Below are 57,671 nucleotides of genomic sequence, written 5' to 3' on the forward strand. Positions count from 1 at the left end.
CCCGCACAGGGCGGGTTTGTTTTTCAGGCAGCTTGCAGTTGGCGATCCATCGCGTCGATGCATTCGCGCATCTGCTCGCGGCACTGCTCGATGAGCATGGGCATGTCGTCCATGGTCAGCCCGGCAGTAGGAATTGCCGGCAGCGAGCGTATGAGAATTTTCCCGCTGCGCCAGCGGTTCAGACGCATGTGCTTGACGTAGCTGCTGACACACACCGGAACGATCGGCACACCGGCAGCAATCGCCATCTGGAACGCGCCTTTCTTGAACGGCAGCAGCTCTTCGCCGAGGTTGCGCGTGCCTTCGGGGAACACCCAGATCGAGGTCTTTTCGTTCTGCAACGTATTCGTGGTAGTCACCATCGACTGGCGAGCTTTTTGCGCATTGCCTCGGTCGATCAACACGTTACCGGCCAGCCAGAACAACTGCCCGAACAACGGCACCCATTTCAGGCTCTTCTTGCCGATGCACACGGTACGGCGCGGCACGACATTGCCGAACACGAACAGATCATAGTTGGACTGGTGGTTCGCAATGATCACGCAACTGTCGGGCTTGTTCATCAACCCGCTGACGTCGGTCTTCACTCGCAGACGCAAAATGCACATCGCCGGCAGAGCGTAGAGGCGGGCGCACAGACGGCTGTTGTCCGGATTGAATGGACGGCACAGGCCGAGGATAACCCCAAGCACACCCGCGAGAATAAAGTGCAGGCCCATCAATAACATACGAAACACGAACAGCATTTTCAGGCCCCACCGGCGCAAAAGGTGGCGCAGTGTACGGATGTGCACTGTTTTCGGCAATTGCCACTATAGAGTCCGGAGATAGCCGATGTTTAAGCGCATGTTTCCAAGCCGGTTGTCAGATGCGTCCTAGAGCAGCCACGGCATGTTCAACCCAGCGTGTAAGAAAAAGCCCGACACGACGGTCGGGCTTTTCTTCATCGCGTGAGCCGGGTTTAACCCAGATGCTCCTGATCCTGGATGATCGCGTTATCCAGGGTTTCCAGCAGCGCCTTACGCACCTTCAGTTTGGTGTTCTTGTGCGCGGTCATGTTGATCTTCTTCAATTGACGTGCGGCGGCGAGGGCGGCGCCTTGCAGTTCTTCGGCGGCAACCACCTTGTCGAGGAAACCGGCATCCACAGCACTTTGCGGATCGAACATCTCACCGTTGATCACCGAGCGGTGGAACGCCGAGCGACGCAGGCGATCACGGGCCAGTTCGATACCGGCGTGGTGCATGGTCATGCCGATCTGAACTTCGTTCAGGCCAATGCTGAACGGGCCATCGACACCGATGCGGTAATCGGCAGACAACAGAATAAACGCGCCTTTGGCCACGGCATGACCCGGGCAAGCAACGATCACCGGGAACGGGTGAGAAAGCAGACGACGGGCCAAAGTCGATCCCGCAGTGACCAGCGCCACGGCTTCTTTCGGGCCGGCAGTCATCACTTTCAGATCATAGCCGCCGGACAAAATGCCTGGCTGACCGGTGATGATCACGATGGCACGATCAGTCACTGCCTGATCCAGCGCCGCGTTGAACGCCGCAATCACGTCCGGGGAAATGGCATTGACCTTGCCATTGCTCAAGGTCAGGGTCGCGATACCGTCTTCGAGGTGGTAGGAAATCAACTCACTCATGACGCTATTCCTTGTAAGAAAGATGGGCAGACGTTACCCACCACCGCAGGCTAGGTAAAGCGCCGTGACTGACCCGCTGGTCACCGTTTCCCGGTGCAGCCAGCGTGGTGAGCCATTCTGCTTCTATATAGAAGGCGCGCACTCACCGGAGATTGGCCGCTTTGCCATGGTCCGCCGACGGGAAAAACCACTTTTTCTCTTAACCGCATGAAAATTCTGAAAAAAAGTTTGCCATCAGAAAAGCTTTCGACTACATTAGCGCGCCTCGACAGACAGAACATGTTTGAAGAGATACGGTGAAGTGTCCGAGTGGCTTAAGGAGCACGCCTGGAAAGTGTGTATACAGGAAACTGTATCGAGAGTTCGAATCTCTCCTTCACCGCCACATTCAGTAAACACAAACCCCTGATTTTCCTAGAGAAAGTCGGGGGTTTGTGGTTTTTGGCGTCTCGAAAATGGCGACACGGGATCCGACGGTAATTTTCACTATTTGCAACGGGAGACGGGGCTTGCATCTCCGGGTTCTTTAATAGAGTTTTAGTGCTTGGCGGTGAGAAATCGCAAACAAAAAAACCGCCTGGGGAAGGCGGTTTTTTTGTACCTCCGGTGGAGGCCGGGCCGGCTCGCTCATAGAGATCTATTCGATTACATCATTCCCGTACGTCGGCCCGGCGCCATGGCTGATAATGATTAGGACAAATCCTATGTGATGGGCATGCCTCGATAAATAATATTGTGTTCCAGCTCTTTAGCTTCTCTTTCTGGTACACATCGTGGCAAAGCTTACATTAACCCTGTTAATCACTTATTTATTCTCCGACTATTTGTTTGCGTCAACGAAGCAGATGGAAAGGATAAATACTTCATACATGGCTCATGCTTCAAGTTTAGGTCTGGATAACGCCAGGCGAGTTGATAATGTTATCGGTCGCGCTCATGAGCTTATTGGAACACCCTACCGTTGGGGTGGTGCTTCTGTCAGCAAAGGTTTTGATTGTAGTGGGTTGCTGGTTTATCTCTTTCGCAGTGAAGCGGGGATTGATATTCCGCGGACTACAACCTCGATGTTGAAGTCCAAGGCCAAAACGGTTCTTCGACACAATCTGAAAAACGGCGACGCGGTGTTTTTCAAACACAATGGTCGCAGCCGCTTAAACCATGTTGGTATCTATATTGGTAATGACCAGTTTATTCACTCTCCCCGGACAGGGAAAAGCATTCGTATCGATTCGCTGTCGAATAATTATTGGAATAAAAGTTACCATACCGCTAAACGGTTTCATTAGTTACCGTTCTCTGTGTGCCCCCTGTGACGGGACGTCATCTTTCGCGTGCACTGGTTAAGTTTGTTCTGGCTCAAGCTCGAGGTTAAGCCCTCTTGCCTGAACCAGGCTAACAGGAGCGAGATTTCACTGAACGGCGAATGTTTGTTTGTCAAATACGCGTGCTGCTAGTGCCCCAAGTACACCGCCCGCTATCGGCGCGAACCAGAATAGCCAGAGTTGTTCCAGATAGACCATGCCCGCAAACAGAGCAGGCCCAGTGCTTCGAGCAGGATTGACCGAGGTGTTGGTCACGGGTATCGATATCAAGTGAATAAGTGTCAAGGCAAGTCCGATAGAAATAGGCGCGAATCCTGCCAAGGCTCCTGGGGCGGTGACTCTCATGATAATAAACACAAAGAAAAACGTTGCGATAAGTTCGGTTATAAGTGCCGCGAACAGGCTATAACCACCAGGGCTCAGCGAGGCATACCCATTAGCTGCAAACCCACCGGCGGTGAACTCGGGTTTACCACTGGCAATGAGGTAAAGCGCTGCCGCCGCGGCAATGGCACCGACGACTTGGGCGCCAATGTAGGGAAGGATATCGTGTGCGGGAAATCGACGACCTACCCACAGGCCGATGGTGACAGCAGGATTAAAATGCCCGCCGGATATGGAACCTACTGCGTAGGCCATGGTTAGCACGGTCAGTCCAAAAGCCAGTGCCACCCCTGCAAACCCAATCCCCAGCATTGGAAATCCGGCGGCAAACAACGCGCTGCCGCAGCCCCCGAACGTCAGCCAAAAAGTTCCTAAAAACTCAGCGATGATTTTTTTTTGCATCGTTGTTTCCTCTGGTTGAATCAGTGCAACTTAGTGTGTGGTTTATAACCCGACCGGCCATTGCTTCCGCGGTGATTTCTGAGGGCTTCTCTACGGTTTAAAATGACGCTTTAACTGTTGGCGGGTGATTGGTTATTGATCGCGTATGTATTCTTAAGCCAAGTCACTTCTTTCAGGCATTCCCATGGCGATGGTGGGTCAATGAGGGTCATGAAGCCTGCGACGAGATTGTCTCCGGGTACGGTGCAATTCCAAATAAGTTGCACGTTTGTCGAATGCGATGAGGTCATTGTCAGAGTCGCTTGCTGGTTGCTATAGAACAGTGCGTGGTGGAAGTTTTGGGGGGCTGATAATTAGCAGTCAAGTTTTTATCAGCCTCCCGTACCCAATCCCTGTTTACGATCAGCACATCAAACGTGATTTTGAAAGCTTCACTCAATCTCTCTAGTTCCTTGCAGCACCCAACAGGCAGTATTCTGTAGTAACCAAGCCTGTTGAGGGACTTTTCAATCTGGATTCGCTTGGACAGATGGGCGTCTGCAATGATGATTCGCAGTTCTTTATTAGGCATGATTACTTATCCGTGAAGAAGCGGCTGTTCAACCTTGAATGACGGTTACAACGCGTTGTGGAAAAGGAATACCGATACCTTGCTGGCCAAGCGCATCGCGCGCTTTCTCGTTGAACAGAAACAGTAGATCCCAATAGTCGGCATTGTCCGCCCAGACTCGCAGCGACAACGTCACAGCGCTGTCGCCCAGGGTCGTTACTACCACCAGAGGGGCGGGGTCTGAATGAATTCTTGCGTCCTGACACAAACCCAATAGAACGTGCCGTGCGGTATCCAGGTTGGCGTTGTAGTCCACCCCCACGTCGAACACGACTTTACGCCGTGGTTCGCTGGAAAAATTGACAATAACCCCATTGGACAAACTCCCGTTGGGGACTACAACGCGTTTGTTATCCGGGGTAAGAATGACCGTGTGAAAAATCAGGATGGCGTCTACGGTGCCATAGACTTCCTGGACTTCAATCGTGTCGCCTGCCTTGAATGGGCGAAACAGCAGGATCAGGACGCCGCCGGCAAAATTCGAAAGGCTGCCTTGTAGCGCGAGACCAATCGCCAAACCGGCAGCCCCTAGAGCAGCGACAAAACTGGTGGTTTGCACGCCGATCATCGACGCGACGCTGATGATCAGCATGATCTTGAGTGCAATATTGACCAGGCTACCAACAAAACCCTGCAAGGTTTTATCGACGCTGCGCTTGCCCAGTACGGTCCCGATCCTCCGGGTCACCGTGCTGATTAACCACCAGCCCAGCGCCAATGTCGTGATGGCTAATGCCACATTGGCGCCGTACTCCAGGACAACCGGCAACCACGTTTCGGTATGGGCAATCAGTTGATTAATATCCAGATCCATTTATCACCTCGTTCTACAACCTTCTCGCTGCACCCCAGGGATGCAGCGAGAAGGTTATTCAATCGTCCAGATGGGCGGCCAGCGCTTGCACGCGGAGCAGGTCGCCTTTGGCGGCATTCGTGACGCCGGTACCGTATTCCGGGTCGGCCTTGTAGAGAAATGACAGGATGCGGTGTTTACTCACATCGTCAGCACTGGCAAGCGAACCGCCGAAGCTGCTGATCAGGTCCTTGCGCTCTTTGCTGCTGAACGAGCGATACAGTTCTCCCGCTTGCTTGAAGTTCTGCTCTCGCTGGATTTTTACCTGTTGAGTGCTGCCCGACAGGCTGTGTGAGCTGTAGCGAGCGGCGGGGGATTCTTTACGCGGCAGCAATCGGCTGGGTTGGTAGTTGACGCCGGCCGTGGTGCTGGCCGAATTCATTGCGCCATCCTGATTGCCGTTGCTGACCGCGTTTTTCGAGGCGTTGATCGGCAATTGCAGGGCATTGCTGCCCAGGCGATACATCTGCGTATCGGCATAGGAAAACAGCCGTCCTTGCAACAACCGGTCCTCCGACGGCTCGATGCCGGGAATCAGATTGGAAGGGGCCATGGCCACCTGCTCGGTTTCCAGAAAAACGTTGGCCGGGTTGCGGTTGAGCACCATTTGTCCAACTTTGCGCATGGCCACGTCAGACCATACCTTCGTGGCATCCAGCGGGTCGAAGTCATAATTGTCCAGCGCGTCAGGCTTGAGCACCTGCACGTACAGGTCCCACTTCGGGAAATTGCCCTTGCTGATATTGGCGACCAGATCCTGAGTCATGTGGCTGTAGTCGGCGCCTTGCACGCTGGCCACATCCTTGGGCGACAGGTTGCGAGTGCCTTGCAGGCTCCTCCAGTGAAACTTGACGTAATGCACATCGTTCTCGGCGTTGACGAACTTGTAGGCATGTACGCCATTGCCATCCATTTCCCGGTAGCTGGCGGGAATGCCTGCGTTGGAATACAGCTCGGTCAAGGTACGCGTGGCTTCAGGGACATGGGAAAAGAAATCAAAGCGGCGGGAATCGTCGTCAAGGTTGGTGCGTGGATCCGGTTTGAACGCGTGGACCATGTCCGGGAATTTGATCGCATCGCGGATAAAAAAGGTCGGGAAGTTATTGCCCACCAGGTCCCAGTTGCCGTCAGCGGTGTAGAACTTGGTGGCGAAGCCGCGAGGGTCGCGCAGGGTTTCCGGCGAGTGATTGCCGTGGACCACCGATGAGAAACGCACGAACACCGGGGTGACTGTGCCGGAGGTGAAAAGCCCTGCCTTGGTCAACTCGCTCAGGGTGTCAGTGGCGGTGAACACGCCGTGGGCACCTGTGCCGCGCGCGTGCACTACGCGCTCCGGGATGCGTTCGCGGTCGAAGCGTTGGAGTTTCTGGATCAACTGCACATCTTGTAGTAACACCGGGCCGTTGGGGCCGGCAGTTTGAGAATTCTGATTGTCACCGACGGCCGCGCCGTTGTCTCGCGTCAGGTCGGCCGCCTGGATGGAAAAGGGCAGGGCGCTGGTGGTTACCAGGCACAGTAATCGCAATGGGCACAATAAATTCAGACGAGAGTTGGCCGACATATAAGGCTCCAAAAGTGTTTATAGAAGAAACAGTCGTGAACCCGAGAAAGTTTTGTCGGGAGCATTGGCAGCAGTTTTTCTGCCAAATAATGACTGTTCTTTCAGCATCTATCAGAACGGGTCGTGGTTAATGTAAGAATGGTCTCAAAATAAGTCAGCTAATATTTGTTGTTTTTTAGGCGTGTATGAGACGGTTCCTAAAGCGTAACGATGTTTGCATGATTACTCTCGGCTGCTCTCAACGGGCACTGATTTAAACCCAGGCGCTACAAAGTTCGGTTTATTGCAGCGAGCAAGGGTTTGAGAATTGTCTTAAAAATTAATCGGTCGTTTCTCTCGTGAGTCTAAGCGGCCTATGCTTACCCGATTAGAATGCGGTTAATTCCACGGGATAACGAGGTGTTGAATGTCGAGCTTGATCAGAGTCGGTGTGCTCAATGAGCAGGAAGTGGTGCGTTATGGTCTGCACTGGCACTTGGCGGATCAGCCGGGTATTTCGGTGGCGGGGACTTACAGTCGGGCCAGCGATGCGTTGTCTGCCGCCAAACATGGAAGTATCGATCTTTTATTGATGGATTATGTGCTTCAAGGCAGTAATGGCCAGCACCTGATCAAAACGATGGTGGCCCGCCATCCAAAAATCCGCATACTCGTCTTCCTGGCCGAGCCATGTGTGGCGACGGCAGCGTTGCTGCTCTCTATAGGGGGGCACGGTATCGTCTGTAAGCGTGAACCGCTCGAGGTGTGTGTTTATGCCATTCGTTTGTTAGCGACTGGCCAGCTTTATCAGTGTCCCAGTATTGCGATGGCTGAAGATTCGGTCGTGCCAGATGCACCCATTGACATAGGCGGCGCCGAAGCTGCGTTGCTCTCCCATCCTGCGTTGTCTCGGCGGGAAAGGGAGGTGCTTGGCCTGTGCATCAGTGGTCTGACTGTGACGCGGATTGCCGAACTGTCAGAGCGAAGCTTGAAAACGGTGAGTACTCAGAAACTGGCGGCTTATCGAAAGCTTGGATTAAAAAACGATATGGATCTGTTTAGAAGACTGTCGGGGTTCGGGGATTGATGGGCGTTTTTACGCCTTGGTGCTCAAGATTCCTATGGCACCTTCGGCGCTTTCTTTTATCCGCCGCCAATCCATTGCCGGGAGCAAATTAGTTCCCGGCAATGGTTCAAGTTGAACCAAGTGTGAATATCGAACCTTCACTTCGGCACATAAAAAATATGCTGGCCAATCGTGGCGGTCTTCTTCAATGAATGACGCCAGCCAGGTTGTACCTCGCGGGCATGGAAGTGCGTTGCACCATTGGTCATGTCCTCGTGATGGCCGGCGATGACCCGGCTCGCGACCCGCTTGGCTCTCGTCCAGGCCGCAGGTTCCTGGGGAGTGTGGTCGTTTTCGCGATGGGTCCAGGAAAATTGCTTCCTTTCATACACCACCTGGCAGATGTTGGCGCTCTGCCAGGTGGCGCGGTTCATCGTCACCATGGCGACAGCGATTTGCCCGTCCAGCGGTTCGCCGCGGGCCTCGTGGTAAATGTTGAGTGCCAGGCACATCAATGCTTTTTGCAGTGGCATAAGAACTCTCTGATCGTGATGGGGAATCCACTCGGACTCAGGGCGCGCAGGATTTACAGGCAATGGCTGGCGCGCGCGTCGCGATAGAGTGTGTGGACAAAGCCATGCTGTGCCCATGGGACATGTCTCAAATACGCGGCGAGGTTTTAACTCATGTAATAAATACAACGTACCTACAGTTTTGGGACAAGTCTCAAAGACGCCGCGGGTTTTGTTGTCCATGATCGAGTTGTCCTAGGGAGGGGACGCCTACTGTGCGTTTCACGTGTGAATAGTCTTTCTTTACCTACCAGGGGTAAAGATGACTTTAAGTTGCTGATTTTTTAAGCCCGCCATGTGCGGGCTTTTTTTTACGAGTTGAAGCATCTTCGTGGGTAAAACGCGCGCCACGGTACAGTTCCGGGTTTTGAGACAGTTCTTATATTGCCCGAGAGCCAATTTAAGGAGAATTCCTACATCCCAAGAATTCCTTGAACAGGAGTGGCTTGGTTGATTAACCAGCGAGCCGGATAAACCGGTGTAACGACCAACCTGACTAATTAAAGGCAGACCACGTGAACGCTAACACAGTCAATGTTGCCGTAGTAGACGGCAAAACGATTACCCAAACGGTGGAACTTTCTACCGTAAAAAATGGCCAGCCAATCCGTATCAAAGCGGTACAAGGCGGCCAATACATTCTGGGTGAAGGTGAAAAAGGCATTGCGCCGGAAAACATCACCATTAAGCGGGTGGGCAAAGACCTGCACGTCGCCCTGGAAGGCAGCGATCCGGATCAACCACAGCTGATCATCGAAGACTTCGAAGGCAGTGGCGGCCAGTTGGTAGGTATTGCTGAAGACGGCTCTTACTACCCTTACATCTCCTCCGACGCCGAACAGGATCGCTCTGCTGCCTTCCTGATCGAAGGCGTTGACGCACCGCAAGTACTGGGCTCCCAGGAACTGGCCGGTTTTGGCAATGGCCTGGTGGCCGGCAGTGGCATCGGTTGGTTCTGGCCGGCGCTGCTGGGTCTGGGTGCGCTGGGTTTGCTGGGCGGTATCTACGCCGCTACCCGTGACGATGACAAAGACAACAATCCTAGCGTGATTGCGCCCGTTCTCAACACGCCTGTCGTGGACGGTGCAACCGATAATGTCGGTGCTGACCAAGGTCCGATCACCAAGGGTGGTTCTACCGATGACACCACCCCGACCTTCAGCGGTACGGGTACCCCCGGCAACATCATCATTATCAAAGACAATGACAAGCCGATTGGCGAAGTCACCATCGGTGACGATGGCAAGTGGACCTTCACCCCGACCACGCCGCTGCCTGAAGGCGAGCATTCGATTATCGTGATCGAGAAGAACAAGGAAGGCAACGTCAGCAAGCCGTCCGACGAGTTCGATTTCATCGTCGACATCACCGCACCGGGCAAGTCCTCGATCGACGGGATCACCGACGACTTCGGTCCTCAGCACGGTGAGATTGCGCAAAACGGCCTGACCGATGACAACACCCCGACCCTCAGGGGTAAGGCTGAGCCCGATTCCACACTCGAAATCTACGCCAACGGCGTAAAAATCGGCGAAACCACCGTCAACCCTGATGGCAGCTGGTCGTACACCCCATCGCCAGCCTTAGCCGATGGCACTTACGAGTTCACCACTGTCGCCAAGGATGCAGCCGGGAATGTCGGCCTGCCTTCGGACCCGTACGTGATCATCGTTGATACCAACGGTCCGGGCAAACCCGGTATCGGCACCGGTGGCATTGAAGAAGCCATCGACAACGTTGGCACCATCATTGGCGACATCGGCAATGGCGGCGTGACCGACGACGACACCCCGACCTTCAGTGGCGGCGGTCTGAACCCGGGCGACAGGGTCACCATCATTGACGGTGGTGTTGTCATCGGCGAAGCCATCGTGGGCGACGACGGTCGTTGGGAGTTCACTCCGGATCCGGCGCTGTCTGAAGGTCCGCACCCGATCACCGTTATCGTCACCGACTCATTGGATCGCGTCAGCGAGCCTTCCGATCCGTACATCGTGATCGTTGACACTACAGCGCCAGTCAAACCTGGCATCGGCACCGGTGGTATCGAAGAAGCCATCGATAACGTTGGCACCATCATTGGCGACATCGGCAATGGCGGCGTGACCGACGACGACACCCCGACCTTCAGTGGTGGCGGTCTGCAACCGGGTGACAAGGTCACCATCATTGACGGTGGCGTCGAAATTGGCGAAGCCATTGTGGGCGACGACGGCCGTTGGGAGTTCACTCCGGACCCGGCGCTGACTGAAGGTCCGCACCCGATCACCGTGATCGTCACCGACCCGGCGGGCAATGCCAGCGAACCGTCCGATCCGTATATCGTGATCGTTGACACTACAGCGCCAGTCAAACCTGGCATCGGCACCGGTGGCATTGAAGAAGCCATCGACAACGTTGGCACCATCATTGGCGACATCGGCAATGGCGGCGTGACCGACGATGACACCCCGACCTTCAGTGGTGGCGGTCTGCAACCGGGTGACAAGGTCACCATCATTGACGGTGGCGTCGAAATTGGCGAAGCCATTGTGGGCGACGACGGCCGTTGGGAGTTCACTCCGGACCCGGCGCTGACTGAAGGTCCGCACCCGATCACCGTGATCGTCACCGACCCGGCGGGCAATGCCAGCGAACCGTCCGATCCGTATATCGTGATCGTTGACACTACAGCGCCAGTCAAGCCTGGCATCGGCACCGGTGGTATCGAAGAAGCCATCGATAACGTGGGCCCGATCACTGGCGACATCGGCAATGGCGGTCGGACTGACGACGGCACGCCTACTTTTGGCGGTGGCGGTCTGCAACCGGGTGACAAGGTCACCATCATTGACGGTGGCGTCGAAATTGGCGAAGCCATTGTGGGCGACGACGGTCGTTGGGAGTTCACTCCGGACCCGGCGCTGACTGAAGGTCCGCACCCGATCACCGTGATCGTCACCGACCCGGCGGGTAATGCCAGCGAGCCGTCCGACCCATACATTGTCATCGTTGATACGCTTGCGCCAGCAGCGCCGACCATCGACAGCGTGTTCGACGACCAAGGCACCACTACTGGCCCAATCAACTCTGGCGACACTACCGACGATGCCCAGCCGCTCATCAGCGGTACCGCCGAGGCCGGCAGCACTGTCATCATCTACGACAATGGCAACGAAATCGGCCGCACGATCGCTAATCCGGATGGCAGCTGGAACTACACGCCTATCCCGCCACTGCTCAATGGCCCGCACGATTTGACCGCCCAGGCTCAGGATTCTGTTGGCAATATCAGTGACTCGTCCAACAATGTTGATTTCGACCTTGTTGCCGGTGGCACGCCGCCCGCGCCGGCCATCAACCAAGTGTTTGATGATATCGCCGATGGTGTCGGCAACATCATGCCTGGTGGCAGCACCAACGATACCGAGCCTGATGTGTCCGGTACGGGTGAAGCGTTGTCTACCATCAACCTCTTCGCAAACGGTGTACTGGTTGGCACCACAACGGCGGACGACCAGGGCCGCTGGAGTATTACTCCGAACCCACCGCTCACCGAAGGCCTGAACAACCTGACGGCCACCGCCACCAACGCGGCCGGCAACGAAAGTGCCCCGACCGGCGAATATCCGATCAATGTCGACATCACCCCGCCAGCGGCGGCCGATGCCAGCGAACTTGAAGACAACGTCGGGGCGATCACCGGTCCGATTACCAGCGGTGACACCACCGATGACAACACCCCGACCTTCAGCGGTACGGCTGAGCCCAACACCACGCTGATCATTTATGACAACGGTGTCGAGATCGATCGTGTGCCGGTGGATGGCAATGGTGACTGGAGCTTCACACCGGCACCGCCGTTGGCCGATGGTGCCCACAGCTTCAGCACCGAAGTGGTCGACGCAGCGGGTAACCGCAGCCCGCAAAGCACACCGATCGATTTCACCGTCGATACCAGTGCCGTGGCTATCAGCATCGAGCAAGCTCTGGACAACGTAGGGCCGAACCAGGCTCCGCTGGCCAGCGGGGGTGTTACCGATGACTCCACGCCGACCCTGACCGGCCAGGCGACTCCAGGCTCTATGGTCAACATTTACCTCAATGGCGTATTGCACCAAGCCAACGTGCCAGTCAATGCCGCAGGGCAGTGGGAGTACACCTTTGCCCCGGCGTTGGCCGAAGGCAACCATGTCTTCAACGCCAGCGTCGTGACGCCGGCCGGTGGTGAAAGCCCGCTGACGGGCGACTTCAATCTGGAAGTCGATCTGACGGCGTCGGCTGCACCGACCATTGATGAGATCCGCGACGATGTGGGTGCTATTCAGGATCCACTGGTTGACGGTGCGACCACCGACGATACAACGCCGACCCTGGTCGGGAGTGGAGTGGCGGGCGACACCATCATCATCCGCAACAATGGCGTTGAAATCGGTCGCGAAACCGTTCAACCGGACGGTAGCTGGAGCTTCACACCGAACCCGCCGCTGAACAATGGTACAACCAACGAGTTCGATGTCATTGCTCAAGACCCGGCGGGCAACCAGAGTGCGCCGTCGGATCCGTGGACCATTATCATCGACACCGATGCCCCGACCGCCTCGGCGGTTATTGAGAGCATGGGCAAGGACAGCGGCGCCGATAGCGGTGACTTTGTCACCAATGACGGCAGCGCCGGGCGTTTGATTCAGGGTTCGTTGACGGCAGCGTTGGTAGCTGGCGAGAAAGTGCAGGTGTCCACCGACGGTGGCGCTACTTGGCTCGACGTGCTGATGAATGCTGACGACACTTGGAATTTCCTTGATAAGAACAGTCACACCGGTGACTGGACAATTCAGGCTCGAGTCGTGGATGCAGCCGGCAATGCCAACACGGTCAGTCAGGCGGTGACGCTTGATTCAACAGGGCCTGATGCACCGGATACGTTCTCGTTCAACGGGGCAACAGTCACTGTCAACTTCGACGGGACTAGCTTGAGCGAAGGAGACACCCTTCAAGTTGTGGTGGGGGATCAACGCTTTGAAGTGCAACTGACTCAGGCACAAATTGATGCGGGTGCGGTTGATGTTGTGACAGCCCCAAATGCCGCAATGACGAATACCTCCGCAGCTTTTATCGATTCTGCTGGGAATATCTCTCAATATCTGGTTGCCAATCTGGCTACGACTAATTTTGAAGGCCTACCACCAAGTGGAGTCCCTGCTTCCGGACAACAGGACTTTGGTTCTTTCGTGTTTCATTGGTCTCGCACGGGTTCTACAGCACTAGACGGAATTCTTGCAGAGGGAACGTCAATCGAGCAGGCTAGTGGCGGTACTTTCCTTACGCCGTCGACAGGAATTGGCGTTTTCGCAAGAAGAGAGCTAGGTGATGAAACTCGAGTTGTTCTCGCTGCCGGCACCAGCGCAAGTGCGGTCTCGTTTGACGTCGGAGGGTTGACCTCTCCTATAACCTTGATTTTCCGGGACGCTGGTGGTTTGGAAGTTCACCGAGTCAATTTGCCGGTAAACCCTACCGGTATTGAGCAAGTGAATTTTCAGTTGCCGGGAGCTTTGGCCTTCACGTCTATTGATTTCATACCTGATCAGTTCGCTGATAGGATCTGGTTAGACAATTTTGAGTTTTCAACGGGTGGTTTCAATCATATAGATCCCCCAGTAGTACAGGACATCGATGGCGCCGGCAGCTATTACGGAGACGAAGTCGACAATACCTTCCTCCTGGCTGACGTAGCGAACCTCGATAATGCCAGCAGTTCTATCAAAGGCGGCGGCGGTATCGACACGCTGCAATTGACCGGTGACGGTCAGACTCTCGATCTGGGAGCCATTGCTGGGAGCCTAGAGTCTATTGAAATCATCGACATCACCGGCACTGGCAACAACACCTTGAACCTGTCCTTGGGCGACGTGTTGGAGTTGGGTGAAGGCTCGCTGTTCACCGAAGACGAAACCGTACAGTTGGTCGTCAAAGGCAACGCCGGCGACGTGGTCAACCTGGACGACTTGCTGGCCGACGGCACCGATCCGGGTGACTGGGCAGGCCAGGGTCAGGTCACGGTCGAGGGTGTGACGTACAACGTGTTCCAACACTCGTCCCTCGATGCTCAGTTGCTGGTTCAGGACGGGGTCACCACCAACCTGGTGTAAACGCGAATGCCGTGCGCAGGTTTTGCCTGTGCACGGCTCGCGCTGCCAATCGGTTGGTTCGTGCCAGCCTCAATCCAATTGAATAACTGCGGGCACCTGAAGGTGTTCGCGGTGGAGTTTTGATCATGTTCAAGCGTAACAACACACTCTGTGCCGCGGTGTTTGCCGCAGCCCTTTGCGCCGCGCCTTTCGCCGCGGCAGACACCATGGCCGGCACTGTCGCCGGTCAGGTATTCGGCAACACCTACAGCGCCGTTGCCCCGGTCTCCGATGGCCAGGCTCAAGTGGTTTACTACCGCACCAGCGGCGTTGGTCAATCCAAGGGTGCCGCCCACGTCTACGTCGACAGCGAGTTCCACACCGGCCTGTTGCCGGGCGGTTACAGCACATTCTGCATCGTACCTGGCAGCCGCACCCTGGGTGCCTACCTTGGTGACGCACCGCGTTACAAAGGCAAAAACGTTGACCTGTACTCGGCCAATCTGGAAGGCGGTAAAACCTACTTCCTGAAGGTTCGTGAAAACGGCAGCGGCGCGCCGCAAGCCGTGACCCGCGAAGAAGCCGAGCGCGAGCTGGTCGGCAGCCGCGCCCAGGTTCAGGCGCTGTCTCGCGCGTCCAAGGTGCAGATGTGCAACAACCTGCCGATGGCGCCGGTGCAAGCTGTGCAGTTCAAGGACTATGCACTGTCTGGCGACGTGCTGTTCGCCTTCGGCAAGTCGGGTTATCAGGACATCAGCCACAAGGGCCGCGCCGCGATCAGCGAGCTAATCGCTCAGTTGCACCGCGAACACGCCAAGCTTGAGCGCATCGAAGTGGTGGGTCATACCGACGCTATCGGTTCCTATGCGTCTAACCAGGCTTTGGGCCTGAAGCGTGCACAAACGGTGCGTCGTCTATTGGTTGATGGTGGCTTGCCATCGAGTTCGATCACCACCCGTAGTGCCGGTAGCAGCGAGCCGGTCACCGAAGAGTGCTACGGCGGCAAGGCCGAGCGAGTGGCGTGCAACGCGCCAAACCGCCGGGTTGTTGTGCGTGTGGATGTAAGCGGTCAGTAACGCTCTTCAATCCAATGCTCCGGGGAAGCTTTCGGGCTTCCCTTCCTTTGCCGCAGCTGCCGCGCAGTTGCGGTTTTTTTTGCCAATAAAATGATCAGCGCCGGTTTCTCGGTGCTCACGGCGGAGTCACGCCCATGTCTTTACCAAGCAGGAAACAAACCGCTGCGCTGTTAAGCGTGGCATTGCTCGCCAGCCCTGTACTGGCGGCACCGGCCGGCACCGTGCCGGGCAAGGTTTTTGATGCCGCTTACGTCTCTGTCCCGCCGATCGGCGACGATCAGGCGCAAGTGGTGTATTACCGCCTTCAGGCTGGGGTTCAGCGCCAAGGCTCAGCTCACGTTTACGTCGATCGTGAGTTTCACACCGGCCTGTTGCCAGGTGGTTATTCCACCTTTTGTCTGGCCCCGGGTTCCCACACGTTGGGTGCGTATCTGGACGACACGCCAGATTACAAAGGCAAGCGCAGCGACCTGTATCAGGCGTCGTTACAGGGTGGCAAAACCTATTACCTGCGAGTGCGTGAGGATGGCAACACCTTCCCGCAACCGGTCAAGCGTGAAGAGGCCGAGCGTGAATTGGTGACTTCGCGGATGCAGGCGCACACGTTGTCCCGGGCCGCGTCCATCGAGGCCTGCCGGCATTACGATTATCTGGTGGATGAGTCGCGCTTCAAGCATTACGAGTTGTCCAGCGATGTGTTGTTTGCCTTTGGCAAATCCGCCAGCGACGACATCTCGGCGCAGGGGCGCAAGGCTGTTCGCGAGTTGATCGATGAGCTGCAACGCGACGATGCGCAGATCCGCCATGTGCAAGTGGTGGGGCATACCGACCCGATTGGTGACGAGGCGAAGAACCAGCACCTGGGGCAACTGCGGGCCAATACCTTGCGTGAGCTTTTGATTGCCGGCGGGATTCCCGATTCGGTCATCAGCGCCGCCAGTGCGGGGAATCGCGAGCCGGTGGTGTTTAGCTGTTATGGCAACCGAGTGCAGCAGATTGCCTGTTATGCGCCGAACCGACGGGTAGTGGTGAAGGTTGAGCTAGGACGGCCAGTGGAGAAGTAATCGCGTCACGCGTATCGGTCGTTTGAGCCCCCGCTCAATACCCGGCCCCGCGCGCTTTTGGGACATATCTCATTCAGACTAAATCAGCAATTAGTCAGAATTGTCCTACTGACTTCTCGGCCCACACCGCGTTCAACGCAGCAGGCCTTGAACTATCCATTCCATCGACGCCGCCGCTTGGCGGTCCGAATTCAGGACTCTTGTGATGACCACTGACGCGCCTGTTGGCCCAAGCGTTGCGGCCCCGGCTTTGCCCGCGCCGCAAACGACAATCCAGGACACTCTGCTGCAAAGTGTGTCCTGGATGTGTGACCACTACGGTGTCGGGAAAAGCCCCGAGGCCTTGACCGCCGGCTTACCCAAAGGTGGCTTGCTTGCGCCTTCGCTGGCGTTGGCGGCGTTGTCGGCGGCCGGGCTGTCGGCGGGGCTGGTGGAGCGTCGCGTGCAAGCGCTGCCCAAGCAATTGGTGCCGATGGTGCTGCTGCGCAAGGAGCAGGGCGGTTGCATTTTGCTCGGGCGTTCTATTGGCACCAATGAAGAAGGCAAGAAAGCTTGGCGTTATCAGGTGATCCTGCCGGAAATCGGCGCCGAGCCGGTGGAGTTGGACCAGGCCACCATGGACGAGATGTACGCCGGCCACGCCATTCTGGTCAAGCCGCGCGCCAAGGTCGACACCCGCGCCGGTGACGAAACACCGCAACCGGCCGGGCATTGGTTACTCAGTACCCTGTGGCGTTATCGCAGCTACTACCGCAGCGCGGCCATTGCCGCGGTGTTGATCAACGTATTGGGCCTGGCGAGTATTTTCTTCACCATGAACGTGTACGACCGCGTGGTGCCGAACCAGGCATTTGTGACCTTGTGGTCGCTGGGCATCGGCGTGGCAATTGCCATGATCTTCGAAGCGGTGTCGCGTTATGTCCGGGCGCACTTGCTGGATCTTGCCGGCAAGAAGGCCGATCTGGTGCTGGGGACAATGCTGTTTCGCCAGGCGCTTTCGATTCAGATGGAACACAAACCGGCCTCTTCCGGCTCGTTCGCTAACCAGTTGCGCGAGTTCGAATCGGTGCGTGACTTCGCCACCTCGGCCACTTTGGCGACGATTTCCGATTTGCCGTTCGTGCTGATGTTTGTCGGGGTGATCTTCGTGATCGGCGGCCCGCTGGGCTGGGTGCCTTTGTTGCTGATCCCGCTGATTTTGATCATCAGCATCATTATTCAGTGGCCGCTGGCACGCACCATGAAAGAAAACATGCGCGAAGCGTCACTTAAACAAGGCGTGCTGGTGGAATCAGTAGAAGGCCTGGAAACCCTCAAGGCGGTCGGTGGTGAGCCCTACATGCAGCGCCGTTGGGAAACCTTCAGTGCGCTGTCGGCCGCCACTTCAATGAAGTCGCGTTCGCTGTCCAGCGTGGCGACCGGTGTGGTGGCGTTTTTGCAGCAACTGCAAACGGTGGTGCTGATCATCATCGGCGTGTACCTGATTGACGCCGGTGACCTGACCATGGGGGCGTTGATCGCCACCGTGATGCTGGCCGGTCGTGCCACTGCGCCGTTGGGCCAGGTGATCGGCCTGGCGGTGCGCTTCCAGCAGGCCAAGGCCGCCCTGGGTTCGCTGAACGGTTTGATGGCGATGCCGGTGGATCGGGATTCGACCCGCGAGTACCTGCCCAAACCGTCGTTGTCGGGACAGATCACCGTCAAAAATGTCGGTTTTTCCTACCCCGCACCGCCAATGCAACCCAACCCGGTCGTCCTGCAAGGGGTCAATCTGACCGTGGCCGCTGGCGAACGTGTGGCGATTCTGGGGCGTATCGGCAGCGGTAAATCCACACTGCTGCGGGTCATGGCGCGGCTGTATTCGCCCACCGAAGGGCAGATGTTCACCGATGGTCTGGATGTGAACCAGATCGACCCGGCGGACTGGCGCAAAGCGGTGGGTTATGTGGGCCAGGACGCCCGTCTGTTTTATGGCTCGCTGCGCGAGAACGTGATGATCGGCCGCCCCGAATCCACCGCCGAAGAGTTTCTGCGGGTATTGCGCCTGACCGGTCTGGACCATATCGCGGCCAAGCATCCCAAGGGCATCAACTTGCCGATCGGTGAGTCCGGCGAGGGCTTGTCGGGCGGACAGCGGCAATTGGTGTCCCTGGCTCGCAGCCTGTTGGCGCGGCCTAAATTGCTGCTGCTGGATGAACCCACCAGTGCCATGGACACGCAAACCGAAACGCAGTTTCTCGAGCACCTCAAGCGCGCCACCGAAGGCCAGGCCCTGGTGGTGGTGACTCATCGGCCGTCGCTGTTGGCGCTGGTGGATCGCATCGTGGTGGTGGATGACGGCAAGGTTGTGGCCGATGGGCCCAAGGATGAAATCCTTGCGAAGTTAGCCGGCAAACCCGCTGCGGCGCAGGCCCCACAACCAACCCGTCGGCAGAGACAACCCGTCGTTGCCAATACTCAGGCCCCCACGGCGCCGCCTGCAACCGAAGCAAAACCCCAGCCGGCTTTCACGGTGGGTAAAAAAGTCAACGTCTCCAACCAGCAACCCGTGACGCCTGCCACAGCAGCCGCGCAGGCAGAGGTAGCATCGTGATTGGTAAATTTTGGGGCCGTAACGCCCAGTCTGCTATGGAACCCGGCGATGCCGCGTTCATGAACGACGTGCAGGAGTCCTTGCTGTCGCAATCCACGCCGGGCTCTAAATTGGTGATTTACCTCATCGCGGCGGTGTTGATCATCGGTGTGGTGTGGGCCAATTACGCCCGGGTCGAAGAAATCACCCTGGGCGAAGCCAAGATCATTTCCTTGAGCCGTGAGCAAGTGATCCAGAGCCTGGAAGGCGGGATTCTCTCGGAAATGAACGTGCGCGAAGGCGCAATAGTGGAGAAGGGCGAGGTGCTATTGAAAATCGACGCCACGCGCGCCGAGTCCAGCTATCGCGAAGCGTTGTCGAAGGTGATCGGCTTGAAAGCGGCCATTACCCGACTGCGCTCCGAGGCTTACCAGCAACCGCTGGAATTCGATGACATGGTCAAGCAGGACCCGGTCGTCGTGGCCCAGGAAATCCGGGCGTATGAGTCACGCAAGCGCGCACTCAATGACAGCGTCAGTGCCCTGGAGCGTAGTTACGCGCTGTCTTCCCGGGAGATTCGCCTGGCCGAACCCCTGGCGGCGAAGGGCTTAATGTCGGAAGTCGAAATACTGCGTATCAAGCGTTCGGCCAACGACATCAAGTCGCAGATCGTCGAGCGCATCAACAAGTTTCAGGCTGACGCCAGTTCTGAATTGGCCAAGTTTGAACTGGAGCTGTCGCAGATCAGCGAAAACCTGATCGGCCGCGCCGACATCCGTGACCGCACCACCATCACTGCCCCGGTACGCGGCACCGTGAAGAACGTACGGGTCAGCACCATCGGCGGGGTGATTCAGCCGGGCGAGCACATCCTCGAGATCGTGCCGCTGGAAGAACAACTGCTGGTGGAGGGCAAGATTCGTCCCTCCGACGTGGCTTTTTTGCGCCCTGGTCTGCCGGCTACCGTGAAGATCACCGCCTATGACTACGCCATTTATGGCGGCTTGAAAGGCAAGGTCGAGCACATCAGCCCGGACACCTTGAAAGATGATCAGAAAGCCGCGGCCGGACGCCCCGACGACACCTATTACCGCGTGCTGGTGCTCACCGACAGCAGTGAGCTGACGGCGGGCGGCAAGTCGTTACCGATCATTCCGGGGATGGTGGCTTCGGTTGAGATCCGCACCGGCGAAAAAACCATTCTTCATTACTTGCTTAAGCCCGTGCTCAAGGCGCGCGAAGCCTTCCGGGAGCGATAATCATGACGACCAAAAATCTCCCGCAGTATGAATTGCGGGCTCAGGACCTGTTTGCGCCGCGTAACCGCTTTTACCTGTTGCGCTCGTTGTTTTTGTGTCTGTCGGCATGCGCCTCGTCAAGTGTCGTGGGCGATGAATTGCTGACGTTCAATGCCGCTCCCGTGTCGGCGCCGGCCAAGCCCGCCGCGCCGGTGGAGTTCAAAGCGGTGGGAACGGCCAAGCCCGCCGCGCCGGTGGAGTTCAAAGCGGTGGGAACGGCCAAGCCTGTCGCGCCAGTGGAGTTCAAACCGAGGGCAACAGCCAAGCCTGCCGCGCCGGTGGAGTTCAAAGCGGTGGGAACGGCCAAGCCTGTCGCGCCAGTGGAGTTCAAGCCGAGTGCAACAGCCAAGCCTGCCACGCCGGTAGAGTTCAGATCGGTGACGGCGTCCCAGCCTGTTGCGCCTGCAGCATCCAAACCGTCGACACCGGCTACGAGCTATTCACGACCGGTGAACACCGTCGCCAGGGCTCCACGGTCGAATGACGGCGGGCTGCAGTTTTCCAAGGTAACGGACCCGGCCACGGTGACTTTTGCGCCGGCGCGCCCGAGCGAAAGGTCAGCAAACACGGCGGCAGCGCCAAGAGACACGGTGTCGACATTCAAGCCAGTCACGACATCTGCCTCGGCGATTCGCCCGAGCACGGTGCCTGGCGTCTCTGCGCTGGGCACGAGCGGTTTGCCAGTTCAATTGGCCAGCCGTCAGGGCGCCGCGGCGGGCCCTTCGGAACAGGAGCTCAAAGGGATTTTCCACCGCGCCGTGCAGGCCGCCGCCGAGCGCAGCCCCACGGTGCAACGGGCCCACGCAGAACTCGCGGCTGCCGATGCCGACATCGATGAAGCCAAGGGTCAGCGCTATCCCCAGGTGGACTTGGGCACGACGGCTGGTTCGAAAAAATTCGGTTCGGGGTCAGAGAACAGTGACGGCAGCAGTACCGGTATCAACCTCAACGTTGTTACGCCGGTGTATGACTGGGGCCGGATTCGCAACACCATCGACAGCCGTCGTCATTTGTCCACGGCGGCCACGGCGGCGATTGACGCAGAACTGGAGAACTCGGCGTTCGAGGTGACCACCACGCTGGTGGAGTTAGGTAAACAGCGCATCATTGTTGATCTCAGCCAGCAGTACGTGGACCGGATGAACGAACTGGTGAAAATGCTCGCCGGCATTGTCGCCGTGGACAAGGGTCGTTCCAGCGAACTGACCCAGGCCAAGGCACGCCAGTTGCAAGCTCAGGCTGCACGAGATTCGGCGGACACTCGCGCCAGGGACGCCGAAATCACTTTGCGTAAATTGGTCGGTGATCGGCCGATCATGATCCCGCGTACCAAGGAGTGGAACATCCGCCTGGCCAACCTCGATCACCTGTTGTCCAAGACCGAAGATCACCCGGTGATCAATCAAGCCAAGGCCCAGACCGAATCCGCCGAATTGCAGGCCAAGGTCGTGCGATCCGGGTCGTTGCCACAGTTGAACTGGGTGGTCAGCAAATCCACCGCTGAAGATTCCCAGGGCCGTGAACAACCCTGGGAAACCCACCTTGCGGTGACCTGGGGCGCCTTTCGCGGCGGCTCGGTACGGGCGTCGGAACGTGCTGCGTTGCAGCGCGCCGAGGCCAGTCGACAAGAAGTGGAGCAACAGCGGCTGGACCTGGAATACCGAATCCGTACCGCCAACCACGAAGCCCGGACCTTTCTGGAGCGGGCCGAGTTGTACCGCGACCTGACGGTGGAAACCGATGGTATTCGTGTGGCGTTTTATGAGCAGTGGTATCACTTGGGCAAGCGTACGTTGCTGGATGTGCTGTCGGCTGAAAGCGACCACTACGGCAATCGGGTGAGTGAAATCACCAACCGCTTTGACGGTTACCAGGCGATCCTGCGCCAATACGCCGGGGCAGGCACCTTGTCGGCGTGGTTGGGGGGGGCAGAGCGCTGAGGGCAATTGGCATGTTCGGCCCACTCTTACGCAGTAGGTGGGCCGGCGTCGTTCAAGATGGGCTAGAGGTCGTCCAACAATGACCGCTCCAGTGAGTGCATGGCGCTCAATAGCACTTTGACCTGCTGTTCACAGGAGGCGATATCGCCTTGAAGTGCCACTGACTCTAACTGCACACAAGCGTCAATCAACACCCGGGCATCAGTCATTTGCGCTCCACCTTTGATTTTGTGCGCCAACGCTGCCATTTTTTCGAAGTCGTGATCACGCAGCAGTTTTTCAAGCTTTGCGCTGTCTTCCTGGTTGGTGCGCACCAGTTCGTCAACCAGCGGCGCATACATGTCCGGACACAGCACGCGCAACTTCTGTAGCTCACCGCCGACGGTTTGATTGGCGTGGACCCGGCGCGCGACCTGGCTCGAAACCGCGTTGATTTGCTCGGTCAAAGCCTCGATACCAATGGGTTTGAACAAGCACTGGCTCATGCCGGCATCCAGGCAATCCTGGATGATCCGCGACTGGGCATTGGCGGTGAGGCCAAAAATGGGGTGGGCGGCTACTGCACGACTCTGTTCGATGGCGCGCATTTGCCGGGTCAGTTCATAGCCGTCCATGCGCGGCATATTGCAGTCGGTAATGGTCAGGTCAAACGGTGGATCGGCGTGCATCCACTGTGCCAGCGCGGTTTCACCGTCATCGCAGGGCACTGCGCGGTGGCCAAGGTATTCGAGTTGCTGACACAACAGCAGACGGTTGGGCGCGTGGTCTTCAACCACCAGAATGTTCAGGCGATGGTTGGTTCGAATGACGGGTTGAGGTGAGGCTTGGCGGGCATCTTCCTGCGTGCGTTCGGCTTTGAATTGCAGCTTGAAGCAAGAGCCTTTGCCCGGTTGGCTATGGACGCTCAACCGAGCGTTGAGCAGCGTCGCCAAACGTGTGCAAATGCTTAGCCCCAGTCCGGTACTTCGTTGGCCACTGACGTTGGGTGAAACTTGAACGAAGGGCTCGAAAATGGCTTTTTGCTGCGATTCATTTAGCCCGATGCCCGAGTCGCGAACTTCGATCGCATAGCACCCAAAACCCGTTTCCGGATCATCAGGCAGTTGTATCAAGGACAGCTCGACAAAACCTTCCTGGGTGAACTTGATGGCATTGCTGGTCAGGTTGGCAACGATCTGGTTCAGCATCAATGGATCGATGATCACCTGTTGGTCGCTGGCCTCAATCATCAGGTCGAACGTCAGGTTTTTGGTTTTTGCATTGACCTCGAACAGTTTGTGAATGGAGTGAAGGGCTTCGCCGAGATGGGCAGGCCGCGGCGATGGAACCATGGCGCCTGCTTCTATTTTCGACAGGTCAAGGATGTCGCCGATCAAGGACAGCAATGATTGTGCTGACTGATGTGCCACCGCCAGATTCTGTTCGATTTCCTGAGCGCTGCCGCCGCGCAGCCGGAGCATTTCGATCAGCCCGATCAGGGCGCTGATGGGCGTGCGGATTTCATGGCTCATGCTGGCCAGAAAAATCGATTTGGATTCGTTGGCGTCATCAGCGACCGCTTTGGCCAGGCGCAGTTGTTCTACCAATTGTTCGCGTTCACTGATATCCAGCCAGCCCCCGATAACCCCGGCAAACGCTCCGGCACTGCTCTGGAAAGGCAGGGTCCAGTGATAGATGCGGCGTGGAAGGCCTTTCACGTCTATTTCCAGGTCGGCGAAGGTCGGCTCGCCATGTTGCTCGGTGTCCCGATAAATCTGGTGATACTGACGGCTCAGCGCCGAAGAAATAATGCCGGCCTCGAGCAGGGTCTTACCGATGACTTCTTCCTGAGTGGTTTGCAGGAATTCGAGGTAGGCGCGATTGCAGTGCACCAGTTTTCCGCCCTTATCGCGCACATAGAGTGCAATGGGCGAACCGTCGATGAGCGTTTTACTGAAAGCCAATTGATCGCCCAAGGCCTGCTCGGCTTTGCGACGCTTCTTGATTTGGACTTGCAAGTAATAGTTCCAGATCAGGAACGCCAGAACGAAGGCGACGGCGACGCCAATGATTTGATAAACACTGTCCTTATAGGTACTCCAGGAGCTGGCAACGGCGGGCGCTGCGTGGTTGCGCCAACGGTCACTCAAGGTCTTGAGCTCCTCGGGAGGAATGCCCAGCAGTACCTTGTTGATGATGCTTTTGAGGATCATGTTATCCGTGCCGACGACCATGGCGACCCGACCAGGGGTGGGGCCGATGACGGCGGCAATTCTCAGGTCCTGCAGGAAATGATGCTTGATGAAATAGTCGGCACCGAACTGGGTGTGCACACTGGCACCCACATCCCCCTCGGAAAGCAGTTCAATGCCTCGCGCCGCCGTGGCGACCGGAACCTGAACAATCTCGGGATGCTGCTGTAGAAGCCAGTTTGAAAGTGGATTACCGGTGGGGATGGCCAGGCGCTCGCCCTTGAGCTCTTCAAGGCTATTGATGGGGGTACCTGAGCGTCGGGTGATCACGACAAACGGGCTGATGAGATAAGGTCGGGTGTACTGTCTGGCATTGAGACGCAAGTCGCCGATGGTCAGCGCGGCAATCAGATCGACCTGGTTGCTCTGAAGCATTTTGAGCATGTCTGGAACGCTGCCGCTGCGGACAAATTCAAGTTGCAGGCCAGTGCGTTGCTGGACGATTTTCAACAAGTCCGCGCTCAGCCCTTGCAGTTGGTCACGGTCATCAAAAAAAGTCAGCGGCGCGTAGGACCCGGCCACCAGGACCTTGATTTTGGGATGCGCTGCCAGCCAGGCAGTTTCGGTGGGGTCGAGATTTAACGGTGGTTCATCGACCACGAAATCATTACTCAGCCCCCAGCGCATGGTGATCCGCATCATGTCGGCGGGCGGAATCGCGTCCAGCGTGCTGTTGATTGCTGCCAGCAACTGGGGTTTGCGATCACTGACCGCAAAGTTGATGTCCGCAGAGGTGGAGAGGGCCGCACCTGAAATATAGACGTCGTTGCTATACAGCAGGCGGATCAGAAATTCGGCGGTGATGGCGTCAGTCCAGAAGGCATCAGCCTGGTCGTACATCAGGGAGGCCAAGCCAATCAAATGGTTGGAGTGCTGGATCAATGTCGCGTCCGGGTACTGCTTGTGCAGTTGGGCACCGACCGCATCGTCACCGACATAGGCTAATCGCTGACCTTTCAGATCCTCCAGGGGGGGCAGGGTTTCCCCAATGCGCCGCACAATGACCTTGTGATTGAGCAGGTAGGGTCGGGACTGGGTGATCGCGCCATCCTGGCCTTCGCTGACATCATGCACTGCCAGCATGTCGACCTGGCCTTGCTCGAGTGCTTCGCGGGCTTTGGCACGGGTCGGGTAACGCAAAATCCTGAGCTGTAACCCGGTCGTTTCGCGCAGAGCCCCCAAGTAGTCGGCGGCAACACCTTCGAACTTGCTTTGCTCGAACCCCATGTGCAGCGGCGGAAGGGCACCGCTCCAGATGGCCACGGTGACTTCGGGACGCTTACTGAGCCAAGCGAGGGTTTGCGCATCGAAGTTGACGTGTGGTGGCGTGATCGGGGCATTGACCAACAGTTCAGTCGGTTTCGGCGGTTGAGCCTGCACATTCGTTGTCAATAAGCCTGCCAGCAGCACAGCCACTGGCCAGGCGAATAAAAAAAAAGAAATATTCAAGGCCGTTCAGTTCCGTTGAGAGCGCTGGTCATCAGGAGGGATTCCAAGTGAATCCGTGGGGCTCATAGTATGAATCTAGCAAGCCTGCGCGGCCTTGTCCCGCGTTGCTCGACGCGGATAACGCTGGTCGCGGTGTATCGGGAGGAAACCAGATTGTCCCAAAGGTGAGGTAGCGAATAGCAGCGTCGATTACACCCTTTGCCGTTGCGTATACCCGGTCCGCTGATGTCTGCCTCTTTTCTCCGGCAATTGTGCGCAAATGGGAAATATTTCGTCGTAATCGGCGCTATAGGCAGAACTGCCGACGATTTATTTCATCTCGGTCTTAGGATATGGTGCTCCGAGTCTCGCAGAGTTGTAGGAATTGTCTGATGGCTTTTGCCGGTGTTTTGGAGTCCTGAATGAAGTGGTCGGTCGTTTCACCCTTGCGAATAGTGCTGCTTGACGATCACACGTTGATCCGTGAAGCCTTGGAAATACGATTATCCATGGAGTCGGATTTCAAGGTGACAGGGATCTATTCAGGAAGTCCTGAGCTACTTGATGCACTGCGCACTCAGCAGGTGGATGTGCTGGTTCTTGATTATCAACTGAGCGATGGGGAACTGGATGGTTTGCGATTGATCCAGTTGCTGCGCAATCACTATCCAGAGATGCGAATTCTGATTTTCTCCTCCATTGAGCGACTGGCGACCGTCAATATGGCCATTCGCGCGGGGGCTAATGGTTTTTTCGGCAAGTCTCAGCCGACTGAAGAGTTGGTACGGGCGATTCGGGTAGTGGCCTTGGACCGCTTGTACCTTTCGCCGGCCATGTCTGCTGAAATGGATTCGACACCTCAAACAGCTCTGGCGACAACAGGTCAGGACAGTCCCGTCGAGGGTGCCGATACGCTCGTTGACTACCCAGCCTTGTCGCCGAAAGAACGTGAAGTGCTACGCTGCTGCCTGGAGGGAATGTCTGTTTCTCAAATTGCCGATAAATTCTTGCGCAGTCGCAAAACCATCAGTGGGCAGAAACAGGCCGCGATGCGTAAGTTGAATGTGCGCACCGACACCGAGCTGTTCAAGCTGCACCTGGATCTTAAGAATATCTGAGCCGGGTGCCTGGACAGCCTCGCAATACCCGGCGCTTTCTACAGACGAGATGTTCCCCAAATACGCCAAACCCCTGATTTGAAATAAGTCGGGGGTTTTTGGTTCTGGGATTTTCCCGGAGCGTGTGAAGTGATCGGCTGATTCTGGTTTGAGCATTACAATCGCGGTTTTATTGCCAGTAAAAGGACGACGTTCATGATCATCTCCACCACTCACGCCATCGAAGGCCGGCAGATCACCGCGTATCTGGACATCGTCAGTGCCGAGTCGGTGCAAGGCGTCAATGTGATCCGTGACATGTTCGCCGGTATGCGCGACTTTTTTGGGGGGCGGTCGCAAACGCTGGAGAGAGCATTGAAAGAAGCTCGCATTCAGGCCACGGACGAGATCAAGGAACGAGCGCGTGCCTTGCAGGCAGATGCGGTGGTCGGACTGGATTTCCAGATCAGCATGCCGGCGGGCAAGGGCGGCATGGTTGTGGTGTTCGTGACGGGTACAGCGGTGAAGTTGCGCTGAGCGAACCGCCGCGGCGTTGAATGTTTGTAGGCCATTCGTCGGGCGTCGGCCGATCTGAATAACAAGTCCAGTAATGACCGGCTAGTCTCAAAATTCTGAGGGGCCGATACTTTTCAGGCGAGATGGTTTTGCCGGTGTCGACCTGTTATGAAGGGGAGATGGCATGACTCAACCGTATATCGAAGACGATGGCGCTGAATTTTCCTTCAACAACTGCGTACGCTGCGGACAGAGCGAGTACCAGTCGGGCTTTGGCGAAGACACGATTCAGAACGCCAAGATCAAATCCGCAGCGCCGAAAGGGCCGAAGGCGAAATTTCTTCCCAAGGTGATGGCCCGGGCCAGAAAATAAGCTTTCTCGACATGACCCCGTCATTGAACGGGGTTTTTTTACGTCTGATCGCTGACCGCCGATACATTCTCAAGATGGTCTAAAGAAGTGCTTTTTTTTCACAAACTTTTCACGTAGTCCGGATTAAGGTGAAGCCATCCGTTAGAAAGCAACTCTCCAGCCCGTCTCCCCAGCGGGCTTTTTTTTGCCTGCCGTAAAACCTTTTCCAGAATCGCGGTCAAATCGGCGCCAAGTGCTCGCTGTGCTTTGGTTCCGTCTGGACGTTTGCCCTTTGGCGACATCCAATCCCGGCCCTTTTTGTCTTCTCTGTTTTTGAGGTTTCGTCATGCGTTTAACTCTCCCTGCTTTGGTTCTTGGCCTCTTCTTTGTTCAAGGAGCAATGGCTGCCGGCGATGGCACTGCGGCATTGGGCGGTGGACTGGGCGGCGCGCTGGGGAATGTAGTCGGTCAGAAAATGGGCGGCAGCACCGGTGCCGCGATCGGCGCGGGCGTAGCAGGCGCAGCGGGCAGTGCGGTGGCGGCACGCAAGGGCAGTCGGACCAAAGCGGCCATTGGCGGCGGTGTCGGCGCGGCCGGCGGTTCGGTGATCGGCAACAGCCTCGGTGGCCGAAATGGTGCGACTATCGGTGCGGGCTTGGGCGGTGCAGCTGGCGGTGCGGTGGGCAGCAACCTGTCCAAAGGCCACAAGCGTCACTGAGATTGATTGCCTGTCAGAAAAAGCCTGACTTGATGTCGGGCTTTTCCGTTGCTGAACGTTTCTCCCGCTAACGCCTCCAATAGCTTATAAGCCCTTGTACGGGCGGACTGTCCCGCTTCGGGAACTGTGAGGTTCAAATGCGATTGTCATTATCTGCACTGTTTTTCGGATTGCTGGTTGCTCAAGGCGCGATGGCTGCTGGCGACGGCACTGCCGCCGTCGGTGGTGGCTTGGGTGGTGCGTTGGGCAACGTGGTTGGCGGACAACTTGGTGGTAGCACTGGCGCTGCGGTGGGTGCAGGTTTGGGCGGCGCGGCGGGCAGTGCGGTTGGGGCGGATAAACGCAGTCGCACGGAAGCCGCTATTGGCGGCGGCCTCGGCGCCGCCGGCGGATCAGTGGTCGGCAATAGCCTGGGCGGCTCAACCGGTTCGGCCATCGGTGCAGGCTTGGGTGGCGCGGCAGGTGGTGCTGTCGGCAACAACCTGGGTGACGATGGCGGTAAGTCTCATTCCGGTGGTGGTCATAAACACAAGAACAAGCATAAGAACAAACATCGTTGATTGATGTTTAAACAGAAACCCGGCCTTGCGCCGGGTTTTTCGTTTCTGCTCATCGGACTCGGGAACGATTGGCGGCAGGTTGTCTCGAACGTCATACACTCCCCCGAAATCCCGAGGTATGCCATGACTCCCGAAACTGAAGGCAAGGAAGAAAAAGGTTCAAGCGGGCTGCCGTTCATCAACGATCCGGGGAATGAAGATCCGGGGTCGGTTATGGACGATGCGACGGTGCCGTTGAATGATTCGGATGATGCACTGGATGGTGAGTATGACGAGGAGGAGGATGAGCAGTGACCGAATGTTCGTTGGATGAACGTGTTGGCAGCGTGAAATCCGAATCTTCAGGGCCTGTGTTTTTCAGGCCCTTTGAGAGGTGTGAGATGAGTGGTGAGTTGAAGAGCGATGAGGTCGATGACACGCCTGAATATCCGTTGCCTTCGCCTACGGATCCGTTGGGGCGAGATGATTTGCCGCTGGAGGATGAGGGGGCCGATGAATCAGGTGAAGACCGCACTAAAGATGATTGAATCTTTTTTCATCAGAACGACACGTCAATTCTTTCCGCTGTTATTTTCACGAACTGTTCGTTGAGGTGTGGGTAATCGTAGTGAAGCCCCTGATCCGAAAACTCAACAAATGATTTGAAGATATCTCCTTCTAATCGGCCATGAATTTCACACGAAAAACCATTGCCGAGCATCTCGATGCGTTCTTCTTCATTCTCTAGCTTCGAGATGGCTAACTCTTCGGGTAAAACCATTTCCAACTCGACTTCATAAGTTTTTCCTACGTCAAAGACAAAAGGGCAGTAGCTTGCAAAGCCTCTGAATGTCACACCGTTCACGCGAAGTACGATCAGGTCTTCGACGTACGGGTCGATTTCAATAACATGCGCAAGGTATTTTTTAGTCATCCGCGGGACTCACTGTTTTGTCTTTTCCGTCGCCATTTATCGTTCGCCAGAACTCTTTTCCACTTTTTGCATGAAACGTTGTAATTTCATTGTTTTGGTTTGTACCCACAAAAGCGAATTTTGCCTCTCCCTTCCGATTGTTTCCCATAAGTTGTAGATAGCCAGACCGGGTTTCCCCCTTGTATTCATATTCGATACGTGTGCCCTGACTCACTACCTCTCTGGCGATATTTAGATATTGTTCTTTGCTCACGGCCTTGAACTCTGCACCATGCTTTTCATAATGACCAACAAGTTTTTCTTCACTTCCGAAATCTTGAGGGCGAGATTTCGGCTTTGGGAGCTCTGGGTTAGCTTCCTCCACAACCGAATCACTTGTCGCACCCGGCACCTTACAACCCGGCTTACCCGGCGGAGGACAGTTAGAACTCAACCCCAACGGATCCACCCACCCCGTCGGATTCGGCACGTACTGGTACTGATTCAACCCACCCGCCAACTTGATCGGGTCCGGCGTCAGATACCGCCCAAGCCTTGGGTCGTAGTACCGATGCCGGTTGTAGTGCAGCCCGCTTTCCGCGTCGAAGTACTGCCCCTGAAACCGCAGCGGTTGATCCAGGTATTCCTTGCCGGCCAGGGTGATTGCGGCGACTTTGCCGTAGGCGTCGTATTGCGCCGACCAGACGATTTCACCGCTGTAGTCGGTGAGTTCTTGGGGGGTGCCGAGGTGGTCGAGTTGGTAGTAGAACGGGCAGGCCTTTCTTGGGCCTTTGCCGTCGAGCAGTGCCAGCGGGCGGAAGGTGCCGGGTTCGTAGACATAGCTGCGGTGCTGGGTTTTGCTGCTTTCGGCGACGAGCTGGTCGCCTTGCCAGAAGAACTCGGTTTTTTCGCCGTCGACGGTTTTGCTGATCCGCCGGCCGAAGGCGTCGTACTGGTAGGTCGCGGTTTTGCCGTCGGGGCGGGTCAGGCCGATGAGGCGATGCTGGCAGTCGTAGCGGTATTCGGTGACCAGTTTCTGCGCGGTGCCGCGGCGTTCACGGATCAGGTTGCCGAAGGCGTCGTAGTCGTAGTGGCGATCGCCCTGCATCAGCAGGCGGTTGCCCTTGATGTGTGTCGGGCCGGGGCGCTCCTGCATGAGCAGGTTGCCGGCCGGGTCATGGGCGAAGGATTCCGGCAGTTCGTCGCGTGAGTGGCGCACCCGGATCAGGCGGTCGAGAGCGTCGTAGCCGTAGGTGCGTTGGCCGTGACGGGTGTCGGCGATGTGCTCCAGATTGCCGTTGGCGCTGTAGGCATAATCGCGGCGGTACAGCGAATCGTGCTGATGGCCTACGGCGTGGGCGAGCAGTCGGCCCTGATCGTCGTAGGCATATTCGCTGAGCAGCAGGCCTTGCTGACGTTGTTGTTCGCGGCCCGACTGATAGACGTGTTGCGTCAGCGGCGCGCCATTGAGGTGGATGGCGGTCAGTGCGCCGCCCTTGGCGTACTGATAATCGAGCTTGCTGTTGTCCGGCAGGCGCATGCGTTTGAGCTGGCCGCAGGCGTCGTAGGCATAACGCAGCGTGCCCCAGCCCTGATGCTCGGTGATCAGCCGGTCCTGCAGGTCGTATTCGAAGGCCAACGGATGTTTCTGGCCGTCGTCGACGCCAGTCAGCCGACCGAGGCGGTCGTACTGATAGATAACCTTGCCCCCGTCAGGCAAGGTCTTGATCAGCAAGCGCCCGGCCGCATCGCGCTCGTAGCCCGTGACCAACACCGAGCCGTCATCGCCGAATTCGGTCTTTTCCAGCAGATGACCCTTGAGGTCGTAGGCGTAGGCCGTACGCCGCCCGTCGAAGCCGGTTTCCTGTCGGATCAGTCCGGTCGGCGTGTAGTCCAGTCGGTACTTTTCGCCGGACTCGTTCTCGATTTCGGTGAGCAGCAGTTGCGCATGGTCGTAGCGGTACTGCACCCGCGTGCCGTCGGGGTTGATCCGACGCGAGACCAGGTGCAGGTCGTCGTCATACTCGAAACGGGTGATGCGCCCGAGCTCGTCGCGTTCGGCGGTGACCTGGTTGTAGGCGCCATAACTGTAGGCGCGAGTGGCCCCCGTAGGAGAAGTCGTCTGGACCAGTCGGCCAACAGCGTCCCAATGCTGACGCGTGACCGCACCGTGTTCATCAGCAGTGGTAGTCCTGCGCCCCAGTGCATCGTAGGAAAAGCGCCGCACACCGCCATCGGGCAGGGTTTCTTCAACTAGCTGACCAAGGGTGTTCCAGACAAACACGTGCCGACTGGTGTCCGGGTAACGGATCGACAGCAGCTGCCCGCGAGCGTCGTAGTGGTAATGCGTGACCTGACCATCAGGATCGACCGCCTCAGTGACATCGCCCTGAGCATTGCGTCGGTAGGTCCATACCGCGTCGCCACGGGAACGGCTGTGCAGGAAACCGTTGCGGTACTCGTAGGACGTTGGCACATCGTCCGGCGGAAGCAGCGCGATCAGCCGTCCGGCATCGTCGTAGCGGTATTCGGTGACGGCGCCTAAGGGATCCTGCTCGGCGACCAAGCGGCCCGAACCGTCGTAGGCCTTGAGGTGTTCGCCGCCATCGGCCTCGACCTTGCGCACCAGTCGTGCGCGGTCATCGTGGACGTAGGTTTCTTCGGTGCCATCGACGTAATGCACGACGACACTGCCGTCGTCATGCCAGACGTAGCGCGTGTCCATCTGCGAGAACGACGCCCAGTGCCTGACGCAACGCGCCGATTTCCCTGACCGCTCCCACTCCCAGAAGAAACTCGCGCCGCCCGTGAGTTGGCGCTGGAGGATGACGTGCTGATCGTCGTAGTCGTAACACTCGCTGTCGCCAACTGCATTGGTCGCCTCGACCAGACGCTGATAGGCGTCGTAGCGGTAGCTGACGAGGATTTGCTCAGTCGTCCATTCATCCTGCTGAAACGACTGATAGTCGACGGCCACCAAATGCTGGCGGTCATAACGCAACAACAACGCCCGACCCGCACCATTGTCCAGACGCTGAACCCGATCCTGCCGATCCCGAACAATGCGCAGACGATTGCCATACGCATCGCTGATTGCTGTCAGCCGCCCGGCCCGAAAGTGATAAAACCGTGCCGCTTCCCCCGCCAGCGCGAGGATCAGTTCTTCCGGTTCATCCCCGAGAAAAATCGCCGCCCGCGACAGACTGTTATGAATCGCCGGGCGCTCAACACTCGGCAACGGGAACCGCGTACGCCGGTTTTCATGATCAACCCAAACAACACAGTCGCCATCGAACTCCAGCCGATGCGCCAGCGAATGACTCCAGCCAAACCCCAGCCCGACATCGATCTCGGCGGCACTGGTGCGATACAGCCTTGTGAACTCAAAAGGCAGCAGCCCATCGAGCACGCCATCGCTCAGGGTCAGTAGTTCTTCGCCGGTAACCATCGACACCGGGCAGCCGTTGGTACAGGTCTGCGGCACGCAATCGGCGCTGTTGCCGTTGGGGTTTTTTGCCTGGTCCGGCGCGTCATCGTGAGGCTCATGACGCTCCATCCGGCTCATGCCATGCGACTTGTCCCGTGCGAGTGGGGCCGGATTCGCCACCGTCAAAATCACGGAATCGGCCTGCCGAATGTTCAGCGGAATCGACGGCGTCGGTTTCAGCTCAACGTCACGCACATTGAGCACCAGCGGTTTCAAAACGCCGGCATGGCGAGTCAAATCAGGCGAGGAATTCAGTTCAGCCAGGCGCAAAGCAGAAGCTGCCAGCCATTCCCGCGCGCGCGGCGATTTGATTTTCGCCAGCACTTTGCTGCTCAACCGCAGCTGCAAGCCAATGCCGCCAGAAACGCGCATCAACAGGAAACTGATCAACAACTCGACACGGACTTCTGCGACCACTTCCGCCAGGTATTGCGGCGGCAGCATCTTCAGCCAACCGGTGAACGCCGCCAGATGAATGAACAAAAGCGGCTCGTCGCTGAGCATCAACAGGCCGTTGGCAATCGCTTCGTGGGAAGCCTGCAGCAAAGCGTCCAGCTCAATGTCGCTCAGGTAATCCAGAAGCTTTTCGCTGTTGGCCTGCAAGTCGGCGAGCAGGGCGAATAGTTGTTTGATGTCATCCCAGACGCCTTGCAAGGCCTTTTCGAAGCCGCGCCAATCGGCCTGTTGCAGTTGACCGAAGCGCTCGAGAAATCCGGCGCTGGAAAACTCCGTCCAAAGCGGCTGAAACCCTGCCCATTCACCGCGTAACCAGTCTTCCAGGCCACTGATGACACTTTCATAAGAGGCATACAGCGCCCGGACATGCCGGGTGGAAACATCAGGAAAGAAGGTGATGCGATAACGCTGGCCCCGGTCGCAATCACTCAACTCCAGAATGCCGCTCGGGCCGATTTCATAATGTTGCGGTTCGCCGAAGGTCAAAACGCCGCCGACGTCGGCAATCACCGGCTCGAGTGTCAGCGGGGTGTTGCCGATCGGTACAAAGCGAGCGGCTTCGAACATGTGCACCAAGGTCAAGGGGCCGCTGGCCGGACACATCAACACTGAAGAACTGATGGGTTTACGGCTGTTGACGGGCGCGCTGAGGTTGACGTCGTTGCCGACTTTGAACACCTGCTCGATATCCAGCGCCGAGCCCATCCAGAACTGTTCGGCCCAGGCTTCGTAATTGTTCAGGCACAGGCGAAACTCCCGGATCAGGGTTTCGAAGTCCGGGTGCTCGGGATTAAGGGCGGCAACCACCAGCAGGCCGATGCTGTTGTTCAGGGGCAGAAGCCGATCGGGTGGAAGCATTCGCAGTCACTCGCGCATGTGAAAAAGGTGCGCGGACTTTGCGGGGGATCAAAAAGGAAAGAAGTCGGGAAGGTAGGCAATATCTGTAGGGAGTTTCGTTATTTACCTGCGAGTAGTTCATCGCCTCAACAAACATTGCCCGTTGCTCAATGTCGGCTGTGCTCGTTATGCTGCTGAACCCATTAATCAGATCCGAGCAGCGGCGCTACCCGCCGCCTGGGCTGTCTTTGATAACGGATCCGATGATGAATGCACCGCTGAAGGCGTTCGGCCCGATCAAGGCCGTGATTTTCGATATGGACGGTTTGCTGCTGGACACCGAAGGCATTTACACCGAGGTCACCTCGATGATTGCCGAGCGTTACGGGCGCACCTTCGACTGGAGCGTCAAGCAAAACATCATTGGCCGCGGTGCCAACGATCTGGCGAACTATGTGGTGCAAGCGCTGGATCTGCCGATCACTGCCGAAGAGTTTCTGGTCATTCGCGAACCGTTGATGCGCGAGCGTTTCCCCACCGCGCAGGCGATGCCGGGCGCCGAAGAGCTGATTCGTCACCTCAAGGCCCACAATATTCCAATCGCCGTGGGCACCAGTTCGTCACGACAGTCGTTCGGTCAGAAAACCACGTTGCACCGCGAGTGGTTTGCGCTGTTCGATTTCATTGTCACGGCGGACGATCCTGAAGTCGGCGCAGCCAAGCCCGCGCCGGATATATTCCTCACCGCGGCGCGGCGTCTGGGTGTCGCGCCTGAAGATTGTCTGGTGTTCGAGGATTCCCCATTTGGGGTGACCGCGGCGAAAGCGGCGGGCATGACGGCCATCGCCATTCCCGACGCGGCCATGGCCGATGAAAAATACGCACACGCCGACGGGATTCTCCGGTCGTTGAAAGGGTTTATCCCGAGCGCCTGTGGTCTGCCGGCACTGGAATGGACCTGATCGAGCGATAACCCGATCAACCAAAAAACGCCGCCCCTCTGTTAAAGAAGGGGCGGCGTTTTTCGTACAGTCGACTGAGAAATATCAGGCGCCGAAACCACCGTCGATGGTCAGGCTGGCACCGGTGATGTAGCCGGCTTCCGGTCCCGCCAGGTAGGCGACGAAGCTGGCGATTTCTTCGGCTTTACCGTAGCGACCCACTGCCATCAGGGGGATCAGGCTATCAGCGAAGTCACCGTGCGCCGGGTTCATGTCGGTGTCGACCGGGCCGGGCTGCACGTTGTTGATGGTGATGCCACGCGGGCCCAGGTCGCGTGCCAGGCCTTTGGTCAGACCGACCAGTGCCGATTTGCTCATCGCATACACACCGCCACCGGCGAAGGGCATGCGATCGGCGTTGGTGCTGCCGATGTTGATGATGCGTGCGCCTTCGCCCATGTGCTTGGCCGCTTCCTGCGAGGCGATGAATACGCTGCGCACGTTGATGGCCAGGGTCTGGTCGAAATCTTCCAGGGTGAAGTCTTCCAGCGGCGCGACGGCCAGTACGCCAGCGTTGTTGACCAGAATGTCCAGACGTCCAAAGGCTTCGACCGTGGCGCTGACGGCATGGCGGATGGCAGTTGCGTCAGCGCTGTCGGCTTTGATCGCCAGGGCTTTGCCACCGTTGGCGGTGATGCTGTTCTGCAACTCTTCAGCCTTGGCGGTGGAGCTGACGTAAGTGAAGGCTACTGCAGCGCCTTCAGCGGCCAGGCGTTTGACGATGGCGGCGCCGATACCGCGGGAACCGCCTTGAATCAGAGCGACTTTGCCGCCGAGGTGTTGAGTGGTCATGTTCGATCTCCAGACTATTCAAGGCGGGACTGCCTTGTTGTTGGAGCCGAGTATCGACCTCTGATCCACAACCGTGTAGCCCATGATTGCTATAGTCTGTGTAAACCATAAGTTTATAGTGGCGATCATGGAAACGTTCAGCAGTATTGAATGCTTTGTGCGCAGCGCTGAAGTCGGCAGCTTCGCCGAAGCGGCAAGGCGCTTGAGCCTGACCCCGGCGGCGGTCGGTAAAAGTGTCGCGAAACTTGAGACGAGGCTGGGCGTGCGGTTGTTCCAGCGCAGCACCCGCAGCTTGGCCCTGACCGAGGCGGGCCAGCTGTTTTTGAGTCAGGTCAGTGCCAGTCTGACCACGATCCAGAACGCGGTGGCTAATCTGGCCAGTGTCGAAGGTCTGCCAGCGGGAACGTTGAAAGTCAGTATGGGCACCGTGTTCGGGCGTTTGTACGTCGTGCCGTTGCTGGAAGCGTTTTTACGTCGGTTTCCGGCGATCAACCCTGACTGGCATTTTGATAACCGTCAGGTCGATCTAATCGGGCAGGGGTTCGATGCAGCGATTGGCGGAGGATTTGAATTGCCCCAAGGCGTCGTCGCACGCAAATTGGCACCCGCGCATCGAGTGTTGGTGGCGTCTGCTGACTATCTGCAAAAGCACGAAGCGATCGTCGAGCCGGACGACCTGCAATATCACGATGGCATTCTGATTCGGTCGCCACAAACCGGTCGAGTGCGCTCTTGGCAATTGATCAGTAGTGGCAGTCAGCTCTGTCGAGCCTTGACCCTCAAGACGCGAATGACCATGAGCGATTCGGAGGCTGCCTGCGCCACGGCTGCGCAAGGCCTGGGGATTGCACTGGTGAGCATGCCGTTCGCGGTGGGGTATCTGGAGGCAGGCACGTTGCAGCGGGTGTTGCCGGAGTGGTTCGTCGATGACGGCAACATTTCCATCTACTACGCCGAGCATAAATTGTTGCCGGGCAAGACTCGGGCGTTTGTCGATTTTGTGATTGAGCAGTTTGTAGAGCAGGGCTTGGCTCGGCGGTTCAGTGCTTTTTGAGCAAGGCCTGGGGCCGGGTTGCCCCCTTCGCGAGCAGGCTCGCTCCCACAGATTTTGCATCGGACCACATATTTGTAACCAACACTGATCCTGTGGGAGCGAGCCTGCTCGCGAATAAGTCGACTCGGTTCTCAGCGTGCAAACCGCCCCGGCCAGCCAATAATCGTTTTCGGCCGCGGCGTTGCATACGTCCGCACCTTGGACGTCGACAACCGCAACCGCACCAGCGATTCCGCAATCGTCACCGCCGCCGTGACCCCATCCACCACCGGCACGCCCGTGCGCCGGCGAATCTGCTCATCAAGCCCGGCCATACCACCGCAACCCAGGCAGATTACCTCGGCCTTGTCCTGCGTCACCGCCAGTTCAGCCTGATGGACGATGGCTTCCAGCGCCCGTTGCGGTTCGTGTTCCAGCTCCAGAACGGCCAGGCCACTGGCCCGCACCGATGCGCAGCGATCCCACAGCCCGGACAGTTTCAGTCGATCCTCGATCAACGGCACGGTGCGATCCAGCGTGGTCACCACCGAATAGGCATGGCCGAGAAACATCGCGGTGCTGGCCGCCGCATCGGTGATGTCCACCACCGGCACGTTGAGCAATTCCTGCAAACCTTCGCGACCGTGTTCGCCGTAACCGGCCTGAATCACCGCGTCGAACGGTTGGTCGTAGGCCATCACCCGGTCCATCACGGCGATGGCCGCCAGATAGCTTTCGAAGTTGCCTTCAATCGAGTCGGCGCCGAAGTAGGGTGTCAGGCCGACGATTTCCGTACCGGGTGACGCGACAGCCTGCGCCGAGCGGGCGATGGCATCGGTGATGGATTCGGTGGTGTTGACGTTGACCACGAGAATGCGCATGGGGAGTCCTTATAGCGGGCAGTTTGCGGCCCGAAGTCCGGGCCGCGAGGGAGTTAATGGCAGACGTTGTCGACAGCGATGCATTCGCCGCTGACGTCGGCGTAGTCCGGCTGGCGTTTGGCGATGATCAGATAGAGCATCCCGGCGATCCCGGCACCAATCAGCCAGGAGAACGGCGAAACACTGTGGAAACCCGGTACCAGCGCCAGGACGATGGCAATCAGCGCGGCGGGAATAAACGCCGCCACTGCACGGAAATTGACGCCGTGGCTGTAGTAATAAGCGCCGTTGGGATCCTCGCTGTAGAGCTGCGGGACATTGATCCGGCCTTTGCGGATCAGCCAGTAGTCGACCATGATCACGCCGTACAACGGCCCGAGCAGGGCGCCGAGACCGGAGAGGAAATACACGATCACCAACGGACTGTTGTAGAGATTCCACGGCAGGATCAACACGGCGATGGCCGCGCTGATCAGCCCGGCGCGGCGGAAGGTCAAGTACTTCGGCGCCAGGTTACTGAGCACGAACGCCGGGGCGACGAAGTTGGCCATGATGTTCACCGCCACCGTGACGATCAGGAAGGCCAGGCAACCGAGAACCAGAAAGAAGGTATTGGGAATCGAGGCGATGATTTCTGTCGGGCTTTCTATGATCCGGCCGTTGATCTGAAACTGCGCGCCACACAGCAGGACGGTAATCGCGGCGAATACCAGAATGTTTACCGGCAAACCCCAGAAATTTCCTACCTTGATGGTCTTCCGGCACGGCGAGGAGCGGGCGAAGTCGCAGAAATTGAGGATCAGCGTGCCGTAGATCGCCAGCCACAACGCGCCCCCGGCAAAGATGTTGCGCCACATCTCGCCTCCGGTGAGCGGGTCGCGAGTCGACCAGGCAATGGTCGCGTTGGCCTGCGTGTACATCCAGGCGGCGAGGGCCGCGACGGTCACCAGAATCACCGGTCCGGCAAACGCTTCATAGCGGCGCACCATTTCCATGCCGTAGGCGAGAATCGCCAGTTGCACGAGCCAGATCACCACGAAACACACCCAACCCAACGTCGACAGTCCGAGGATCGAATTGTGGTCGTACTCGGCGAATCCGGGATGAACCGCCGTGAGCAAAACGCGAAACACCACTGACGCCAGATAGGTCTGAATACCGAACCAGGCGATGGCGATAACAGCCCGGATCAACGCAGGAATTTGCGCCCCGTGGATACCGAAACTGATCCGGCTGATGACCGGAAACGGCACACCGGTTTTCTGCCCCATGTAACCGGACAGGTTCATGAAGAAATACACCAGCGCTGCGCCGATCCCCAGCGACAACAGAATCTGCCAGCCTCCCAGGCCCAAGGCATACAGGCCAATGGCGAACGAGTAGTTGGCGATGTTGTGCACGTCGTTGGTCCAGAGGGCGAAGATGCTGTACTTGCCCCAGCGTCGACCCTCGGCCTTGGTCGGTGCCAGGTCGCTGTTGTGCAAGCGGGGGCTCAGTTGCAGCGATTCGACCAGTCCGTCGTGGGGGGAGGGGTGATCGAGTGCAGAGGCGGGCAGATTCAGCGCGATGTTATTCGAGAGACTTGTACGCATTCCGGCAGGCTCCTGATGTTCAAGGCCGCGATGACTGTGCATAAGCCGTGAGGCTCGACAAATCTTCGTCGCGGCAGTGAAACCATCACAGGTTAGGGGCATCTGCAGCCTGTACGGGATAGGGCGCTTCAGGCTTGCGGATCGAAAGTGTGTTTATGTTTTGCATTTTTGTATACAAAACATGCATGCACTAAAGCCAGATTTGTGCCAGTTACTCATCTATGAAACGAATCGCTCATTTCGAAAAGTTATGGAGAATTCTTAAGTTATTGAAAATATTTGATTAAAAATTGACCGGTCGAACAGGTATTTATTTTTTTGAGGAATTTTGGCGGACGCCAGAGAGAAGGAGGGGGTGGAGGGCGTGTAACTTTTCAGGGCGAAGAAACAAAAAAGTGCACACATAAATGGCACCGATGGTGACATTCGTGTGTACACGTTTTTATTGGGGCGACGCAGACTTGTGTGGGAGCTAGCCTGCAGAATCACGCCTTGCTGATGATGTTTCCCGCGTGCAACCCGCATTCCTTCTGGGTTGCTTCTTCCCACCACCAGCGGCCTTCGCGCTCGTGCTGGTTGGGCAAGACAGGGCGGGTGCAAGGTTCGCAACCGATGCTGATAAAACCGCGTTCATGCAGGCTGTTGTACGGCAGCTCGAGCATGCGGATGTAGCCCCAAATCTCTTCGCTGGTCATCTGTGCCAGCGGGTTGAATTTGTACAGGGTGCGTTCCGGTGTCGAGAATGCGCTGTCGATTTCCATTACCGCAACGGCACTGCGCGTGCCCGGACTCTGGTCGCGGCGCTGGCCGGTGGCCCAGGCTTTGACGTTGGAGAGTTTGCGTCGCAGCGGCTCGATCTTGCGGATCCCGCAGCATTCGCCATGGCCGTCCTTGTAGAAACTGAACAGGCCTTTTTCCTTCACGAACGGTTCCAGTTTCGTGTAATCCGGCGAGACGATTTCGATGTCGATCTTGTAGTGCTCGCGCACTTGCTCGATGAAGCGATAGGTTTCCGGGTGCAGGCGGCCGGTATCGAGGCTGAACACTTTGACGTTCTTGTTCAGCTTCCAGGCCATGTCCACCAGCACCACATCCTCGGCGCCGCTGAAAGATATCCACAACTCATCGCCGAACTCGGCGAACGCGAGTTTCAGGATGTCCTGAGCGGATTTGTTGGCATAGGTCGTGGCGAGTTCCACGACATCGAACGTTGGGCTCATCAGGGCGGCTTCCTACAGGTCGGTGGCGCTGGGCGCTCTATATGGCGGCGATGGTAACAAAAAGCTGCGTCGGTTGGCGCGTGCTGTGCGTTGCACGGCTGTGGTGGAGCCGCTAGAGTTCGGCGTCGCTCGACTCAATAATCAATACAAACGGGAGTGTCTTGTGGAAATTGCTTGCCTGGATCTTGAAGGGGTGTTGGTGCCGGAAATCTGGATCGCTTTCGCCGAAAAAACCGGAATCGAATCCCTCAAGGCTACCACCCGGGACATTCCCGATTACGACGTATTGATGAAGCAGCGTCTGCGCATCCTCGATGAACACGGCCTGAAGCTCTCGGACATTCAGGAAGTGATCGCCACGCTGAAGCCGCTGGACGGCGCGGTGGAATTCGTAAACTGGCTGCGCGAGCGCTTTCAGGTGGTGATTCTGTCGGACACCTTCTACGAATTCTCCCAGCCTTTGATGCGCCAGTTGGGATTCCCGACGTTGCTTTGCCATCGCCTGATTACGGATGAAACCGGTCGGGTGACCAGCTATCAGTTGCGTCAGAAGGATCCCAAACGTCAGTCGGTGCTGGCCTTCAAGAGCCTGTATTACCGGGTGATTGCGGCGGGTGATTCGTACAACGACACGACGATGCTGGGCGAGGCGGATGCGGGGATTCTGTTTCATGCGCCGGACAATGTGATCCGCGAGTTTCCGCAGTTTCCGGCGGTGCACACGTTTGCTGAGCTGAAACAGGAATTCCTCAAGGCCTCGAATCGCGACCTGAGTTTGTAGTCGTCTGGAAAGACGTTTTCGCGAGCAGGCTCGCTCCCACATGTGCAATGCATTCCATTGTGGGAGCGAGCCTGCTCGCGAAGCTTTTAGAGATTTTGCAGGGTTTGAAGGAGGATTTTAACTTTGGTAATCGACTCCTGATATTCAGCTTGCCAGTGCGAATCGGCAACAATCCCGCCGCCCCCCCAGCAGCACACCTGCCCATCCTTGACCAACAGACTGCGAATCGCGATGGAGCTGTCCATCTCGCCGCGCACGTCTAGATACAGTAACGAGCCGCAATACAAGCCGCGCCGGGTGGGCTCCAGTTCGTCGATGATCTGCATCGCGCGAATCTTCGGCGCGCCGGTGATCGAGCCGCCGGGGAAGCTGCCGGCGATCAGGTCTAACGCGTCGCGATCCTGCGCCAGTTCACCGGTCACGCTGCTGACCAGATGATGGACGTTGGGATAGCTCTCCAGACTGAACAACTCCGGCACCCGCACCGAACCGATGCGACAGGTGCGCCCCAGATCGTTGCGCAGCAGATCGACGATCATCAGGTTTTCCGCGCGATCCTTGGGGCTAGCCAGCAGTTCGGCGGCATTGGCGGCGTCTTCGGCCGGCGTCAGGCCGCGTGGGCGGGTGCCTTTGATCGGACGGGTTTCCACCTGACCCTGACTGACTTTGACGAAGCGTTCTGGCGACAGGCTTAACACCGCTCCACCGTCCGGCAAGCTCTGGAACCCGGAAAACGGCGTCGGGCAGGCTTCGCGCAGGGCGCAATAGGCCAGCCATGGATCGCCCTGGCAGGTAGCGCGGAAGCGCTGGGCGAAGTTGACCTGATAGCAGTCACCGGCCTGAATGTAATGCTGGATGCGTTCGAAGGCCTGGCGGTAATCGTCAGCCGAAAGGTCGGCGCTCATCGGATTGTTCAGTTTGAACGGGGCCAGCGAGTCAGCAGGCAGTTGAGTGAACAACGCGATCAGGCGCTGCTTTTCGCTGTCGACGATGGATGGGTGGAAAACCAATTGGCTGGTGGCGGTCTGGTGATCGCTGATCAGCGCCCAGGCATACAGGCCAAATCGTGCGTCGGGCAATTGCAGATCGTCCCGCGCCTGACTTGGCAGGTGTTCCAGATGTCGACCGAAGTCGTAGCTCAGGTAACCGATCAGACCGCCCGCGAACGGCAACTCGAGGCCCACTGGCAAATCAGCCTCACCCAAACGGTTCAGGTTATCGCGCAGACGTTGCAGGAAAAGGCTGCCGCTTTCGTCCGGCATTACGGCCAGTTGTTCCAGCGGCCAGGCGCTGAGCAAGTCATACCGGCCACGCTCGGCACTCGGCCGACCGCTGTCGAGCAGCACAGCGCCGGGGGCGTTGCGGATTGCCGCAAAGTAGTCAGCGGGATTGGCGCGGTAGGGCAGCGGGTGTACGGAACAGGTCAACATGGGCGGGGCAGATCGGCCGTTGAAGCGGGGTGGGGATTGTAGTCCTCTCGGCGGCCAGTTCAAAGTCAAAAGCCTACCCCCTCACCCCTCCAAGGGGGCGAGGGGGAAAGGGAGTAGATCTTCAAACTTTTCAAGGCCTGAATTCGACTCGATAGATCAGATCGATGTACTTCGAACATCCACCTCGGTCAGCCCCCTCTCCCTCTGGGAGAGGGTTGGGGTGAGGGGCTTTTCAGCTCTTAAGCGGCTCAGCCCTCTACCGCAGGAATATGCCCAAACATTTCCTGAGTAAACGCCACCCGCTCTTCAACCGATTCAGTCACGCCACGTGCCTTGAGCTCCTCCAGTCGCGCTTCCACCGCATGGGTACGCAACGTCAGACCGCAATCATTGGCGATCTGGATATTCAGCCCCGGCCGCGCATTCAGCTCAAGAATCAGCGGGCCCTTTTCCTGATCCAGCACCATGTCCACGCCGATGTAACCCAGACCACACAGCTCATAACAACCGGCAGCGAGTTTCATGAAACCGTCCCAGTAGGGCAGTTGCACGCCATCCACTGCGTTGGTGGTGTCCGGGTGTTTGGTGATGATGTTGTTCAGCCAGGTGCCGCGCAGGGTCAGGCCTGTGGCCAGATCAACGCCGACGCCAATGGCGCCCTGGTGCAGGTTGGCCTTGCCGCCGGATTGACGGGTCGGCAGGCGCAACATCGCCATTACCGGATACCCCATCAACACAATGATGCGGATGTCCGGCACGCCTTCATAACTGATGCTTTTGAAGATCTGGTCCGGGGTCACGCGGTATTCGATCAGCGCGCGATCACGGTGGCCGCCAAGGGAATACAGGCCAGTGAGGATGCTCGAGATGTGATGCTCAAGCTCTTCGTGGGCAATGATCTTGCCCGAGACCGTGCGATAGCGACCCTCGAAGCGGTCGGCCACCACGATGATGCCGTCACCGCCGGCGCCTTGGGCCGGTTTGATCACGAAGTCGCTATGCCCGTCGATGATCTCGCCGAGCTTGTCGATTTCCTTCTCGGTGGAAATCACGCCATACAACTCCGGCACGTGAATGCCGGCCTTGATCGCGCGTTCCTTGGTGATGATCTTGTCATCGACGATCGGGTACAGACTGCGCTTGTTGTACTTGAGCACGTAATCGGCGTTACGCCGATTGATGCCCATGATGCCCCGGGCTTCCAGGGCCTTCCAGGTCTTCCAGAAACCGAACATCAGCTGTCAGCCTTCTTCAGGAACGCCTTGAAACGCACCAGTTCGGTCAGGCGGTAACCGCGATAACGACCCATCGCCAGCATGAAGCCCACCAGAATAAGCAGGATCGCCGGGAAGGTGAACACAAAGTAGATCAGCTCGGGCACGGTCATGATCAAGTGCGCCAGGGACGCTGCGAACAAGGTGCCGATCGCGACTTTCATCGCATGGCTGGCACCGCGTTCTTCCCAGGTGATCGACAGGCGTTCGATGGTCATGGTCAGAATCACCATCGGGAACAGCGCCACCGACAGACCCCGCTCCAGACCCAGTTTATGGCTGAACAGGCTGATCGCCGCGATCAACACCACGACAAACGTCAGCACCACCGACAGTCGCGGCAGCATTTGCAGCTTCAGGTGTTCCAGATACGAGCGTAACGACAGGCCCAGCGCGGTAATCACGGTAAACAGCAGGATGCCGAAGCCTAATTGCGTTTCACGGAAGGCGAGGGCGATCAGCACCGGGGTAAACGTGCCGAGGGTCTGCAAGCCGATCAGGTTGCGCAGGATCAGGATCACCAGCACGCCGATCGGGATCATTACCATGATCATGAACGTCTGCTGGGTTTGCAGCGGCAGGCCGTAGAGCGAGTATTCGAGGAAGTTGGCGTCAGTGTTTTCGTCGGTCAGCTTGGCCAGACGAATCGCGTTCATCTCGCTGTTGTTCAGGCTGAAGGTCACGTTGGCTTTCTTGCCGCCGTCGACGGTGATCAGGTTTTCATCGCCGGTCCACCACAGCAGGCGGTCGGTCGGCAGGCCCTGTTCGCCGGTTTCCGGATTGAAGTACAGCCAGTCGGTGCCGTTGAAGCTGCGCAGCCACAGTTCAGGCGTTTGCGGCTGATCGGCGACGAGGCGGATGGTGTGGACTTTTTCCACCGGGACGTGGGCGATGGACAGCAGCAGCTCGACGATTTTGGCTTTGTGCGGCGTCGATGGATCACCAGCCAGGAGCAGTTTCACGTTGTCGTCGTTGACGTTATTAACGCGCTTGATCGCTTCGCCGATGAAGGTTTCAACGTCGGCCGAGTGCTGACGAATCGGTGCTAGCAGCGATTCGGCGGCGATTTTTTCCGGACCTTCGATGACCATGCTGTCGCGGAAGGTCGGGCCTTTGGTCTTGGTTTTTTCTGCGGTGTAGCGTTTGGTCAGCACCAGACGGTAATAAAGGGTCTGATTACCCTTGGCGCGTCGCGCCGACCAGGTCACTTTGCGGTTGCCGTCGACGCGGTTCACCGACACGCCGTAGTTATTGGAGATGAAGCTCTCGTTGAGGCTGACGTAATCGCGGCTCAGCGGCGGCACGAACATCTGGATCTTCACCGGGTCTTTGGTGCTGGCGACGAACTCGACTTTGGCGTCGATGTTCCACAAGTCGTCGGTGGCGTCTTCGGTCACCGGGATGCCGAGTACGAAAATCTGATAGGCCGTAACCGAAACGCCCAGGAGCACCAGAATGGTGATCAGGATTTTCAGGTGGAAGGTTAGAGAACGCATGGAAATTACTCGGCGGTATGAGCGGCGATGGTGCAAGCGGGTTTGCCTGCAGCGTATTTAAGACTGGGATCGACCAGTGCGTCGAAGCGTTTCAGCGCTTCGGAACCGATCAAAAGCGGATATTGGAACGCACTTCGGTCGGTCAGGTTCACTTCGATGCTGCGCATTGCCGAACCCATGCAAATATCCAGCTCGATCACCGGGCGCGCGGTGTACTTTTTGCCTTCTTCCGGATCGTAGTCGCCGGCCCGGCGTTTGATCTTGCTGACTCGGGCCAGCGGGCGCTCGATAGGATGCGAATGCGCGGCGTCGATCGCCAGGTAGAAACGTACCCAGGATTCACCATTGCGTTTGAAGCGTTTTATGTCGCGGGCACTCAGCGAGGCGGTTTTTGCGCCGGTGTCGAGTTTGGCCGCGACTTCCAGATTGATGCCGTCAAGCGAAGCATATTCGTTGAGGCCGTACACAGTTTTTTCCCCCGCGGCGGCAAGGCCAGGCAGGCAAAACAGGGCGAAGAATGTGGGAAAAGGCTTGAGTCTCATAAATCCTGGTGCGCAGCGTTCCGTTTTCGGTTCAGGTGCCTGGCAGAACTTGCGCAGGTCCCTTCGTGTGCCTTTCAGCTTTTTATGACAAGCCGTACAAATGGCCAGCAAATGCGGGCGGCATTCTAGCACGGTGGTTTTATGGCGCCAGCGCCCGAGGGGGTCTATAACCCTTGGGCCTCTTGAGGGGTGTTATTAGACGATTGTCGACAATGTCTATTTTTCCTTTGACTGATGCGGTCGGATTGGCTAGTTTTTGCCGCATTGGATTTAAAGGTGTCGACAATCATGCTGGATCAACTCGATCCCCCGGTCATCAGCGGCGACGATTCCGAGACGCTGTCGGAAAACGTCTTTCGACGCATTCAGGCGGCTATCGTCAGAGGCGAGATTGCTCCGGGTAGCAAGATCTCCGAGCCTGAGCTGGCACGCACCTATGGCATCAGCCGTGGGCCGCTGCGTGAGGCGATCCACCGTCTTGAAGGTCAGCGCCTGCTGGTGCGTGTGCCGCACGTCGGCGCGCGAGTGGTATCGCTGAGCCATGCCGAATTGCTGGAACTCTACGAAATCCGTGAATCCCTCGAAGGCATGGCGTGCCGTCTGGCGGCTGAACGCATGAGCGTCGAAGAAATCGATGAGCTGCGTCGGGTGCTGGAAACCCACGAGCGCGATGCGGCGTTTCAGGCCGGGGTCGGCTACTACCAGCAGGAAGGCGATTTCGACTTCCACTACCGCATCATTCAGGGCAGCGGCAATCGCACGCTGACGCAGATGCTCTGCGGCGAGCTCTATCAACTGGTGCGCATGTACCGCATCCAGTTTTCGACCACGCCGAACCGCCCGCGCCAGGCCTTCGCCGAACACCACAGGATTCTCGATGCCATCGCCGACCGTGATGGCGAACTCGCGGAATTGTTGATGCGCCGCCACATCGGCGCCTCGAAACGCAACATCGCCCGTCATTACCAGGACGGCGCCCACAATAAGACAGCCACTGAACGAGGTGAGTCATGAGTTCCAACCCGAACACTCCAGGCCAGCGTTTCCGCGATGCGGTCGCCAGCGAGCACCCTTTGCAGGTGGTCGGTGCGATCAACGCCAACCACGCGCTGCTGGCCAAACGTGCCGGTTTCAAGGCGATCTACCTGTCCGGTGGCGGGGTGGCCGCAGGGTCTCTCGGCGTGCCGGATCTGGGCATCACCGGTCTGGATGACGTGCTCACCGACGTACGGCGCATCACCGACGTCTGCGATCTGCCGCTGCTGGTGGATGTCGACACCGGTTTCGGTTCTTCGGCCTTCAACGTGGCGCGCACCGTCAAATCGATGATCAAGTTCGGCGCGGCGGCGATTCACATCGAGGACCAGGTCGGCGCCAAGCGCTGCGGCCATCGTCCGAATAAAGAGATCGTCAGCCAGCAGGAAATGGTCGACCGCATCAAGGCTGCCGTCGATGCCCGTACCGACGACAGCTTCGTGATCATGGCGCGTACTGATGCGCTGGCCGTTGAAGGTCTGGAGTCTGCTCTGGATCGCGCCGCGGCGTGCATCGAGGCTGGCGCCGACATGATCTTCCCGGAAGCCATCACAGAACTAGAAATGTACAAGCTGTTCGCCAGCCGCGTGAAAGCCCCGATTCTGGCCAACATCACCGAGTTCGGCGCAACGCCGCTGTATACCACCGAACAACTGGCCGGCGCCGATGTGTCGCTGGTGCTGTATCCGCTGTCGGCGTTCCGCGCGATGAACAAGGCTGCGGAAAATGTCTACACCGCGATCCGCCGCGACGGCACGCAGCAAAATGTCATCGACACCATGCAGACTCGCATGGAGCTTTACGATCGCATCGATTACCACACGTTCGAGCAGAAGCTCGATGCGTTGTTTGCGGCGAAAAAATGAAGATCAAAAGATCGCAGCCTCGTTTCACTCGACAGCTCCTACATGGATCTCTGTAGGAGCTGCCGCAGGCTGCGATCTTTTACAAACAACACCGAAATTGCAGATTCCCTAACAAATTCAAGAAGATTGGAGACAGCAATGGCCGAAGCAAAAGTACTCAGTGGCGCCGGGCTCCGGGGCCAGGTTGCCGGGCAAACCGCACTGTCCACCGTAGGCCAGGCCGGTGCCGGGCTGACCTATCGCGGCTACGACGTGCGCGAACTGGCAGCCGATGCGCAATTTGAAGAAGTGGCGTACCTGCTGCTGTATGGCGAACTGCCGACCCAGGCCGAACTCGACGCTTATCAAGGCAAACTGAGCAAGCTGCGCGACCTGCCGCAAGCGCTGAAAGAAGTGCTGGAACGCATCCCCGCCGACGCCCACCCGATGGACGTGATGCGCACCGGTTGCTCGTTCCTTGGCAACATCGAACCGGAGAAAGACTTCTCCGAACAGCGCGACAAGACTGACCGTCTGCTGGCCGCGTTCCCGGCGATCATGTGCTACTGGTATCGCTTCAGCCACGATGGCAAACGCATCAACTGCGTGACCGATGAACAATCCATCGGTGGCCACTTCCTGCACTTGCTGCACGACAAGAAGCCGAGCGAACTGCACGTCAAAGTGATGAACGTGTCGCTGATTCTCTACGCCGAACACGAATTCAACGCCTCGACCTTCACCGCCCGCGTTTGCGCTTCGACCCTGTCCGATCTGTATTCCTGCGTCACTGCGGCCATCGGTTCGTTGCGCGGCCCGCTGCACGGTGGCGCCAACGAAGCGGCGATGGAAATGATCGAGCGCTTTTCGTCGCCCGAAGACGCGATCAAAGGCACCCTCGGCATGCTCGAGCGCAAAGACAAGATCATGGGTTTCGGCCACGCGATCTATAAGGACAGCGACCCGCGCAACGAGGTGATCAAGGGCTGGGCGAAAAAGCTCTCTGATGAAGTCGGCGACAAGGTGCTGTTCGCGGTTTCCGAAGCCATCGACAAGACCATGTGGGAGCAGAAGAAGCTGTTTCCGAACGCCGATTTCTACCATGCCTCGGCGTACCACTTCATGGGCATCCCGACCAAGCTGTTCACACCGATCTTCGTCTGTTCGCGCCTGACCGGCTGGGCGGCACACGTGTTCGAACAACGCGCCAACAACCGCATCATCCGCCCAAGCGCCGAATACGTCGGCGTAGAACAGCGCAAGTTCGTGCCAATCGAACGTCGCTGAATGGTGAGGGCTGAACACTGATCTCGACGTTCACCTAAATCCCTGTGGGAGCTGGCTTGCCAGCGATGACGGAGTAACATCCAGCATCGATGTCGACTGACCCGACACTATCGCTGGCGAGCCAGCTCCCACAGGGTTCAGTGTGAATTTCAAGATCGGTGTCTGGCCCCACCCCTTGAAACTCCCGTGACCCGAGTCCTGACCCGATGAACACAGAATTTCGCAAGAACCTGCCCGGAACACCGCTGGACTATTTCGACGTCCGCGCGGCTGTCGATGCGATCCAGCCCGGCGCTTACGACACCCTGCCGTACACCTCGCGCGTGCTGGCGGAAAACCTTGTGCGTCGCTGCGACCCGGCCACGCTGACCGAATCCCTGAAGCAATTCATCGAGCGCAAGCGCGACCTCGATTTCCCGTGGTTCCCGGCGCGCGTTGTCTGCCATGACATTCTCGGTCAGACCGCACTGGTCGACCTCGCCGGTCTGCGTGACGCGATTGCCTTGCAGGGCGGCGATCCGGCGCAAGTCAATCCGGTGGTGCCGACGCAACTGATTGTCGACCACTCGCTGGCGGTAGAGGCGGGGGGCTTTGATGCGCAGGCGTTCGAGAAGAATCGCGCTATCGAAGATCGTCGCAATGAAGACCGTTTTCACTTCATCAACTGGACCAAAAAAGCCTTCAAGAATGTTGATGTGATCCCGCCGGGCAACGGCATCATGCACCAGATCAACCTGGAGAAAATGTCTCCGGTGATCCAGGTGCGTGACGGCGTGGCGTTCCCCGACACGTGCGTCGGCACCGACAGCCACACCCCGCACGTCGATGCGCTGGGCGTGATCGCCATCGGCGTCGGCGGCCTTGAAGCCGAGAGTGTGATGCTTGGCCGCGCCTCGTGGATGCGCCTGCCGGAAAGCGTCGGCGTCGAACTGACCGGCAAACTGCAACCGGGCATCACCGCCACCGACATGGTGCTGGCGCTGACCGAGTACCTGCGCAAGCAGAAAGTCGTTGGTGCATGGCTGGAGTTCTTCGGTGAAGGCGCTGCCGCGCTGACCCTGGGCGACCGCGCAACCATCTCCAACATGGCGCCGGAATACGGCGCCACCGCGGCGATGTTCTACATCGACCAGCAGACCATCGATTACCTCAAGCTCACCGGTCGTGAAGATCAGCAAGTGCAGCTTGTCGAGCATTACGCCAAGACCACCGGTCTGTGGGCCGACAGCCTCAAAGGCGCGCAATACGAGCGCGGTCTGACCTTCGACTTGTCGTCGGTGGTGCGCAACATGGCCGGCCCGAGCAACCCGCACGCGCGCGTTGCGACCTCGGATCTGGCGGCCAAAGGCATCTCCGGTCAGTGGGATGACGTGCCGGGGCAAATGCCCGATGGTGCGGTGATCATCGCGGCCATCACCAGTTGCACCAACACCAGCAATCCGCGCAACGTGATTGCCGCTGGCCTGATCGCGCGCAACGCCAACCGACTCGGATTGACGCGCAAACCGTGGGTCAAATCCTCGCTGGCGCCGGGTTCGAAAACCGTGGCGCTGTACCTCGACGAAGCGGGGCTGACCACTGAACTGGAACAACTCGGTTTCGGCGTCGTGGCGTTTGCCTGCACCACGTGCAACGGCATGTCCGGCGCACTGGACCCGGTGATCCAGCAGGAAATCATCGACCGCGATCTGTATGCGACTGCCGTGCTCTCGGGCAACCGCAACTTCGACGGCCGCATCCACCCGTACGCCAAGCAGGCCTTCCTCGCTTCGCCGCCGCTGGTGGTTGCTTACGCGATTGCCGGGACCATCCGTTTCGACATCGAGAAAGATGTCTTGGGCGTGGTCGAGGGCAAGGAAATTCGCCTCAAAGACATCTGGCCGAGCGACGAAGAAATCGACGCCGTGGTGAAGTCTTCGGTCAAACCCGAGCAGTTCCGTCAGGTCTACATCCCGATGTTCGCCATCCATGAAGACACCGGCCCGAAAGTCACGCCGCTGTACGACTGGCGCGAGATGAGCACCTACATCCGCCGTCCGCCGTACTGGGAAGGTGCACTGGCCGGCGCGCGTCCGCTCAAGGGCATGCGCCCACTGGCGGTGCTGCCGGACAACATCACCACCGATCACCTGTCGCCGTCGAACGCGATCATGCTCGACAGCGCCGCCGGCGAATACCTGGCGAAAATGGGCCTTCCGGAAGAGGACTTCAACTCCTACGCAACCCACCGTGGCGACCACTTGACCGCCCAGCGCGCGACGTTTGCCAACCCGAAACTGTTCAACGAAATGGTCGTGGAAAACGGCAAGGTCAAGCAGGGTTCGCTGGCCCGGGTCGAGCCGGAAGGCAAAGTGATGCGCATGTGGGAAGCCATCGAAACCTACATGGAGCGCAAGCAGCCGCTGATCATTATTGCCGGCGCCGATTATGGTCAAGGCTCGTCCCGCGACTGGGCGGCCAAAGGCGTGCGTCTGGCGGGTGTCGAAGCCATTGCTGCGCAAGGGTTTGAGCGTATCCATCGCACCAACCTGGTGGGCATGGGCGTGTTGCCGCTGGAGTTCAAGGCGGGCACCGACCGCCACACCCTGGCCATCGACGGCAGCGAAACCTACGACGTGATTGGCGAGCGCAAGCCGCGCGCTGACCTGACGCTGGTGATTCATCGCAAGAATGGCGAGCGCGTCGACGTGCCGGTAACGTGCCGCCTCGATACCGCTGAAGAAGTGTCGATCTACGAGGCCGGCGGCGTGTTGCAGCGCTTCGCTCAGGACTTCCTCGAAGAGTCGGCGGCTGCCGTTTAAATCATCGGATGTGGGCATGGGACTCCAAGTCCCGTGCCTTCGTTAAGGAGCACCATGGCTCACGCAACTCATTTCGCAGCGCAAATCAAAATTCCCGCCACCTACATGCGCGGCGGCACCAGCAAAGGCGTGTTCTTCAGCCTGAAAGATTTGCCTGAAGCGGCGCAGGTTCCAGGTCCCGTCCGCGACGCCTTGCTGCTGCGCGTGATCGGCAGCCCCGACCCGTACGACAAGCAAATCGACGGCATGGGCGGCGCCACTTCAAGCACCAGCAAAACCGTGATCCTGTCGAAAAGCAGCCAGGCTGATCACGACGTCGACTACCTGTTCGGCCAGGTCTCCATCGACAAGCCTTTCGTGGACTGGAGCGGCAACTGCGGCAACCTGTCGGCAGCGGTCGGTTCGTTTGCGATCAGCAATGGCCTGGTCGACGCCAGCCGCATTCCGCACAACGGTGTCGCCGTGGTGCGCGTGTGGCAGGCGAATATCGGCAAAACCATCATCGCCCACGTGCCGATCACCAACGGTGAAGTGCAGGAGACCGGAGATTTTGAACTCGACGGCGTGACCTTTCCGGCGGCCGAAGTGCAGGTGGAGTTCATGGATCCTGCGGCAGAAGAAGAGGGCGGTGGTGGCTCGATGTTTCCTACCGGCAACCTGATCGATGAGCTGGAGGTGCCGGGTGTTGGCACGTTCAGGGCGACCATGATCAATGCGGGTATTCCGACGATTTTCGTCAACGCCGAAGACATCGGCTACACCGGCACCGAACTGCAAAGTGCGATCAACAGCGACCCGAAAGCCTTGCAGATGTTCGAGACCATCCGCGCTTATGGCGCTTTGCGCATGGGCCTGATCTCGAATCTCGATGAAGCGGCCAAGCGCCAACACACACCGAAAGTCGCGTTCGTCGCCAGGCCTGCGGATTACGTGGCGTCCAGCGGTAAAGCGATTGCTGCCGGTGATGTTGATTTGCTGGTGCGTGCATTGTCGATGGGCAAGCTGCACCACGCGATGATGGGCACGGCTGCGGTCGCCATCGGCACTGCGGCGGCAGTTCCCGGGACGCTGGTGAACCTGGCGGCGGGTGGTGTGGAACGCAGCGCCGTGCGTTTCGGTCATCCTTCCGGCACATTGCGGGTCGGTGCCGAGGCGAGCCTAGAAAACGGTGAGTGGGTGGTGAAAAAAGCCATCATGAGCCGCAGTGCCCGTGTCCTGATGGAAGGCTACGTGCGCGTCCCTGGTGATTCTTTCTAAACGACAACTTCCCCTGTAGGAGCCTTCGGCAGCTCCTACATGGGGTCGCATTTCAATTCTAAAAGTCCATTGCCTGAACCGAGGTCCCATCAACGAACCACTTAAAGAGTGAATCGAACATGAGCGCCAACGTCGACCTGAACAACCGCCCCGACTACGACCGTGTTCTGCAGGACATCGCCGACTACGTCCTGACCTTCAACGTTGAATCCACCGAAGCCCTGAACACCGCCCGCCACTGCCTGATGGATACGCTGGGTTGCGGCCTGCTGGCGCTGCGTTTTCCCGAATGCACCAAGCACCTTGGCCCTATCGTCGAAGGCACCGTCGTGCCGTTTGGCGCTCGCGTCCCGGGCACCCCTTATCGCCTTGATCCGGTGAAAGCGGCGTGGGATATCGGCTGCATCGTGCGCTGGCTCGACTACAACGACACCTGGCTCGCCGCCGAGTGGGGGCATCCGTCGGACAACCTCGGCGCAATTCTCGCGGTGGCCGATCACCTCTCGCAGAAGCGTTTTGCCAACGCTGAAGCGGCGTTGACGATTCGCGATGTGCTGGAAGCGATGATCATGGCTCACGAGATTCAGGGCGTCATTGCCTTGGAAAACTCCTTCAACCGCGTAGGACTTGATCACGTCATTCTGGTGAAAGTCGCCTCGACCGCCGTGACCGCCAAACTGATGGGCGCCAATCGCGAGCAGATGTTGTCGGCGCTGTCCCATGCATTCGCCGACGGTCAGGCGCTGCGCACCTACCGTCATGCACCGAATGCTGGCTCGCGAAAATCCTGGGCAGCGGGGGATGCGTCCAGCCGTGGCGTGCGTCTGGCCGATATCGCCATGCGTGGCGAAATGGGCATTCCCGGTGTGTTGAGTGCCAAGCAGTGGGGCTTTTACGACGTACTCTTCAGCCACACCAACAGCGACCTGGCGTTGAAGCCGGAAGATAAACGCGCCTTCGCTTTCTCACGGCCGTTCGGCAGTTATGTGATGGAAAACGTCCTGTTCAAGATCAGCTTTCCCGCCGAGTTCCACGCGCAAACTGCGTGCGAGGCAGCGGTGACGTTGCATCCGCAAGTGCGCAATCGACTGCACGAAATCGAGCGAATCGTCATCACCACCCACGAATCGGCGATCCGCATCATTTCCAAGGTCGGGCCGCTGGCCAACGCTGCCGACCGCGATCACTGCATTCAGTACATGACCGCCGTGCCGCTGGCCTTCGGCAACCTGATCGCCGAACACTACGAGGACGATTTCCACAACGCACATCCGATCATTGATGTGCTGCGCGAGAAAATGCACATCGTCGAAGACCCGCGCTTCACCCGCGAATACCTCGAGGCCGACAAGCGCTCGATTGCCAACGCCGTGCAGGTGTTTTTCAAGGACGGCACCAGCACCGACAACGTCGTGGTGGAATACCCGATCGGCCATCGCCGCCGCCGGGCGCAGGGCATTCCTTTGCTGGAAGACAAGTTCAAGGCCAACCTGGCAACGCGCTTCACCGGCCAGCGCAGCGCCGAGATCCTGGCGCTGTGCAAAGATCAGACGCGGCTGGAAGCCACTCCCGTGAACCGCTTCGTCGACCTGTTCGTGATCTGACGAAAGCGCTGTAGGAGCAGCCTGCGGCAGCTCCTACACGGAGGATTTGCGCCATTTTTCGATGGGCAGTTTGGTGATCGCAAAACCGCTCAACAAAATCGCCGAATAGATCATCAGTTCCCGGGACAGGGTTTGCCCTTCGTACCAGGCGCCGATGATCACGGCGAACACCGGGAAAATGATAAACACGAACGACAGAATGATCGGGCTGAGGCGTTTAAGCAGCAAAAAATAAACGATGAATCCACCCACCGACGCCACCAGCCCGAGATAGAGCAGGGCAGCCCATGAGCGCGCGGTCACGTCCTGGAAGCTCGGCGCTTCGAAGCTCAATCCGACAATAAATAACATCAGCCCGGCGATGCCGATCGGCAGCGTGTTGTAGGTGATCACGCTGATGGCGCTGCCGTGTTTTTTCGTCACTACGTAACACAACGCATGCATGACGGCTGCGCAGAGAATCGCCAGCACACCAAGCCATTCAGCCTGATCAAGGTGTAAGCCCTGGCTGCGAATGATCATGAACAAACTGGCGAAGCCGATGGCGATGCCGAGCATTTGCGATGGATAGATTTTCTCGCGCAGAAACAATGCGCTGAACATCAGGATAAAAACCGGCATGCAGCTGAACAGCAGCGCCGTCAGGCCAGACGACACGTGCATCTCGCCATAGTTGAGCAGGTAATAAGGCAGGCTGAAATACGACAGCGTGACGAACACAAAAAACCAGCGACTTTGTCGTGGAAACAGCAGGGGTTCCTTGCGCAACACCGCGAAGCTGAGGAACAGCGGGAAGGCAATCAGAAAGCGCAGGCCGGCAGCGGTCAGTGGCGGCACGCTTTCCACGGCAATCTTGATCCCCAGCCATGTGGTGCCCCAACTCAGACAAACGATGAGAAACAGGGTGCTGGTGATCAATCCGGCAAGCCAGGGTTTGCTGATGGTTATCGGTGAGCTGACGACGGTCGACATGTTGGGTGCTCCGAGCGGGGAATTGACCTCATCACTGAAAAGGTCTATTCCTGATTGAACCTGTTTTCAATACGCTATTTGGGGCGAGAATGACTGTCAAAGTAAGTATTGCCATGGTGTCAATCCTTCGCGACGGTCTCGCCAATGGCGTCGGCGTCAAGTACCAACGCCTGGCCGATGCGGTCGAAAAGGCCATCTGCGAGGGTGTTATCGAGGCCGGTTGCAAGCTGCCACCGCACAGACTGTTGGCCGATAGTCTTGGCGTCACCATCGGCACCATCAGTCGTGCTTACGGCGATCTGGAGCGTGTCGGATTAGTCGTGGCCCGCGTAGGAGACGGCACCTATGTGCGTCAGCGCGGGATGGAGCGGCCGCAGGACAAAGGCTTTCGCAATGTCAGCGACGAGCCGCCAGCGTGTTTCGACATGAGCCGCAACCAGCCGATCCCCGGCCAGGAAGCAGCGTTCATGCGCGAGTGTCTTGTCGAACTGGCCAATGATCCGGGCTTGTTACAGCAATTGACCGGATACACCGCCGAAAGCGGATTGGCCAGGCACCGGGTGGCGGGGGCGGTCTGGTTGCGCCACGGGGATTTCGTGCCGCACGCCGATCAGGTGCTGTGCGTCAACGGTGGTCAGCACGGTTTGCTGTGCGCCTTGATGGCTTTGCTCAAGGCCGGCGACACGGTCGTGACCGAGCATTTGTCCTACCCCGGATTGATCAGCGTCGCACGTCAACTCGGGATAAAACTCATCGGCGCCGCGATGGATGACGAAGGATTGTTGCCCGCGGCGCTG

44 protein-coding genes and 1 tRNA gene (1 of these 45 cut by a window edge) are annotated in these 57,671 nt (G+C 58.0%); 26 read left to right on the forward strand and 19 right to left on the reverse strand.

Features of this window, described 5'->3' with window-relative positions; all coding sequences use genetic code 11:
- Positions 1–23: 23 nt before the first annotated feature.
- Positions 24–746 carry a lysophospholipid acyltransferase family protein gene (locus H8B20_RS03275; protein ID WP_047300380.1) on the reverse strand — a complete coding sequence of 241 codons (723 nt, stop codon included), beginning with the start codon at positions 744–746 and terminating at the stop codon, positions 24–26.
- 215 nt (positions 747–961) lie between these two features.
- Positions 962–1,651: a crotonase/enoyl-CoA hydratase family protein gene (locus H8B20_RS03280; RefSeq protein WP_150595638.1), complete on the reverse strand. Its 690-nt coding sequence runs from the start codon at positions 1,649–1,651 to the stop codon at positions 962–964.
- Between the two features lie 295 nt (positions 1,652–1,946).
- Between H8B20_RS03280 and H8B20_RS03285 the strand changes: the two genes are divergently transcribed.
- Positions 1,947–2,036 (forward strand) — tRNA-Ser (locus H8B20_RS03285).
- A gap of 484 nt (positions 2,037–2,520) precedes the next feature.
- Positions 2,521–2,937 (forward strand): C40 family peptidase, encoded by a 417-nt coding sequence (locus H8B20_RS03290; RefSeq protein ID WP_228732641.1) that lies wholly within the window; start codon positions 2,521–2,523, stop codon positions 2,935–2,937.
- Positions 2,938–3,060: 123 nt separating this feature from the next.
- Here the strand turns inward: H8B20_RS03290 and aqpZ are convergent, their stop codons facing one another.
- The 4 genes from aqpZ to H8B20_RS03310 form a co-directional block, all read right to left on the reverse strand.
- Positions 3,061–3,759 carry an aquaporin Z gene (gene aqpZ, locus H8B20_RS03295; RefSeq protein WP_210622328.1) on the reverse strand — a complete coding sequence of 233 codons (699 nt, stop codon included), beginning with the start codon at positions 3,757–3,759 and terminating at the stop codon, positions 3,061–3,063.
- Positions 3,760–4,051: 292 nt separating this feature from the next.
- Positions 4,052–4,330, reverse strand: coding sequence for a hypothetical protein (locus tag H8B20_RS03300; protein ID WP_210622329.1), 279 nt, complete (start codon positions 4,328–4,330; stop codon positions 4,052–4,054).
- Between the two features lie 28 nt (positions 4,331–4,358).
- Complete coding sequence (locus H8B20_RS03305; RefSeq protein WP_210622330.1) at positions 4,359–5,183, reverse strand: mechanosensitive ion channel family protein; 825 nt, start codon at positions 5,181–5,183, stop codon at positions 4,359–4,361.
- Between the two features lie 58 nt (positions 5,184–5,241).
- Positions 5,242–6,783 carry a catalase gene (locus H8B20_RS03310; protein ID WP_210622331.1) on the reverse strand — a complete coding sequence of 514 codons (1,542 nt, stop codon included), beginning with the start codon at positions 6,781–6,783 and terminating at the stop codon, positions 5,242–5,244.
- A gap of 406 nt (positions 6,784–7,189) precedes the next feature.
- Here H8B20_RS03310 and H8B20_RS03315 point away from each other — a divergent pair, with 406 nt between their 5' ends.
- Positions 7,190–7,849 (forward strand): LuxR C-terminal-related transcriptional regulator, encoded by a 660-nt coding sequence (locus H8B20_RS03315; protein ID WP_210622332.1) that lies wholly within the window; start codon positions 7,190–7,192, stop codon positions 7,847–7,849.
- A 137-nt stretch (positions 7,850–7,986) separates the two neighbouring features.
- On the opposite strand, the gene H8B20_RS03320 is transcribed toward H8B20_RS03315, so the two are convergent.
- On the reverse strand, positions 7,987–8,361 hold the full coding sequence (locus H8B20_RS03320; protein WP_228732623.1) for a cell wall hydrolase: 375 nt from the start codon (positions 8,359–8,361) through the stop codon (positions 7,987–7,989).
- Positions 8,362–8,915: 554 nt separating this feature from the next.
- On the opposite strand from H8B20_RS03320, the gene H8B20_RS03325 reads away from it, so the two are divergent.
- The 6 genes from H8B20_RS03325 to H8B20_RS03350 all read left to right on the forward strand — a co-directional run bounded on the left by H8B20_RS03325 (position 8,916) and on the right by H8B20_RS03350 (position 22,457).
- Positions 8,916–14,528: an Ig-like domain-containing protein gene (locus tag H8B20_RS03325; protein ID WP_210622333.1), complete on the forward strand. Its 5,613-nt coding sequence runs from the start codon at positions 8,916–8,918 to the stop codon at positions 14,526–14,528.
- Positions 14,529–14,653: 125 nt separating this feature from the next.
- Complete coding sequence (locus H8B20_RS03330; protein ID WP_210622334.1) at positions 14,654–15,583, forward strand: OmpA family protein; 930 nt, start codon at positions 14,654–14,656, stop codon at positions 15,581–15,583.
- Between the two features lie 134 nt (positions 15,584–15,717).
- Positions 15,718–16,647: an OmpA family protein gene (locus tag H8B20_RS03335; protein ID WP_210622335.1), complete on the forward strand. Its 930-nt coding sequence runs from the start codon at positions 15,718–15,720 to the stop codon at positions 16,645–16,647.
- Positions 16,648–16,852: 205 nt separating this feature from the next.
- Positions 16,853–19,240 (forward strand): type I secretion system permease/ATPase, encoded by a 2,388-nt coding sequence (locus tag H8B20_RS03340; protein ID WP_228732625.1) that lies wholly within the window; start codon positions 16,853–16,855, stop codon positions 19,238–19,240.
- Entirely contained in the window at positions 19,237–20,478 is a 1,242-nt protein-coding gene (locus tag H8B20_RS03345; protein WP_342345701.1) for an HlyD family type I secretion periplasmic adaptor subunit, read from the forward strand. The genes H8B20_RS03340 and H8B20_RS03345 overlap by 4 nt, the downstream gene beginning before the upstream one ends.
- A gap of 2 nt (positions 20,479–20,480) precedes the next feature.
- Entirely contained in the window at positions 20,481–22,457 is a 1,977-nt protein-coding gene (locus tag H8B20_RS03350; protein WP_210622336.1) for a TolC family protein, read from the forward strand.
- Between the two features lie 62 nt (positions 22,458–22,519).
- Here H8B20_RS03350 and H8B20_RS03355 read toward each other — a convergent pair whose 3' ends face one another.
- Positions 22,520–26,068: a transporter substrate-binding domain-containing protein gene (locus H8B20_RS03355; RefSeq protein ID WP_210622337.1), complete on the reverse strand. Its 3,549-nt coding sequence runs from the start codon at positions 26,066–26,068 to the stop codon at positions 22,520–22,522.
- A gap of 470 nt (positions 26,069–26,538) precedes the next feature.
- Between H8B20_RS03355 and H8B20_RS03360 the strand changes: the two genes are divergently transcribed.
- The 7 genes from H8B20_RS03360 to H8B20_RS03390 all read left to right on the forward strand — a co-directional run bounded on the left by H8B20_RS03360 (position 26,539) and on the right by H8B20_RS03390 (position 29,886).
- A complete protein-coding gene (locus H8B20_RS03360) occupies positions 26,539–27,234 on the forward strand; it encodes a response regulator transcription factor (protein WP_210622338.1) in 696 nt (231 codons plus the stop codon).
- A 195-nt stretch (positions 27,235–27,429) separates the two neighbouring features.
- Positions 27,430–27,750, forward strand: coding sequence for a YbjQ family protein (locus H8B20_RS03365; RefSeq protein WP_210622339.1), 321 nt, complete (start codon positions 27,430–27,432; stop codon positions 27,748–27,750).
- A 163-nt stretch (positions 27,751–27,913) separates the two neighbouring features.
- Positions 27,914–28,102 (forward strand): hypothetical protein, encoded by a 189-nt coding sequence (locus H8B20_RS03370; protein WP_150595639.1) that lies wholly within the window; start codon positions 27,914–27,916, stop codon positions 28,100–28,102.
- Between the two features lie 325 nt (positions 28,103–28,427).
- Positions 28,428–28,799, forward strand: a complete 372-nt coding sequence (locus H8B20_RS03375) for a glycine zipper domain-containing protein (protein ID WP_042558471.1) — start codon at positions 28,428–28,430, stop codon at positions 28,797–28,799.
- 137 nt (positions 28,800–28,936) lie between these two features.
- Positions 28,937–29,359, forward strand: a complete 423-nt coding sequence (locus H8B20_RS03380) for a YMGG-like glycine zipper-containing protein (protein WP_115148196.1) — start codon at positions 28,937–28,939, stop codon at positions 29,357–29,359.
- A gap of 123 nt (positions 29,360–29,482) precedes the next feature.
- Positions 29,483–29,653, forward strand: a complete 171-nt coding sequence (locus H8B20_RS03385; protein ID WP_164488108.1) for a hypothetical protein — start codon at positions 29,483–29,485, stop codon at positions 29,651–29,653.
- Complete coding sequence (locus tag H8B20_RS03390; RefSeq protein ID WP_210622340.1) at positions 29,650–29,886, forward strand: hypothetical protein; 237 nt, start codon at positions 29,650–29,652, stop codon at positions 29,884–29,886. The genes H8B20_RS03385 and H8B20_RS03390 overlap by 4 nt, the downstream gene beginning before the upstream one ends.
- 11 nt (positions 29,887–29,897) lie before the next feature.
- Here the strand turns inward: H8B20_RS03390 and H8B20_RS03395 are convergent, their stop codons facing one another.
- The gene (locus H8B20_RS03395) at positions 29,898–30,272 is read right to left on the reverse strand and encodes a hypothetical protein (protein ID WP_210622341.1); all 375 of its coding nucleotides are present in this window, start codon (positions 30,270–30,272) and stop codon (positions 29,898–29,900) included.
- The gene (locus H8B20_RS28180; protein WP_210622342.1) at positions 30,265–35,052 is read right to left on the reverse strand and encodes an RHS repeat-associated core domain-containing protein; all 4,788 of its coding nucleotides are present in this window, start codon (positions 35,050–35,052) and stop codon (positions 30,265–30,267) included. Before H8B20_RS28180 ends, H8B20_RS03395 begins: the two co-directional genes overlap by 8 nt.
- A gap of 245 nt (positions 35,053–35,297) precedes the next feature.
- Here H8B20_RS28180 and H8B20_RS03405 point away from each other — a divergent pair, with 245 nt between their 5' ends.
- Entirely contained in the window at positions 35,298–35,993 is a 696-nt protein-coding gene (locus tag H8B20_RS03405) for an HAD-IA family hydrolase (protein WP_210622343.1), read from the forward strand.
- Between the two features lie 84 nt (positions 35,994–36,077).
- Here the strand turns inward: H8B20_RS03405 and H8B20_RS03410 are convergent, their stop codons facing one another.
- On the reverse strand, positions 36,078–36,824 hold the full coding sequence (locus H8B20_RS03410) for a 3-oxoacyl-ACP reductase family protein (protein WP_210622344.1): 747 nt from the start codon (positions 36,822–36,824) through the stop codon (positions 36,078–36,080).
- Positions 36,825–36,951: 127 nt separating this feature from the next.
- Here H8B20_RS03410 and H8B20_RS03415 point away from each other — a divergent pair, with 127 nt between their 5' ends.
- Positions 36,952–37,878 carry a LysR family transcriptional regulator gene (locus tag H8B20_RS03415; protein WP_042562009.1) on the forward strand — a complete coding sequence of 309 codons (927 nt, stop codon included), beginning with the start codon at positions 36,952–36,954 and terminating at the stop codon, positions 37,876–37,878.
- A 131-nt stretch (positions 37,879–38,009) separates the two neighbouring features.
- Here the strand turns inward: H8B20_RS03415 and H8B20_RS03420 are convergent, their stop codons facing one another.
- From H8B20_RS03420 to H8B20_RS03430, 3 genes are all read right to left on the reverse strand, one after another.
- Entirely contained in the window at positions 38,010–38,738 is a 729-nt protein-coding gene (locus H8B20_RS03420; RefSeq protein WP_042558479.1) for an aspartate/glutamate racemase family protein, read from the reverse strand.
- Positions 38,739–38,791: 53 nt separating this feature from the next.
- Positions 38,792–40,330 (reverse strand): NCS1 family nucleobase:cation symporter-1, encoded by a 1,539-nt coding sequence (locus tag H8B20_RS03425; RefSeq protein ID WP_210622345.1) that lies wholly within the window; start codon positions 40,328–40,330, stop codon positions 38,792–38,794.
- Positions 40,331–40,815: 485 nt separating this feature from the next.
- Positions 40,816–41,550, reverse strand: coding sequence for a phosphoadenylyl-sulfate reductase (locus tag H8B20_RS03430; RefSeq protein WP_042558481.1), 735 nt, complete (start codon positions 41,548–41,550; stop codon positions 40,816–40,818).
- 163 nt (positions 41,551–41,713) lie between these two features.
- Here H8B20_RS03430 and thrH point away from each other — a divergent pair, with 163 nt between their 5' ends.
- Positions 41,714–42,331, forward strand: a complete 618-nt coding sequence (gene thrH / locus H8B20_RS03435) for a bifunctional phosphoserine phosphatase/homoserine phosphotransferase ThrH (protein WP_042558482.1) — start codon at positions 41,714–41,716, stop codon at positions 42,329–42,331.
- 86 nt (positions 42,332–42,417) lie between these two features.
- On the opposite strand, the gene pabB is transcribed toward thrH, so the two are convergent.
- The 4 genes from pabB to rloA form a co-directional block, all read right to left on the reverse strand.
- Positions 42,418–43,761, reverse strand: coding sequence for an aminodeoxychorismate synthase component I (gene pabB, locus H8B20_RS03440; protein ID WP_200610588.1), 1,344 nt, complete (start codon positions 43,759–43,761; stop codon positions 42,418–42,420).
- Positions 43,762–44,009: 248 nt separating this feature from the next.
- The gene (locus H8B20_RS03445) at positions 44,010–44,996 is read right to left on the reverse strand and encodes an alpha-L-glutamate ligase-like protein (protein ID WP_210622346.1); all 987 of its coding nucleotides are present in this window, start codon (positions 44,994–44,996) and stop codon (positions 44,010–44,012) included.
- Complete coding sequence (rloB, locus tag H8B20_RS03450; RefSeq protein WP_042558486.1) at positions 44,996–46,531, reverse strand: osmotic stress tolerance membrane protein RloB; 1,536 nt, start codon at positions 46,529–46,531, stop codon at positions 44,996–44,998. The genes H8B20_RS03445 and rloB overlap by 1 nt, the downstream gene beginning before the upstream one ends.
- Positions 46,532–46,536: 5 nt before the next feature.
- A complete protein-coding gene (rloA, locus tag H8B20_RS03455) occupies positions 46,537–47,073 on the reverse strand; it encodes a retropepsin-like aspartic peptidase RloA (protein WP_016983749.1) in 537 nt (178 codons plus the stop codon).
- Between the two features lie 291 nt (positions 47,074–47,364).
- On the opposite strand from rloA, the gene H8B20_RS03460 reads away from it, so the two are divergent.
- From H8B20_RS03460 to prpD, 6 genes are all read left to right on the forward strand, one after another.
- Positions 47,365–48,087: a GntR family transcriptional regulator gene (locus H8B20_RS03460; protein WP_181818557.1), complete on the forward strand. Its 723-nt coding sequence runs from the start codon at positions 47,365–47,367 to the stop codon at positions 48,085–48,087.
- Positions 48,084–48,974 carry a methylisocitrate lyase gene (gene prpB / locus H8B20_RS03465; RefSeq protein ID WP_042558488.1) on the forward strand — a complete coding sequence of 297 codons (891 nt, stop codon included), beginning with the start codon at positions 48,084–48,086 and terminating at the stop codon, positions 48,972–48,974. The genes H8B20_RS03460 and prpB overlap by 4 nt, the downstream gene beginning before the upstream one ends.
- A 138-nt stretch (positions 48,975–49,112) precedes the next feature.
- Complete coding sequence (prpC, locus tag H8B20_RS03470) at positions 49,113–50,240, forward strand: bifunctional 2-methylcitrate synthase/citrate synthase (RefSeq protein ID WP_210622347.1); 1,128 nt, start codon at positions 49,113–49,115, stop codon at positions 50,238–50,240.
- A 206-nt stretch (positions 50,241–50,446) separates the two neighbouring features.
- Entirely contained in the window at positions 50,447–53,041 is a 2,595-nt protein-coding gene (acnD, locus tag H8B20_RS03475) for a Fe/S-dependent 2-methylisocitrate dehydratase AcnD (protein WP_210622348.1), read from the forward strand.
- Between the two features lie 54 nt (positions 53,042–53,095).
- Positions 53,096–54,298 carry a 2-methylaconitate cis-trans isomerase PrpF gene (gene prpF / locus H8B20_RS03480; RefSeq protein ID WP_210622349.1) on the forward strand — a complete coding sequence of 401 codons (1,203 nt, stop codon included), beginning with the start codon at positions 53,096–53,098 and terminating at the stop codon, positions 54,296–54,298.
- Positions 54,299–54,417: 119 nt separating this feature from the next.
- On the forward strand, positions 54,418–55,902 hold the full coding sequence (gene prpD, locus H8B20_RS03485; protein WP_210622350.1) for a 2-methylcitrate dehydratase: 1,485 nt from the start codon (positions 54,418–54,420) through the stop codon (positions 55,900–55,902).
- Between the two features lie 33 nt (positions 55,903–55,935).
- Here the strand turns inward: prpD and H8B20_RS03490 are convergent, their stop codons facing one another.
- Positions 55,936–56,874, reverse strand: a complete 939-nt coding sequence (locus H8B20_RS03490) for a DMT family transporter (protein ID WP_210622351.1) — start codon at positions 56,872–56,874, stop codon at positions 55,936–55,938.
- Between the two features lie 89 nt (positions 56,875–56,963).
- Here H8B20_RS03490 and H8B20_RS03495 point away from each other — a divergent pair, with 89 nt between their 5' ends.
- Positions 56,964–57,671 carry the start of an aminotransferase-like domain-containing protein gene (locus tag H8B20_RS03495; protein WP_210622352.1) on the forward strand. 708 nt of this gene lie beyond the right edge of the window, so 708 of the gene's 1,416 nt are visible here — the first part of the coding sequence; its start codon is at positions 56,964–56,966; its stop codon lies beyond the right edge, outside the window.

It is taken from the genome of Pseudomonas sp. P42 (genome assembly GCF_017973755.1).
Lineage (GTDB): Bacteria > Pseudomonadota > Gammaproteobacteria > Pseudomonadales > Pseudomonadaceae > Aquipseudomonas > Aquipseudomonas iridis.

Excerpts from the sequence above, each read along its gene's own strand:
- H8B20_RS03375 (WP_042558471.1), top strand. The coding sequence starts at position 28,428 with ATGCGTTTAACTCTCCCTGCTTTGGTTCTTGGCCTCTTCTTTGTTCAA.
- H8B20_RS03490 (WP_210622351.1), bottom strand. The coding sequence starts at position 56,874 with ATGTCGACCGTCGTCAGCTCACCGATAACCATCAGCAAACCCTGGCTT.
- H8B20_RS03330 (WP_210622334.1), top strand. The coding sequence starts at position 14,654 with ATGTTCAAGCGTAACAACACACTCTGTGCCGCGGTGTTTGCCGCAGCC.
- H8B20_RS03360 (WP_210622338.1), top strand. The coding sequence starts at position 26,539 with ATGAAGTGGTCGGTCGTTTCACCCTTGCGAATAGTGCTGCTTGACGAT.
- H8B20_RS03280 (WP_150595638.1), bottom strand. The coding sequence starts at position 1,651 with ATGAGTGAGTTGATTTCCTACCACCTCGAAGACGGTATCGCGACCCTG.
- H8B20_RS03305 (WP_210622330.1), bottom strand. The coding sequence starts at position 5,183 with ATGGATCTGGATATTAATCAACTGATTGCCCATACCGAAACGTGGTTG.
- H8B20_RS03310 (WP_210622331.1), bottom strand. The coding sequence starts at position 6,783 with ATGTCGGCCAACTCTCGTCTGAATTTATTGTGCCCATTGCGATTACTG.
- H8B20_RS03370 (WP_150595639.1), top strand. The coding sequence starts at position 27,914 with ATGACTCAACCGTATATCGAAGACGATGGCGCTGAATTTTCCTTCAAC.
- H8B20_RS03365 (WP_210622339.1), top strand. The coding sequence starts at position 27,430 with ATGATCATCTCCACCACTCACGCCATCGAAGGCCGGCAGATCACCGCG.
- H8B20_RS03320 (WP_228732623.1), bottom strand. The coding sequence starts at position 8,361 with ATGCCACTGCAAAAAGCATTGATGTGCCTGGCACTCAACATTTACCAC.
- H8B20_RS03395 (WP_210622341.1), bottom strand. The coding sequence starts at position 30,272 with ATGACTAAAAAATACCTTGCGCATGTTATTGAAATCGACCCGTACGTC.
- H8B20_RS03430 (WP_042558481.1), bottom strand. The coding sequence starts at position 41,550 with ATGAGCCCAACGTTCGATGTCGTGGAACTCGCCACGACCTATGCCAAC.
- aqpZ (WP_210622328.1), bottom strand. The coding sequence starts at position 3,759 with ATGCAAAAAAAAATCATCGCTGAGTTTTTAGGAACTTTTTGGCTGACG.
- prpC (WP_210622347.1), top strand. The coding sequence starts at position 49,113 with ATGGCCGAAGCAAAAGTACTCAGTGGCGCCGGGCTCCGGGGCCAGGTT.
- H8B20_RS03410 (WP_210622344.1), bottom strand. The coding sequence starts at position 36,824 with ATGACCACTCAACACCTCGGCGGCAAAGTCGCTCTGATTCAAGGCGGT.
- H8B20_RS03380 (WP_115148196.1), top strand. The coding sequence starts at position 28,937 with ATGCGATTGTCATTATCTGCACTGTTTTTCGGATTGCTGGTTGCTCAA.
- prpD (WP_210622350.1), top strand. The coding sequence starts at position 54,418 with ATGAGCGCCAACGTCGACCTGAACAACCGCCCCGACTACGACCGTGTT.
- acnD (WP_210622348.1), top strand. The coding sequence starts at position 50,447 with ATGAACACAGAATTTCGCAAGAACCTGCCCGGAACACCGCTGGACTAT.
- H8B20_RS03420 (WP_042558479.1), bottom strand. The coding sequence starts at position 38,738 with ATGCGCATTCTCGTGGTCAACGTCAACACCACCGAATCCATCACCGAT.
- prpF (WP_210622349.1), top strand. The coding sequence starts at position 53,096 with ATGGCTCACGCAACTCATTTCGCAGCGCAAATCAAAATTCCCGCCACC.
- pabB (WP_200610588.1), bottom strand. The coding sequence starts at position 43,761 with ATGTTGACCTGTTCCGTACACCCGCTGCCCTACCGCGCCAATCCCGCT.
- H8B20_RS03315 (WP_210622332.1), top strand. The coding sequence starts at position 7,190 with ATGTCGAGCTTGATCAGAGTCGGTGTGCTCAATGAGCAGGAAGTGGTG.
- H8B20_RS03385 (WP_164488108.1), top strand. The coding sequence starts at position 29,483 with ATGACTCCCGAAACTGAAGGCAAGGAAGAAAAAGGTTCAAGCGGGCTG.
- H8B20_RS03335 (WP_210622335.1), top strand. The coding sequence starts at position 15,718 with ATGTCTTTACCAAGCAGGAAACAAACCGCTGCGCTGTTAAGCGTGGCA.
- H8B20_RS03290 (WP_228732641.1), top strand. The coding sequence starts at position 2,521 with ATGGCTCATGCTTCAAGTTTAGGTCTGGATAACGCCAGGCGAGTTGAT.
- H8B20_RS03350 (WP_210622336.1), top strand. The coding sequence starts at position 20,481 with ATGACGACCAAAAATCTCCCGCAGTATGAATTGCGGGCTCAGGACCTG.
- H8B20_RS03340 (WP_228732625.1), top strand. The coding sequence starts at position 16,853 with ATGACCACTGACGCGCCTGTTGGCCCAAGCGTTGCGGCCCCGGCTTTG.
- prpB (WP_042558488.1), top strand. The coding sequence starts at position 48,084 with ATGAGTTCCAACCCGAACACTCCAGGCCAGCGTTTCCGCGATGCGGTC.
- H8B20_RS28180 (WP_210622342.1), bottom strand. The coding sequence starts at position 35,052 with ATGCTTCCACCCGATCGGCTTCTGCCCCTGAACAACAGCATCGGCCTG.
- H8B20_RS03300 (WP_210622329.1), bottom strand. The coding sequence starts at position 4,330 with ATGCCTAATAAAGAACTGCGAATCATCATTGCAGACGCCCATCTGTCC.
- rloA (WP_016983749.1), bottom strand. The coding sequence starts at position 47,073 with ATGAGACTCAAGCCTTTTCCCACATTCTTCGCCCTGTTTTGCCTGCCT.
- H8B20_RS03445 (WP_210622346.1), bottom strand. The coding sequence starts at position 44,996 with ATGTTCGGTTTCTGGAAGACCTGGAAGGCCCTGGAAGCCCGGGGCATC.
- H8B20_RS03415 (WP_042562009.1), top strand. The coding sequence starts at position 36,952 with ATGGAAACGTTCAGCAGTATTGAATGCTTTGTGCGCAGCGCTGAAGTC.
- H8B20_RS03275 (WP_047300380.1), bottom strand. The coding sequence starts at position 746 with ATGCTGTTCGTGTTTCGTATGTTATTGATGGGCCTGCACTTTATTCTC.
- rloB (WP_042558486.1), bottom strand. The coding sequence starts at position 46,531 with ATGCGTTCTCTAACCTTCCACCTGAAAATCCTGATCACCATTCTGGTG.
- H8B20_RS03405 (WP_210622343.1), top strand. The coding sequence starts at position 35,298 with ATGAATGCACCGCTGAAGGCGTTCGGCCCGATCAAGGCCGTGATTTTC.
- H8B20_RS03425 (WP_210622345.1), bottom strand. The coding sequence starts at position 40,330 with ATGCGTACAAGTCTCTCGAATAACATCGCGCTGAATCTGCCCGCCTCT.